At 72.3% G+C, this 56,959-nt stretch carries 48 protein-coding genes and 1 tRNA gene (1 of these 49 only partly in view); 29 read left to right on the top strand and 20 right to left on the bottom strand.

Annotated features, from left to right (window positions below; genetic code table 11):
* Window positions 1-161: 161 nt before the first annotated feature.
* The gene (locus OOZ19_RS14205) at window positions 162-983 is read right to left on the bottom strand and encodes a class I SAM-dependent methyltransferase (RefSeq protein ID WP_266090572.1); all 822 of its coding nucleotides are present in this window, start codon (window positions 981-983) and stop codon (window positions 162-164) included.
* Between the two features lie 105 nt (window positions 984-1,088).
* On the opposite strand from OOZ19_RS14205, the gene OOZ19_RS14210 reads away from it, so the two are divergent.
* Window positions 1,089-1,580 (top strand): GbsR/MarR family transcriptional regulator, encoded by a 492-nt coding sequence (locus tag OOZ19_RS14210; RefSeq protein WP_266090693.1) that lies wholly within the window; start codon window positions 1,089-1,091, stop codon window positions 1,578-1,580.
* An 86-nt stretch (window positions 1,581-1,666) separates the two neighbouring features.
* On the opposite strand, the gene OOZ19_RS14215 is transcribed toward OOZ19_RS14210, so the two are convergent.
* On the bottom strand, window positions 1,667-2,371 hold the full coding sequence (locus OOZ19_RS14215) for a M23 family metallopeptidase (RefSeq protein WP_266090694.1): 705 nt from the start codon (window positions 2,369-2,371) through the stop codon (window positions 1,667-1,669).
* 676 nt (window positions 2,372-3,047) lie between these two features.
* Between OOZ19_RS14215 and OOZ19_RS14220 the strand changes: the two genes are divergently transcribed.
* The 10 genes from OOZ19_RS14220 (at window position 3,048) to OOZ19_RS14265 (ending at window position 19,785) form a co-directional block, all read left to right on the top strand.
* Window positions 3,048-4,856 (top strand): hypothetical protein, encoded by a 1,809-nt coding sequence (locus OOZ19_RS14220; RefSeq protein WP_266090573.1) that lies wholly within the window; start codon window positions 3,048-3,050, stop codon window positions 4,854-4,856.
* Window positions 4,857-5,216: 360 nt separating this feature from the next.
* Window positions 5,217-6,386: an ADP-forming succinate--CoA ligase subunit beta gene (gene sucC / locus OOZ19_RS14225; protein WP_266090574.1), complete on the top strand. Its 1,170-nt coding sequence runs from the start codon at window positions 5,217-5,219 to the stop codon at window positions 6,384-6,386.
* Between the two features lie 3 nt (window positions 6,387-6,389).
* Complete coding sequence (gene sucD, locus OOZ19_RS14230; RefSeq protein WP_266090575.1) at window positions 6,390-7,274, top strand: succinate--CoA ligase subunit alpha; 885 nt, start codon at window positions 6,390-6,392, stop codon at window positions 7,272-7,274.
* 375 nt (window positions 7,275-7,649) lie between these two features.
* The gene (locus tag OOZ19_RS14235; RefSeq protein WP_266090576.1) at window positions 7,650-8,612 is read left to right on the top strand and encodes a DUF5336 domain-containing protein; all 963 of its coding nucleotides are present in this window, start codon (window positions 7,650-7,652) and stop codon (window positions 8,610-8,612) included.
* A gap of 173 nt (window positions 8,613-8,785) precedes the next feature.
* Window positions 8,786-10,348 (top strand): cell division protein PerM, encoded by a 1,563-nt coding sequence (locus OOZ19_RS14240; RefSeq protein ID WP_266090577.1) that lies wholly within the window; start codon window positions 8,786-8,788, stop codon window positions 10,346-10,348.
* Between the two features lie 217 nt (window positions 10,349-10,565).
* Window positions 10,566-11,159 (top strand): phosphoribosylglycinamide formyltransferase, encoded by a 594-nt coding sequence (gene purN / locus OOZ19_RS14245; RefSeq protein ID WP_266090695.1) that lies wholly within the window; start codon window positions 10,566-10,568, stop codon window positions 11,157-11,159.
* On the top strand, window positions 11,156-12,721 hold the full coding sequence (gene purH, locus OOZ19_RS14250) for a bifunctional phosphoribosylaminoimidazolecarboxamide formyltransferase/IMP cyclohydrolase (RefSeq protein WP_266090578.1): 1,566 nt from the start codon (window positions 11,156-11,158) through the stop codon (window positions 12,719-12,721). Before purN ends, purH begins: the two co-directional genes overlap by 4 nt.
* An 884-nt stretch (window positions 12,722-13,605) precedes the next feature.
* Window positions 13,606-14,475 carry a DnaE2-dependent mutagenesis accessory factor ImuA' gene (gene imuA', locus OOZ19_RS14255; protein ID WP_266090579.1) on the top strand — a complete coding sequence of 290 codons (870 nt, stop codon included), beginning with the start codon at window positions 13,606-13,608 and terminating at the stop codon, window positions 14,473-14,475.
* A complete protein-coding gene (locus OOZ19_RS14260; protein ID WP_416309434.1) occupies window positions 14,465-16,486 on the top strand; it encodes a Y-family DNA polymerase in 2,022 nt (673 codons plus the stop codon). The genes imuA' and OOZ19_RS14260 overlap by 11 nt, the downstream gene beginning before the upstream one ends.
* A complete protein-coding gene (locus tag OOZ19_RS14265) occupies window positions 16,483-19,785 on the top strand; it encodes an error-prone DNA polymerase (RefSeq protein ID WP_266090580.1) in 3,303 nt (1,100 codons plus the stop codon). The genes OOZ19_RS14260 and OOZ19_RS14265 overlap by 4 nt, the downstream gene beginning before the upstream one ends.
* A 274-nt stretch (window positions 19,786-20,059) precedes the next feature.
* On the opposite strand, the gene OOZ19_RS14270 is transcribed toward OOZ19_RS14265, so the two are convergent.
* Window positions 20,060-21,358: an ArgE/DapE family deacylase gene (locus OOZ19_RS14270; protein ID WP_266090581.1), complete on the bottom strand. Its 1,299-nt coding sequence runs from the start codon at window positions 21,356-21,358 to the stop codon at window positions 20,060-20,062.
* A 58-nt stretch (window positions 21,359-21,416) separates the two neighbouring features.
* Here OOZ19_RS14270 and OOZ19_RS14275 point away from each other — a divergent pair, with 58 nt between their 5' ends.
* Together OOZ19_RS14275 and OOZ19_RS14280 are read left to right on the top strand one after the other, a co-directional pair.
* Complete coding sequence (locus tag OOZ19_RS14275; RefSeq protein WP_243791745.1) at window positions 21,417-21,878, top strand: universal stress protein; 462 nt, start codon at window positions 21,417-21,419, stop codon at window positions 21,876-21,878.
* Between the two features lie 447 nt (window positions 21,879-22,325).
* On the top strand, window positions 22,326-22,925 hold the full coding sequence (locus tag OOZ19_RS14280; RefSeq protein WP_266090582.1) for a pentapeptide repeat-containing protein: 600 nt from the start codon (window positions 22,326-22,328) through the stop codon (window positions 22,923-22,925).
* 411 nt (window positions 22,926-23,336) lie between these two features.
* Here the strand turns inward: OOZ19_RS14280 and OOZ19_RS14285 are convergent, their stop codons facing one another.
* Complete coding sequence (locus OOZ19_RS14285; RefSeq protein ID WP_266090583.1) at window positions 23,337-26,525, bottom strand: glycohydrolase toxin TNT-related protein; 3,189 nt, start codon at window positions 26,523-26,525, stop codon at window positions 23,337-23,339.
* Window positions 26,526-26,788: 263 nt separating this feature from the next.
* Here OOZ19_RS14285 and OOZ19_RS14290 point away from each other — a divergent pair, with 263 nt between their 5' ends.
* The 4 genes from OOZ19_RS14290 to OOZ19_RS14305 all read left to right on the top strand — a co-directional run bounded on the left by OOZ19_RS14290 (window position 26,789) and on the right by OOZ19_RS14305 (window position 30,301).
* On the top strand, window positions 26,789-28,030 hold the full coding sequence (locus OOZ19_RS14290; protein ID WP_266090584.1) for an MFS transporter: 1,242 nt from the start codon (window positions 26,789-26,791) through the stop codon (window positions 28,028-28,030).
* Window positions 28,027-28,995, top strand: coding sequence for a DMT family transporter (locus OOZ19_RS14295; RefSeq protein WP_266090585.1), 969 nt, complete (start codon window positions 28,027-28,029; stop codon window positions 28,993-28,995). Before OOZ19_RS14290 ends, OOZ19_RS14295 begins: the two co-directional genes overlap by 4 nt.
* A gap of 87 nt (window positions 28,996-29,082) precedes the next feature.
* A complete protein-coding gene (locus OOZ19_RS14300; protein WP_266090586.1) occupies window positions 29,083-29,934 on the top strand; it encodes a bifunctional methylenetetrahydrofolate dehydrogenase/methenyltetrahydrofolate cyclohydrolase in 852 nt (283 codons plus the stop codon).
* 70 nt (window positions 29,935-30,004) lie between these two features.
* Window positions 30,005-30,301: a DUF3017 domain-containing protein gene (locus OOZ19_RS14305; RefSeq protein ID WP_184482941.1), complete on the top strand. Its 297-nt coding sequence runs from the start codon at window positions 30,005-30,007 to the stop codon at window positions 30,299-30,301.
* 233 nt (window positions 30,302-30,534) lie between these two features.
* On the opposite strand, the gene OOZ19_RS14310 is transcribed toward OOZ19_RS14305, so the two are convergent.
* Entirely contained in the window at window positions 30,535-31,377 is an 843-nt protein-coding gene (locus OOZ19_RS14310) for a DUF4253 domain-containing protein (protein WP_266090587.1), read from the bottom strand.
* Between the two features lie 199 nt (window positions 31,378-31,576).
* Window positions 31,577-32,614 (bottom strand): medium chain dehydrogenase/reductase family protein, encoded by a 1,038-nt coding sequence (locus OOZ19_RS14315; protein WP_266090588.1) that lies wholly within the window; start codon window positions 32,612-32,614, stop codon window positions 31,577-31,579.
* 93 nt (window positions 32,615-32,707) lie between these two features.
* On the opposite strand from OOZ19_RS14315, the gene OOZ19_RS14320 reads away from it, so the two are divergent.
* Window positions 32,708-33,385, top strand: coding sequence for a TetR/AcrR family transcriptional regulator (locus tag OOZ19_RS14320; RefSeq protein ID WP_266090589.1), 678 nt, complete (start codon window positions 32,708-32,710; stop codon window positions 33,383-33,385).
* A gap of 48 nt (window positions 33,386-33,433) precedes the next feature.
* Here OOZ19_RS14320 and OOZ19_RS14325 read toward each other — a convergent pair whose 3' ends face one another.
* The 3 genes from OOZ19_RS14325 to OOZ19_RS14335 form a co-directional block, all read right to left on the bottom strand.
* On the bottom strand, window positions 33,434-33,631 hold the full coding sequence (locus OOZ19_RS14325; protein WP_184482931.1) for a DUF1918 domain-containing protein: 198 nt from the start codon (window positions 33,629-33,631) through the stop codon (window positions 33,434-33,436).
* A 92-nt stretch (window positions 33,632-33,723) separates the two neighbouring features.
* A complete protein-coding gene (locus OOZ19_RS14330) occupies window positions 33,724-34,128 on the bottom strand; it encodes a DUF8711 family protein (RefSeq protein WP_266090590.1) in 405 nt (134 codons plus the stop codon).
* A gap of 90 nt (window positions 34,129-34,218) precedes the next feature.
* The gene (locus OOZ19_RS14335) at window positions 34,219-35,052 is read right to left on the bottom strand and encodes a metal-dependent hydrolase (protein ID WP_266090591.1); all 834 of its coding nucleotides are present in this window, start codon (window positions 35,050-35,052) and stop codon (window positions 34,219-34,221) included.
* A gap of 176 nt (window positions 35,053-35,228) precedes the next feature.
* Here OOZ19_RS14335 and OOZ19_RS14340 point away from each other — a divergent pair, with 176 nt between their 5' ends.
* The 3 genes from OOZ19_RS14340 (at window position 35,229) to OOZ19_RS14350 (ending at window position 36,963) form a co-directional block, all read left to right on the top strand.
* A complete protein-coding gene (locus OOZ19_RS14340; RefSeq protein WP_266090592.1) occupies window positions 35,229-36,449 on the top strand; it encodes an NADP-dependent isocitrate dehydrogenase in 1,221 nt (406 codons plus the stop codon).
* Between the two features lie 135 nt (window positions 36,450-36,584).
* Entirely contained in the window at window positions 36,585-36,785 is a 201-nt protein-coding gene (locus OOZ19_RS14345) for a DUF4177 domain-containing protein (protein ID WP_266090593.1), read from the top strand.
* 106 nt (window positions 36,786-36,891) lie between these two features.
* Window positions 36,892-36,963, top strand: a tRNA-Val gene (locus OOZ19_RS14350).
* Window positions 36,964-37,108: 145 nt separating this feature from the next.
* On the opposite strand, the gene OOZ19_RS14355 is transcribed toward OOZ19_RS14350, so the two are convergent.
* The gene (locus tag OOZ19_RS14355) at window positions 37,109-37,684 is read right to left on the bottom strand and encodes a TetR/AcrR family transcriptional regulator (RefSeq protein ID WP_266090594.1); all 576 of its coding nucleotides are present in this window, start codon (window positions 37,682-37,684) and stop codon (window positions 37,109-37,111) included.
* Window positions 37,685-37,753: 69 nt separating this feature from the next.
* On the opposite strand from OOZ19_RS14355, the gene OOZ19_RS14360 reads away from it, so the two are divergent.
* Window positions 37,754-38,722 carry an alpha/beta hydrolase gene (locus OOZ19_RS14360; RefSeq protein WP_266090595.1) on the top strand — a complete coding sequence of 323 codons (969 nt, stop codon included), beginning with the start codon at window positions 37,754-37,756 and terminating at the stop codon, window positions 38,720-38,722.
* A 112-nt stretch (window positions 38,723-38,834) separates the two neighbouring features.
* Here OOZ19_RS14360 and OOZ19_RS14365 read toward each other — a convergent pair whose 3' ends face one another.
* Window positions 38,835-39,764: an alpha/beta fold hydrolase gene (locus tag OOZ19_RS14365; protein WP_266090596.1), complete on the bottom strand. Its 930-nt coding sequence runs from the start codon at window positions 39,762-39,764 to the stop codon at window positions 38,835-38,837.
* Between the two features lie 56 nt (window positions 39,765-39,820).
* The gene (locus tag OOZ19_RS14370) at window positions 39,821-40,963 is read right to left on the bottom strand and encodes an MFS transporter (RefSeq protein ID WP_266090597.1); all 1,143 of its coding nucleotides are present in this window, start codon (window positions 40,961-40,963) and stop codon (window positions 39,821-39,823) included.
* A gap of 187 nt (window positions 40,964-41,150) precedes the next feature.
* Here OOZ19_RS14370 and OOZ19_RS14375 point away from each other — a divergent pair, with 187 nt between their 5' ends.
* The 6 genes from OOZ19_RS14375 (at window position 41,151) to OOZ19_RS14400 (ending at window position 45,972) form a co-directional block, all read left to right on the top strand.
* Window positions 41,151-41,798 carry a TetR/AcrR family transcriptional regulator gene (locus OOZ19_RS14375; protein WP_266090598.1) on the top strand — a complete coding sequence of 216 codons (648 nt, stop codon included), beginning with the start codon at window positions 41,151-41,153 and terminating at the stop codon, window positions 41,796-41,798.
* Window positions 41,799-42,300: 502 nt separating this feature from the next.
* Window positions 42,301-42,747 carry an HIT family protein gene (locus OOZ19_RS14380; RefSeq protein WP_266090599.1) on the top strand — a complete coding sequence of 149 codons (447 nt, stop codon included), beginning with the start codon at window positions 42,301-42,303 and terminating at the stop codon, window positions 42,745-42,747.
* 95 nt (window positions 42,748-42,842) lie between these two features.
* Window positions 42,843-43,247: a DoxX family protein gene (locus tag OOZ19_RS14385; protein WP_266090600.1), complete on the top strand. Its 405-nt coding sequence runs from the start codon at window positions 42,843-42,845 to the stop codon at window positions 43,245-43,247.
* 362 nt (window positions 43,248-43,609) lie between these two features.
* Window positions 43,610-44,047 (top strand): hypothetical protein, encoded by a 438-nt coding sequence (locus tag OOZ19_RS14390; protein ID WP_266090601.1) that lies wholly within the window; start codon window positions 43,610-43,612, stop codon window positions 44,045-44,047.
* A 114-nt stretch (window positions 44,048-44,161) separates the two neighbouring features.
* Window positions 44,162-45,316, top strand: a complete 1,155-nt coding sequence (locus tag OOZ19_RS14395) for a sensor histidine kinase (protein ID WP_266090602.1) — start codon at window positions 44,162-44,164, stop codon at window positions 45,314-45,316.
* Window positions 45,313-45,972 carry a response regulator gene (locus tag OOZ19_RS14400; RefSeq protein WP_266090603.1) on the top strand — a complete coding sequence of 220 codons (660 nt, stop codon included), beginning with the start codon at window positions 45,313-45,315 and terminating at the stop codon, window positions 45,970-45,972. The genes OOZ19_RS14395 and OOZ19_RS14400 overlap by 4 nt, the downstream gene beginning before the upstream one ends.
* A 13-nt stretch (window positions 45,973-45,985) precedes the next feature.
* Here the strand turns inward: OOZ19_RS14400 and OOZ19_RS14405 are convergent, their stop codons facing one another.
* The gene (locus OOZ19_RS14405; RefSeq protein ID WP_266090604.1) at window positions 45,986-46,900 is read right to left on the bottom strand and encodes an alpha/beta fold hydrolase; all 915 of its coding nucleotides are present in this window, start codon (window positions 46,898-46,900) and stop codon (window positions 45,986-45,988) included.
* Between the two features lie 584 nt (window positions 46,901-47,484).
* On the bottom strand, window positions 47,485-48,348 hold the full coding sequence (locus OOZ19_RS14410) for a CPBP family intramembrane glutamic endopeptidase (protein WP_266090605.1): 864 nt from the start codon (window positions 48,346-48,348) through the stop codon (window positions 47,485-47,487).
* 62 nt (window positions 48,349-48,410) lie between these two features.
* Between OOZ19_RS14410 and OOZ19_RS14415 the strand changes: the two genes are divergently transcribed.
* On the top strand, window positions 48,411-49,085 hold the full coding sequence (locus OOZ19_RS14415; protein WP_266090606.1) for a TetR/AcrR family transcriptional regulator: 675 nt from the start codon (window positions 48,411-48,413) through the stop codon (window positions 49,083-49,085).
* 18 nt (window positions 49,086-49,103) lie between these two features.
* On the opposite strand, the gene OOZ19_RS14420 is transcribed toward OOZ19_RS14415, so the two are convergent.
* The 6 genes from OOZ19_RS14420 to OOZ19_RS14445 all read right to left on the bottom strand — a co-directional run.
* A complete protein-coding gene (locus OOZ19_RS14420; protein WP_266090607.1) occupies window positions 49,104-50,156 on the bottom strand; it encodes a DUF418 domain-containing protein in 1,053 nt (350 codons plus the stop codon).
* A 474-nt stretch (window positions 50,157-50,630) separates the two neighbouring features.
* Window positions 50,631-52,619 carry a GNAT family N-acetyltransferase gene (locus tag OOZ19_RS14425; RefSeq protein WP_266090608.1) on the bottom strand — a complete coding sequence of 663 codons (1,989 nt, stop codon included), beginning with the start codon at window positions 52,617-52,619 and terminating at the stop codon, window positions 50,631-50,633.
* On the bottom strand, window positions 52,609-53,160 hold the full coding sequence (locus tag OOZ19_RS14430) for a P-loop NTPase family protein (protein ID WP_266090609.1): 552 nt from the start codon (window positions 53,158-53,160) through the stop codon (window positions 52,609-52,611). The genes OOZ19_RS14425 and OOZ19_RS14430 overlap by 11 nt, the downstream gene beginning before the upstream one ends.
* Window positions 53,157-53,849 (bottom strand): class I SAM-dependent methyltransferase, encoded by a 693-nt coding sequence (locus OOZ19_RS14435; RefSeq protein ID WP_266090610.1) that lies wholly within the window; start codon window positions 53,847-53,849, stop codon window positions 53,157-53,159. The genes OOZ19_RS14430 and OOZ19_RS14435 overlap by 4 nt, the downstream gene beginning before the upstream one ends.
* A gap of 243 nt (window positions 53,850-54,092) precedes the next feature.
* Window positions 54,093-55,940 carry a B12-binding domain-containing radical SAM protein gene (locus OOZ19_RS14440; RefSeq protein WP_266090611.1) on the bottom strand — a complete coding sequence of 616 codons (1,848 nt, stop codon included), beginning with the start codon at window positions 55,938-55,940 and terminating at the stop codon, window positions 54,093-54,095.
* A gap of 34 nt (window positions 55,941-55,974) precedes the next feature.
* Window positions 55,975-56,959, bottom strand: partial view of a thymidylate synthase gene (locus OOZ19_RS14445; protein WP_266090612.1) — the 3' portion only. Its footprint extends 8 nt past the window's final position; only the last 985 of its 993 coding nucleotides appear in the window; its start codon lies beyond the right edge, outside the window; the stop codon is at window positions 55,975-55,977.

Here is a 56,959-nt window from a genome sequence, read left to right on the forward strand (position 1 = left end):
CGAGGCAGGCGGGCTTCGCCGCCCACTGCACGGCCTTCGGCCGCGAGGCAGGCGGGCTTCGCCGCCCACTGCACGGCCTTCGGCCGCGAGGCAGGCGGGCTTCGCCGCCCACTGCACGGCTTCGCCGCTAGGCACGGCTTCGCCGCAGGCACGGCGGTGCGCTAGTCGAAGTGCATGGTGAGGATCAGGGCTAGCTTTCGGAAGGCCGGGATCGTGCCGAGGGCGCGGACGAGGGCCCGGTAGGCGGGGTTGAGGCGTTCCAAGCCGGGGATGTCGAAGAAGGTCGTTTCCTCGTCCAGGACCAGGCCGGGTACTTCTCGTTCCAGTTCGGTGCCGCTGCGGATTCCCCACTTCAGGCGGGCGTCGGCCGCTCGGACGGCTCCGTTGAGCCGGTGCGCCCAGCGCACCGCCAGCGGGCTCTGGACGTCGCAGATGAGGTGGCCGCCGGGGAAGTGCTCGGTGATCCGCCGCAGCAGCGCGACGCCCTCCGCCTCCTCCAAGTACATGGTGAGGCCTTCGGCGACGACCAGGGCCGGCTTGTCGTTCGGGATGCCGTGGAGCAGGTCCGGGGCGGTGACCGAGGAACCGATGGTGTGGTGGTGCTCCCGAGCCGGGTAGATCCGGTCGCGCAGCTCGATGACCTCGGGGAAGTCGACGTCGTACCACTCGACGCTCGGCGGCGGCGCGAGGCGCTGCCCGCGGCTGTCGAGCCCGCAGCCCAGGTGCAGCACGGTGACCTCCGGGTCGGCGGCGAGCCGGTCCGCGGTCAGGTCGTCGAACGTGCGACCGCGCAGCGCGATCGACAGCGCGTCGCCACCGCGCAACCCGGTGGTGGAGAAGTCGTGGTCGATGCGTGCGACCGCCTCCTCCGCGTACGGGTCGTGCAGCACCGGGTTCTCGGTGCGGCTGTGCAGCGCCCGGCCGTAGAGGGTGGCGAGCATGGTGGCTTGGGGGCCGGTGAAGTCGGCCTTCTCGCGGGTCATGGCGGTTCTCCCCAGGAGGTGTGCCCTTGGTGCGGACCCGACGCTACGCTCGATTCACAAAATCATGAAATAAAGAAACCGTATAAAATCCGAGGCGTGGTGGACGTGGAACGGGACGAGGCGGAGCGCGGCGACGGAGCAGGTGCGGCGGTGGGCCGGTTCGTCGAACGCTTCGCGCTCGACCTGGTGGCGGCCGGAGTGCCGCGCATGGCCGCCCGCGCGTTCGCCGGGCTGCTCGTCGCGCCCGGCGCGCGCCGCACGGCCGCCGAGATCGCGGCACTGCTGCGGGTCAGCCCGGCCGCGGTGTCCGGCGCGGTCCGCTACCTGGTGCAGGTCGGACTCGTCGTGCGGGAGCGGGATCCGGGCGAGCGGCGTGATCACTACCGGGTCCGCGACGACCTCTGGTACGAGACGATCATGCAGCGGGATCACATGCTGAGCGGCTGGGAGCGGACCCTGGAAGCCGGGGTGGACGCGGTCGGCGCCGGCACCGAAGCCGGCAGGCGGCTGGACGAGACGCGCCGCTTCTTCGAATTCCTCCGCGAGGAGATGCCCGCCCTGATGGACAAGTGGCGGGCCCGTCGAGCGGAGGACTGAGCCGAGGGCTCAGCGCTGCCGCGTCGAGCGGATGGCGCATCGGACCGGGTGCGGTCGGACGGGCCATCCGCTCGGACGGCGGTAGATCAGCTGACGTCGACGCCGCGAGCGCTCAGCCAGGGCATCGGGTTGATCTTCTTGCCGCTGGCGTTCCACACCTCGAAGTGCAGGTGGGTGCCGGTGGAGAAGCCGCGGTTGCCCATGGTGGCGATCTGGTCGCCCGCCTTGACCTTCTCACCCTCGCTGGCGGTGATGGTGTTGACGTGGCCGTAGACGGTGATCGTGCCGTCGTCGTGCTGCACGCGCACCCACAGGCCGAAGCCGCTGGCCGGGCCCGCCTCGATGACCACGCCGTCCTGCGCGGAGACGATCGGAGTGCCCTTGCTGTTGGCGATGTCGATGCCGTAGTGCGTGGTGCCCCAGCGGCCACCGAAACCGGAGGTGAAGGAGCCTTCGGCGGGGGCGACGACCTTCGGTCGCTTCGCCTCCTCTTCGGCGGCGATCCGCTCGGCTTCTTCTTCGGCGCGCTGCTCGGAGATGCGCTCGCTCTTGGCCAGCTTCTCGACTTCGGAGCCGGCGCTGCTGGCCCTGGGGACCGGGAGCATCTCAGGCGCCGGGGCGGAGCCGCCCATGCCGCCGCCGGAGTCACCGACGACGGAGCCGAACGAGGCGGCGGCGTCCTGGCCGGAAGCCAGCGGGCTGACGCCGTCCTGGTCCGGAGCGGGCTCGCCGCTGGCCATCGACTGACCGGCGGCGGCGAAGGCGCCTGCCGCGACGGCCGCGACGACCAGGCGTCCGCGAATGACCGAAGGTGGGGTGGAGAACCGCCGCTGACGCTGATGCGGGGGATCGTGCGGGGACGACTCCTCGGCGATCGGGGCGCCGCCGGGGGAGCGGTGTCGAGACAAGGCCTGCCCTTCCGTCTCGGGGAGTCCGTAACACGCTCCCGGACGGGGTTCCGGGGCGCCGGTCGGGGTAACCGGCAGTCGTGATCGGACCGTGACAACGGACCGGGGGACAGTAACCAGGCTGATCCCCTAGGGGCAAATCCCGATCAGTGGTCGTTCGCTCACGCACAGTGGCGGCGTGGAGGTCGGAGCGGGTGGTTGCGCACGGTGAAACGACGATCCGGCTGGGGTTACCGAGTGGCACTGCCTGCCGGTTCGTGATCGAGGAAGTCGCTCCCATTTGGACTATGGAGACGGGGCGGTTTCGCTTCGCCCGGTAATGGAGCCCGCCTGAATGTGGCGCAAGTCACATAAAAAACAGCGCAACGCACTCAACCTCAGTGACCCTTCCGGGGCCTCAAGTTGTACGAGCGCGCGATGAATCCCGGTTATTCCCGGCGCCATCGAGTTCGCCGCGGCGCGGCGCAACCGCCGCCCGTGGCCGACCCGCCGCGACCGTCCGTAGCGGTCCGCTGATCCCCAGGGGGCACCCGGTAGATCGGTTGCTAGCGTCGGCGCGGTGAGCGCACGGCCCGATCTCCCGTTCGAAACCTCGGAGGCGCAGATGAGCCGTCCGGCGGCGCCCGAACCCGTCGGCCCCCCGGCCGGTCTCACCGCGGCGATCGCGCTGTCCGCACTCGGTGCACTGCTCACCGGGCTCGCCCCGCTGCTGGGCCTGGTCACGCCGGACATGCCGGCGGCGTTCCCGGCCTGGCCGGTGCTGCTGCTCCTGGCGCTGATCCCCGCCGTGCTCGCCGGGCTGTCCTGGCGCGCTCGCCCCGCCTTGGCCGCCGCCGTGCTGCTCGGGCCCGCGGTGCTCGCGCCCGGTCGGCTGGCGCACGACGCGCAGCTCGTCGTCGACGCGGGCCTCGCCGCCCGCCCGGAACTGCTGCTGCCCGACACGCTCGACCCGCTCGCCCCGGCCTTCGGCACCTGGGTGCTGCTCGCCGGGCACGTGCTCACCCTCGTCGCAGGGGGCCTCGCGCTGATCGCGGGCCGCGGCCTGTTCGAGCACGCGGCCGGCACCTCGTTCGGCGGGGACCCCTTCAGCGGGCTTTCCGTCAGTGACGGCTCGCCGCACGGCTCACCCGGCGCGGACGTGGCCGGGACCGCCTCCGCCGCCGGCGCTCGGCGGCAGGGCCTGCTCGCGCTGGTGCTGTGCGCGACGGCCGTCGCCGCGGTCGGCCTGCTGATGGGGCCGTTCACCTCCGACGACCCGTACCTGCTGGCCAAGTCCGTCGTGGACGCGCCGGTCGCGGTCGCGGTCGGCAGCCTGCTGCTGGCGATCGCGGTGCCCGCCGCCGCCGCGTTCACCGCCGGGTCGACCGATCCGGAGCTGGTGCGCGGCGGACTGCTCGGTCTCGCCGCCGGACTGGCCGCCGCCGTGGTGCCGCCGCTGCTCTCGGTGGCCGTGCTGCCCCGGCTCCAGCTCGGCTGGGGTCCCGTGCTCGGGTTGGCCGCGGCGCTCGCGCTGGTGGCGCTCGCCGTGGCGGGCGGGCGCAACCCGGACCGCGACCGCGGCGACGTGGCGCTGCCCGCGCTGACGAAGCTGCTGCGGACCTCGGGCGTGCTGGCGCTGGCCGCCGGTGCGCTCGCGATCGCCTCCGCGCTCCTGCCGCACCTGGAGATGCCCAGCTGGGTCGACGACCCCTCGCTGTATCCGGCGCGGCTGCTGTGGCCCGGCGGCCTCGTGCTGGTGCTGCTCGGCGCGGGCCTGCTCGTGCCGCGGATCGCCCCCGCGGTGCGCCCCGCGCTGACCGTGGCCTGGGCGATGCTGCCGCTGGCGGGCGCCGCCGCGCTGGACACCGTGCTCACCTCCACCCAGGTCGCCGGGGCGAACGCGGGGCCGGGCGCCTGGACGTCCGGGGCGGCGATGGCGCTCGCGGCGCTCGCGGCGATCGTGGCCGCGCTCGCGGGCGGGGTCGAACGCGACGACGTGGACCTCACCGAACGGGACTGGCGGCCGGTGGTGGCCGTGCCCGCCGGGATCTCGGCGCTGCTGGGCCTGGCCGCGGTCCTGCTGCCGGTGCTCGCCGCCCCCGACTACACCGCGCCGGGCGTGTTCACCGAGTTCGGCACCACCTCGTGGGGCCTGATCGGGGCGGGCGCGGCGGTGCTGACCGCCGCGGTGCTCGCGGCCCGCAGCCGTCCCGCGCGGGCGGTGGCGCTGCTCGGCGGCGCCGCGCTGGTGATGGCCGCGCGCGCCCTGGAGTTCCCGCTCACCGCCGACCGCACCGAGGGCGGCGTCCCCGCGCTGGGCCTGTGGTTCGCCCTGGCCGCGATCGTCGCGTTGCTGATCACCGCAGCCCTCGCCTCCCGTCGGGACTGAGTCCCCGCGCTCGCGAGGAGGAAGAGCCGGGCCGCCGTTGCGGCGGAGCCGGTTGCGGGCCGCATCGGCCGCGGCGAACCCGAACCGGTCGGTTCGGCGCGCTCCGGCGGAACCTCACCGCTCCGGAAAAACCGGGGAAATTGTGTTCTGAGTCCCCTTGACGGGTCCCGAAGAGGTGTTCCGTTCGTCACTTACGCGGCGCATCCAGCGGTTTCAACTCGGCGAAATAGCCGGTCTGGATGCATTCACCTGCGGCGATCGGGCCAATGAGGTGAGCCAGTTCACCGGGTGCGGCGCACCGGCGGTCCTCGCAGGTCGCTATCGTCGCCGAGTCCGACACCGACGTCGCAGGAGAGTCGAGTGGACCTGTACGAGTACCAGGCGAAGGAACTCTTCGCTTCCCACGGAGTGCCGACGCTGCCCGGTTCCGTGGCCGTAACCCCCGAAGAGGCCAAGGCAGCCGCCGATGAACTCGGCGGGCCCGTGGTGGTCAAGGCCCAGGTGAAAACCGGGGGCCGCGGCAAGGCCGGCGGCGTGAAGCTGGCCGAGACGCCGGACGAGGCCCAGACCAAGGCCGAGGCGATCCTCGGTCTGGACATCAAGGGTCACGTGACGCGTCGTGTGCTGATCACGACCGCCTCCGACATCGCCGACGAGTACTACTTCTCCTTCCTGCTCGACCGCGCCAACAGGAACTTCCTGGCGATGGCCTCGGTCGAGGGTGGGATGGAGATCGAGGAAGTCGCCGCGACCAAGCCCGAGGCTCTGGCGCGCATCGCGATCGACCCGATCGAGGGCGTGGACGCCGCCAAGGCCCGCGAGATCGTCGAAGCCGCGAAGTTCCCGGCCGAGGTCGCCGACCAGGTCGTCGACGTGATCGTCAAGCTGTGGGAGACCTTCGTTTCGGAGGACGCCACGCTCGTCGAGATCAACCCGCTGGTCAAGGACCCGCAGGGCAAGATCATCGCGTTGGACGGCAAGGTCACGCTGGACGAGAACGCTTCGTTCCGGCAGCCGCAGCAGGCCGAGCTGGTCGACGCCGAGGCGGAGGACCCGCTGGAGGCGAAGGCCAAGGCCAAGGACCTCAACTACGTCAAGCTGGACGGCGAGGTCGGCATCATCGGCAACGGTGCCGGTCTGGTCATGTCCACGCTGGACGTCGTGGCCTACGCGGGCGAGGCGCACTCCAACGTCAAGCCGGCGAACTTCCTGGACATCGGCGGCGGCGCGTCCGCCGAGGTCATGGCGGCCGGGCTGGACGTGATCCTGGGCGACAGCGACGTGAAGTCGGTGTTCGTCAACGTCTTCGGCGGGATCACCGCGTGCGACGCCGTCGCCAACGGCATCGTGCAGGCGCTCAAGATCCTGGGCGACGACGCCACGAAGCCGCTGGTCGTCCGCCTCGACGGCAACAACGTCGAGGAAGGCCGGCGCATCCTGGCCGAGGCGAACCACCCGCTGGTCACCTTGGTCGACACGATGGACGGCGCGGCCGACAAGGCCGCCGAACTTGCTGCTGCGGGGGCGTGACCCATGGCCATCTTCCTCAATGACGACAGCAAGGTCATCGTCCAGGGCATCACCGGGTCCGAGGGCACCAAGCACACCGCGCGGATGCTGAAGTCGGGCACGAACATCGTCGGTGGCGTCAACGCCCGCAAGGCCGGGCAGACCGTCGAGATCGAGGGCAAGGAGCTCAAGGTCTTCGCCACCGTCGCCGAGGCGATGAAGGAGACCGGCGCCGACGTGTCGGTGCTGTTCGTGCCGCCGAAGTTCGCCAAGGACGCGGTCGTCGAGGCCATCGACGCCGAGATCCCGCTCGCCGTGGTGATCACCGAGGGCATCCCGGTGCACGACTCGGCGTACTTCTGGGCGCACGCGAACGCCACCGGGAACAAGACCCGCATCGTCGGGCCGAACTGCCCCGGCGTGATCTCGCCCGGCAAGTCCAACGCGGGCATCATCCCGGCGGACATCACCGGCCCCGGCAAGATCGGTCTGGTGTCGAAGTCGGGCACGCTGACGTACCAGATGATGTACGAGCTGCGCGACATCGGTTTCTCCACCGCGGTCGGCATCGGCGGTGACCCGATCATCGGCACCACGCACATCGACGCGCTCCAGGCGTTCCAGGACGACCCGGAGACCGAGGCGATCGTGATGATCGGCGAGATCGGTGGCGACGCCGAGGAGCGGGCCGCGGACTACATCAAGGCCAACATCACCAAGCCGGTGGTGGGCTACGTCGCCGGGTTCACCGCGCCGGAGGGCAAGACGATGGGCCACGCGGGCGCCATCGTGTCCGGTTCGTCGGGTACCGCGGCGGCGAAGAAGGAAGCTCTGGAGGCCGCCGGCGTCAAGGTCGGCAAGACCCCCAGCGAGACCGCGAACCTCATGCGCGAGATCGTCAAGGGCTGACTTTTCGCTTCACGACCGGGGCCGGGCACCTTGTTCAGGTGCCCGGCCCCGGTCGTTTTGCGGTGTCGTCCGAGGTCACGGGGTGCGGAGTGGTCGCGTTCCGGTCCCGTCGCGGTGAACTTCTCCACAGTTGCCAACCAGGAGCGCCCGCCGCCGCGATCCGCTGCGCCCCGGCCGGGCCGGGGCGGACGCCGCGCGGGCGGTGACCGGGGTGAACGCGTCCGGGCGCGGTTCGGCCGGGCGATGCGGGCGGATGACCACGGACCGTCGTACCCGTTCTGCGGCTGAATCACAGTCCGATACCGTTTCAAGTGTCACTCTTCCAAGTGACACTTGCGTTCTCCTGACCCTCGGCGAGGAGGAGTCCTCTCAATCATGTCCACGCCCTACGGTGCGCCCCCGCCCCACCAGCAGGCACCTCCGCACGCAGGGCCTCCTCGTGCGGAGACGCCGCAGCCCGGTGACGCGGGCGGCACCGACATCAAGTCCGTCCTGCCCCTCGTGGCCGCGGGCGCCGGACTCGTCGCGTACGTCCTCGGCTTCTTCGACCCGGCCGCCGCCGGGCTCATCACCGGAACCGCCGGTCTCGCGATCATCGCGACCGCGGTGCTGATGGGGCTGCGGAAGCTGCCGAAGTCCCCGAACACCCTGGTCGCCGCCGCACCGCTCGCGGTCTACGGCGTGCTGGCGCTGCTGCAGGCCGTGGTCGGCGGGATCGCCGGCGCCGTCGTGATCGTGCAGCTGGTCCTCGCCCTGGTTCAGGCCGCCGCCGTCGTCGTGCTCGTGCTGGCCGAGGCCGATGTCATCGCGGTCGGAGGCGGCAAGAAGCCCGAACCGCGTGGAGGCAGGCAAGGCCCGAACACCGGCCCGTTCCCGCCCCTCGGCGGCCCCGGCCAGCCCGGCCAGCCCGGTCAGGGTGGCGCGGGCGGCGCGGGCGGCCAGCCGCCGTTCGGGCAGCAGCCCGGCCAGCCCCAGCAGCCGTGGGGCCCGCCGCCGGGCGGTCAGCCCGGTTACGGCGGCCCGCAGGGCGGGCCCGGCCAGCCGCCTCCCGGCGGGTACCCCGGCGGTCCCGGACCGCAGGGCGGCCCGGGGCACCCCGGACAGGGCGGACCCGGTGGTCCGGGCCCGCAGGGCGGTTACGGCGGCCCGGGCGGCTACGGCGGTCCTGGCGGTCCTGGCGGGCCGGGAGGGCCGGGCGCTCCCGGTCCGCAGGGCCCGGACAGCCCCGCGGGCGGCTCGGCCGCCGGTGATCCCGGCCCGGCCTCCGGCCCGCAGTCGCAGGTCCCCGACGGCCCCGAGGGCACGCGGCAGATGCCGTACCCGGGTTCGTCGCACTAGTTCGACCGAGCGGACCGAGTCCGCGAGCCGAAGGGCGCCGACCGCATCCGCGGCGGCGCCCTTCGCGCGTTCCGGGGCAGGGACGGACGCTGCGTGATCGACGTCGCCCGATGGGCGGACGCTGCGGCGAGTCATGAGGGGTGCGCGCGGAGCCGGGTGCGAGATTCGGCCGCATGCCGCTGATCGAATCGCTGCCCGATCCGGACCTGGTGCCCGAGCCCGACGCGGAGCACCGCGACCGGATCGGGGCGCGGCGTCTCGGCTTGGTCGTGGCCACCACGACCCTGATCGGCTACCTGCTGGCCGCGACGCTGCTCGCCCTCGCCGCCGGCACCGCTCGCGGCGCGGACGTCGCACTGCCGACCTTGCTGGCCGCCGCCGTGCCGGGCTGGCTGGCCGCGCACCAAGTGCCGCTGCTGATCCTCGGCGCGCCGCTGTCGGTGCTGCCGTTCCTGCCGACCGTCGCGCTCGGCCTGCTGATCGCCGCGATCACCGCCGCCTTCCTGCGCCGCTACGAGCTGAGCGGTGCGCGCGACGCGGTCCAGGTGATCGGCGTGGTCGGCTTCGCGCACGCCGTGCTGGGGGCGGTGCTGGCCGCGCTGCTCGGCGGAGTCGTCGACGCCTCGGTGCCAGGGGCGTTCCTGCGCTGCGGGGTGATCGCCGCCGCGGCGTCGGCGGCCGGGGCCTGCCGGTACGGCGAGCTGCTCGCCGCCCTGCGGCGGCTCGCCGGTCCGACGGTCAGCGCAGGGCTCCGCGGCGGCCTGCTGGCCTGGGCGTGCTTGCTCGGCGCCGGCGCGCTGGTGGCGGTGATCGCGCTGTGCCTGTCCGCGCCGCGCGTCGGGGACCTGCTGGGCAGGGCGGACTCGGCGGGGGACGCGTTCGGGATGCTGCTGCTGTCGTTGCTGTACCTGCCCAACGCGATGGTGGCCGGGTGGTCGTTCGCGGCCGGGCCGGGGATCGGCGTCGGCGAGCTGGCCGTGCGCTTCTACGGCACGTCGCCCGGCCCGGTGCCGGAGCTCCCGCTGCTGGTGGCGCTCCCGCCGGGGGACGCGGCGTGGTGGTGGTCCGCGGTCGTGCTGCTGCCGGTCGCCGCGGGCGCGTTCGTGGGCGTGCGCTGCGGACGCGGCCTCGACGGGGCGCACCGGCCGGCGGCGGTCGTGCTCGCGGCGCTGGTCGCGGCGACCGGTGTGCTGGTGGTCGCCGCCGCGACCGGGGGCAGCGCCGGTGGCGGTGGATTCGACCCGATCTCGCTGCATCCGGTGCTCTCGGCGGTGGTCACCTTCGGCTGGGTGCTGGTCCCGGCGCTGCCCGCGGTGTGGTTGTTCCCGGTCGAGCCCGCGGCCCTCGCGGCGGAGCGGGACGAGGAGGTGCCGCCGGAACCGGAGGCGGCGGACGAGATCGCCGACGCGGCGGCGGAGGACTCCGAGGTGGCGGAGGACTCCGACGACGTGGACGCCGTCGAAGGCCCGGACGGCCAGGGAGACCCGGGCGAGCTGGAAGAAGTGGACCTCGAAGCCGACGAGTTCGACGTCGACGAGGCGGAATGGGCCGACCTGGTCCTGCGCGCCCAGCAGGCCGACGCCGCCGAACCGGTGGTGTCCTGGTCCGGGGACCTCTACGCCGACGAGGAACCCCTGCCCGCCCACGAGCAGGACGATCACGAGGCGGAGGAAGAGCCGGGCGCGCCGTCCTCCGACGTCGAGCCGGGCTCCGCGCCTCGGGGCGACGACCGCTGACCCGGTGAGGGCTGGGCCACTCGCGCCGGACCTGGCCGAGTCCGGAACGGGCCCGCCGCCTACGCTGCTCGGTGAGATCGTGACCAGGCACTGTCAGGAGTCAGAGCTGAGCACCCCCGCATCGAACGCGGCCTCCGCAGCACATCCGGACCCTGCCTCCGGGCCGGATCCGGCCGCGCAGGGCCCGACGCGGTTCCGCCCCGCCGAACCGGCCCGCGTGCTCGTGCTGGTCTCCGGTTCCGGAACCCTGCTGCAAGCCGTGCTGGACGCCACCGCGCAAGCCGGGCACCCGGTGCGGATCGTGGCGGTCGGCGCGGACCGGCCCGGCATCGAAGGCCTCGCCCGCGCCGAGCGCGCCGGGATCCCGACGTTCGTGCGCCGCGTCGCCGACCACGCGTCCAGGCAGGACTGGGACGAGGCGCTGACCGAGGCGTGCGCCGCCTACGAACCGGACCTGGTCGTGTCCGCGGGCTTCATGAAGCTCGCCGGTGAGCGCTTCCTGGCCCGCTTCGGCGGTCGCTACCTCAACAGCCACCCGGCGCTGCTGCCCGCGTTCCCCGGCATGCACGGGGTGCGCGACGCACTGGACTACGGAGTGCGCGTCACCGGCTGCACGCTGTTCGTGGTCGACGCGGGCGTGGACACCGGCCCGATCCTGGCGCAGGAAGCCGTGCCGGTACTGCCCGGCGATGACGAGGCGAGCCTGCACGAACGCATCAAGGCGGTCGAGCGGCGGCTGCTGGTCGAGACCCTGGAACAGCTCGCGCGGCACGGCTGGACCGTGCAGGGACGGAAGGTGGAAATCCCGTGACCCAGAACTCGCAGGAACGGCGGCCGGTGCGCCGGGCGTTGATCGGCGTGTCCGACAAGTCCGGTCTGCTGGACCTGGCCACCGGGCTGCACGCGGCCGGTGTGGAGATCGTCTCCACGGGCGGCACCGCGCGGGCCCTCGCCGACGCCGGTGTGCCGGTCACCCCCGTCGAGGAGCTCACCGGGTTCCCGGAGGCGCTGGACGGCCGGGTCAAGACGCTGCACCCGCGGGTGCACGCGGGCCTGCTCGCGGACCTCCGGCGCCCGGAGCACGCCGAGCAGCTGGCGGAGCTGGACATCCCGGCGTTCGACCTGCTCGTGGTGAACCTGTACCCGTTCGTGCAGACCGTCGCCTCCGGTGCGGAACCGGACGAGGTGATCGAGCAGATCGACATCGGTGGCCCCGCGATGGTGCGCGCCTCGGCGAAGAACCACGGCAACGTCGCCGTGGTCGTGGACCCGAGCAAGTACGAGTGGCTGCTGGAGCAGGTGCGCGCGGGCGGTTTCACCCTGCCCGAGCGGGTGGAGCTGGCGGCCGAGGCCTTCCGCCACACGGCGTCCTACGACGTGGCGGTGGCCGGGTGGATGAGCCGGGTGCCGACGGGCGACGACTCGGCGTTCCCCGGCTGGTTGGGCGAGACGTGGCAGCGGCGCTCGGCGCTGCGCTACGGCGAGAACCCGCACCAGGCCGCCGCGCTGTACGTCTCCGGCGGTGAGGCGACGGGCCTGGCCGCGGCGGCTCAGCTGCACGGCAAGGAGATGTCGTACAACAACTACGTGGACGCGGACGCCGCGTGGCGTTCCGCGCACGACCACGCGCAGCCCTGCGTGGCGATCATCAAGCACGCGAACCCGTGCGGCATCGCCGTCGCCGACGACATCGCCGACGCGCACCGCAAGGCGCACGAGTGCGACCCGGTGAGCGCGTTCGGCGGCGTGATCGCGGCGAACCGCGAGGTGACGGTGCCGATGGCGGAGCAGATCGCGGAGGTGTTCACCGAGGTCGTCGTCGCTCCCGGTTACGCCGACGGCGCCGTTGACGTGCTGACGCGGAAGAAGAACGTGCGCGTGCTGACCGCGCAGCCGCCGCGGTCGGGCCGGATCGAGATGCGGGCGATCTCCGGCGGGGTGCTGGCGCAGCAGTCCGACGCGATCGACGCCGAGGGCGACGACCCGGCGAACTGGACGCTGGCGGCGGGGGCCGCGGCGGACGAGGCGACGCTGGCCGACCTGCGCTTCGCCTGGCGCGCGTGCCGCGCGGTGAAGTCGAACGCGATCCTGCTGGCCGATGACGGCGCCACGGTGGGCGTCGGCATGGGCCAGGTCAACCGGGTCGATTCGGCGCGGCTGGCGGTGGCTCGGGCCGGGGAACGGGCCAGCGGTTCGGTGGTCGCCTCCGACGCGTTCTTCCCGTTCGGCGACGGGCCGCAGGCGCTGATCGAGGCGGGTGTGCGGGCCATCGTGCAGCCGGGCGGATCGGTGCGGGACAACGAGACGATCGAGGCGTGCGAGGCGGCGGGCGTGCCGTTGTACCTGACCGGCACCAGGCACTTCGCGCACTGATCTGGCTCTTTGCGGCTCGTGTTGCTTTGGTGGTCGTTTGGCGGAACCTCAGCTGTCTTCTCGCTGCGGGATCTTTTTCCCGAGTGGCTCCGCCACGAGGGAAAAAGCTGTCCTCGCGAGGAAGCCGCTGAGAACCCGCGGGTGGTCGGTTTTTCGACGTGGGCTATGCGCTGGCGCGCATACAGGCACGGCCTTCGGCCGCAAGGCAGGCGGGCTTCGCCGCCTACTGCACGGCTTCGCCGCTGAGTGCACGGCTTTGTCGGTGCCGAGACGGCTGAAAGATCATTGGTAGGGCTCCGCGGAGGGGCGGCACGGGGTTCCCGTGCCGCCCCTTTCGTGCGTTTCGGGGCGGGGCTGCGGGTGGGCGGGATTGTCGGTGGCCCGGTGCAGGATGGGGTCGTTCGGTCCGGTGGGCGGGGGCCTGGCAGGCCGTGTCGGTGCCGACCTGCGGTTATCGAACTTGTGTTCGCTCTTTGGTGTGAACGCCTTGACGGCGATGCCGTGGCCAGGGTTTACTTGGATCAGTCGAACGCAAGTTCGATCTCTGGAAAGGCCGGGAACGGCCTGGGCGGTCCGGGACGCGGGGTTCTCGGTCTGCCGGAATCCGGAGGTTCCAACGTCGCGGGGACGTGCGGAACGACGACGGGTGATCGCCAACGGGTGATGTCGAGGAAGGGGCGCAACGGCAACAGCGGTGGTCCACGAGCGGGGGCCACTGGAAGGACTGGAAGAACGCTGGAGCGATCGCCGTCGGGGGGCGGTTGTTCCACGGGGTGGTGTCGTTCGGGTGCAGACGGCACGACCTCTCCGCTGTCTCCCCACAGCGGACGTGGATGCCCGAGAAGGGGTCGGGCATCCCTGCGAACGAGGTGGGGAGACAGCGGATGTCCGCGAGTACGCCCTTGGTGGCGTTGGACGGGGTGGCCACGGCTCACGGGGTGTCCGTGGCTTCCTCGGCCGCCGAGGTGGGTGGCGATCCCGTTGCGGGACGGGTGCTGCCCACGCGGGCGGAATTCGCCGCCGTGCTGCCATGGCCAGGCCTGCGCCGTGGCAGCACGGTGGTGGTGCACGAATCGACTTCGCTGCTGTTCGCCTTGTTGTCCGAGGCGACGGCGGCGGGATCCTGGGCTGCCGTGGTCGGGCTGCCCGGTCTCGGACTGGCAGCGGCGGCCGAGGCCGGGGTGGAGCTGTCCAGGCTGGCCTTGGTGCCGCAGCCGGGCAGCGACCCGGTCGCGGTGATCTCCGCTTTGCTCGACGGGGTGGACCTGGTGGTGGTCGGTCGACCGGGGCTGGTGACCGAGGCCGACGCCCGCCGGTTGTCCACGCGGGCTCGGCACCGTGGCGCGGTGCTGCTGCCGTTCGGTTCCTGGCCTGGGGCCGAAGTGCGGCTGCGCTGCACGCAGGCGCGCTGGCACGGCCTCGGGCAAGGCCATGGTCACCTGCGGGAGCGGGAGATCACGGTGGGTGCGAGCGGCCGAGGCGCGGCTTCCCGGCCGCGTTCGTGCCGGTTGCTCTTGCCGGGCCGTGGCGGTCCGGTGGCGTCGCCGGTGCCTGCGGCGGAGATCGACGAGCCGTCGGTCCGGGATCGCGGTGCTGACGGACAGGGCGGTCTGGTCGATCGAGGTTCGGACGGCGGAAGCGGCCCGGACGCTTCGGACGGCTGGGTGATTCCGGGAGTGCCGGGGAACTCCGCGCGGACCGATCGGGGACGCAGCGCGCTGCGTTCGGTGGCGGGTGGCGACCGTGCCGGATGACGTCGCTGGCCGCTCCTCTCCCGGCCGGGCCGCGGAGGGCTTCGACGCTCCGGGCGCGGTGGAGCCGGAAGCGCGGCACGGGCGCGCGGTGCGGCGATTCCTCGTGTGGTGCCCGGATTGGCCAGTGGTCGCCGCGGCGCTCGCCGACGGGCTCGGGCCGCTGGCACCGGCCGCGGTGTTCAGCGCGAATCGGGTGCTGGCCTGTTCGGCGACGGCTCGGGACGCGGGAGTGCGGCGCGGGATGCGCCGCAGGGAAGCGCAGGGCCGATGCCCGGAGCTCGCGGTGTCCGAGCACGACCCGGCGCGGGACGCGCGGCTGTTCGAACCGGTCGTGACGGCGGTGGAGCAGCTCACGCCCGGCGTGGAGATCGTGCGGCCGGGACTGGTGGCGGTTCCGGCGCGCGGGCCGGCGCGGTACTTCGGGTCGGAGGACGCCGCCGCGGAGCAGCTGGTCGACCAGGTCGCCGTGCGGACCGGGGTGGAATGCCAGGTGGGTGCGGCCGACGGGCTGTTCGCCGGAGTGCTCGCGGCCCGGCGCGGGGTGCTGGTGGCTCCGGGCGGGAGCCGGGAGTTCCTCGCCCCGCTCGGCATCGCCGAGATCGACCAGCCCGCGCAGCGGCTCACGACGGACCGGGCGGAACTGGTGGATCTGCTGCGCCGCTTGGGCATCCGCACGCTCGGCGAGTTCGCCGCGCTGGTGCCCGGTGACGTCGCGACGCGCTTCGGCGCCGACGCGCTGCTGGCTCAGCGCGCCGCGCGCGGCGAGGAGGAACGTCCGCCGGATCGGCGGCGCCCACCGCCGGAGCTGGCGGTCGCCGAGCGGCTGGATCCACCGGTGGACCGGGTGGACGCCGCCGCGTTCGCCGCGAAGGCGCTGGCGGAACGGCTGCACCTGCTGCTGGGCGAGCGCGGCCTCGCCTGCACGCGGCTGGGCATCTCGGCCCGGACCGAGAACGGCGAACAGTTGCACCGGGTGTGGCGGTGCGCGGAACCGCTGACCCCGGCCGACACCGTGGACCGGGTGCGCTGGCAGCTCGACGGCTGGCTCAGCGCCCGCTCGCGGGAACCCCGCCCCACCTCGGGCGTGGCGGCGCTGGAGTTGTGCCCGGAGGAGGTCGTGGGCGCGGGCGGGCTCCAACTGGACCTGATGCGCTCGGCCACCGGCGCGGCCGATGCCCGCGCGGGCAGGGCGTTCGTGCGCGTGCAAGGCCTGCTCGGCCCGGACCAGGTGCTGGTGGGGATCCCTTCCGGCGGCCGGGACGCGCGGGACCGGGTGACGCTGGTGCCGTGGGGCGCGGAGCGCCGTCCGCAGCGGGAACCGGATCGGCCGTGGCCGGGGCGGATTCCGGCGCCGTCGCCGTCGGTGCTGCCCGAATCGCCGTGGCCCGCGACTGTCCTGGACGCCGCGGGAGAGCCGGTGCGGATCACCCCCCGGCTGGAGCTGACCGCACCCCCGCACCAGGTGCTGGTGCGGGGGCGTGCGCGGACGGTGGTCGGCTGGGCCGGGCCGTGGCCGTTGCGGGAGCGCTGGTGGGATCCGCCTCGCGGCGCCGCGGACGCGGTGGGTTCGGCCGCGCCCGCCTCGGGTGCCGGAACGGATGTGGCGGGGGCCGGTGTTCCGCCGGGAACGGTGGCGCGGATGCAGGTCGTGCTGGCCCCGGACGGGGAGACCGGCCGCGCGGAGCCGAGCACCGTCGCGCCGGTCCGGAACCTGCCGGGCGGTCGGCCACCGCAGCCGCCGCTCGGACGCGCGCACCGGAATGCGGAACCGAACGGCCCGGCCGAACGTGGCGCCCGGACTCCGGGTGATCGCTGCTCACACCGCCCGGACGGCGGCGAGTCCGGATCTCGCGCCGGTGCGGACTTCGGTTCGAACTCGCCCGACTCCGCGGCGACCGCCTCCGGTGGGCCGACGAACGCGTCGGGCGGGGATCCCGACGAGCAGGGCGAGGTCGCGCTGCTGCTGGTGCACGAGAACGACGAGTGGTGGGTGCAAGGGGTGTACAGGTGAGCTGGTTCAATCCACCGCAGTCCTGGTCGGAACTGGAAAAGGCGCTGTCCGGCAAGGGAACCCTGCCGCGCGACGAATCCTTCCCCGGCGATGGCGGGGACAGTCCGGCCTGGACCCGGTCCCGCGCGCCCTACGCGGGCGGCGGCGAACCCGCCCCCGCGGTGGTGCCGTACGCCGAGCTGCACGCGCACTCGCACTTCAGCTTCCTCGACGGCGCGAGCTACCCGGAGGAACTGGTCGCCGAGGCCGCCCGGCTCGGGCTGGAATCGGTGGCGCTGACCGACCACGACGGCATGTACGGGGTGGTGCGCTTCGCCGAGGCCGCCGCCGAACACGGCATGCGCACCCTGTTCGGCTCCGAGCTGAGCCTCGGTACGGCGGGCGCGCGGGCGAGCGCGCGCACCGGGGAACCGGACCCGCCGGACCGGCACCTGCTGGTGCTGGCCCGCGACCCGGCGGGCTACGGCCGGTTGTGCCGGGCGATCAGCACCGCGCAGCTGCGCGGGGAGGAGAAGGGCCGCCCGCGGTACGACTTGGCGGAACTCGCGGCGGAGGCCGCGGGCCACTGGCTGGTGCTGACCGGCTGCCGCAAGGGCGCGGTGCGCTCGGCGTGGGAGTCGGGCGGGATGTCGGCCGCCTCGGCGGAACTGGACCGGTTGGTGGCGTTGTTCGGCGCGGACAACGTGGCGGTGGAGCTGACCGATCACGGAGCTCCGGAGGACTCGGTGCGCAACGACGCGCTGTTCGAGCTGGCGCGGTGGCACGGCCTGCGGGCGGTGGCGTCCACGGCGGCGCACCTGGCCAACCCCAGCCGGGAGCGGATCGCGTCGGTGCTGGCGGCGATCCGCGCGCGCAGCAGCCTGGACGCGATGGACGGCTGGCTGCCTCCGTCGGCGGGGGCGCACCTGCGGTCCGGGGAGGAGATGGCGCGCCGGTTCGCCCGCTACCCGGGCGTGGTGGCCGCCGCCGCGGAACTGGGCCGGGAGTGCGCGTTCGACCTGCGCCTGGTGGCGCCGCGGCTGCCGCCGTTCGACGTGCCATCGGGCCGCACCGAGGCGGAGCACCTGCGGGAGCTGACGATGCGGGGCGCGCTGGACCGCTACGGCCCGCCGCAGCGGAGCCCGGCCGCGTACCGGCAGCTGGAGCACGAGCTGGCGGTGATCGAACAGCTGGACTTCCCCGGTTATTTCCTGGTGGTGCAGGACATCGTGCGGTTCTGCCAGGAGCAGGACATCTTGTGCCAGGGCCGGGGTTCGGCGGCGAACTCGGCGGTGTGCTTCGCACTGCGGATCACCAACGCGGACCCGGTGCGCTACGAGCTGCTGTTCGAGCGGTTCCTGGCGCCGGAGCGGGACGGTCCGCCGGACATCGACCTGGACATCGAGTCGGACCGGCGCGAAGAGGTGATCCAGTACGTGTACCGCAAGCACGGCCGCACGCACGCCGCGCAGGTGGCGAACGTGATCTCCTACCGGCCGAAGTCCGCGGTGCGCGACGTGGCGCGGGCGCTGGGGCATTCGCCGGGGCAGCAGGACGCGTGGAGCAAGCAGGTGGAGAGCCGGCACGAGCTGTCCCCGGACGACGAGATTCCGGGCCAGGTGGCGGAGTTGGCGAACGAGCTCATCGGGTTTCCCCGGCACCTGGGCATCCATTCCGGCGGCATGGTGCTCTGCCACCAGCCGGTGAGCGAGGTGTGCCCGGTGGAGTGGGCGCGGATGCCGGGCCGCACGGTGCTGCAGTGGGACAAGGACGATTGCGCCTCGGCGGGCTTGGTGAAGTTCGACCTGCTCGGCCTGGGCATGCTCTCGGCGCTGCACTACGCGATCGACCTGGTCGCCGAGCACCACGGCCGCCGCGTCGACCTGGGTGAGCTGGACCTGGCCGACGACGCCGTGTACGAGATGTTGCGCCGCGCCGACGCGATCGGCGTGTTCCAGGTGGAGAGCCGGGCCCAGCTGGCGACGTTGCCGAGGTTGAAGCCGCGGGAGTTCTACGACCTGGTGGTGGAGGTGGCGCTGATCCGACCGGGCCCGATCCAGGGCGGTTCGGTGCACCCCTACATCCGCCGCCGCAACGGCCTGGAGGAGTGGGAGTACGAGCACCCGCTGATGGAGGGCGCGCTGGCGAAGACCTTGGGCGTGCCGCTGTTCCAGGAGCAGCTGATGCAGCTGGCCGTGGACGTCGCGGGCTTCTCCGCGGCGGAGGCCGACGAGCTGCGCCGGGCGATGGGCGCGAAGCGCTCCGGGGAGCGGATGCGGCGGCTGCGGGACCGGTTGTTCGCGGGGATGGCGGCCCACGGCATCGACGAGGAGCTGGGGGAGCGGGTGTACGCGCGGCTGCTGGCGTTCGCCAACTACGGCTTCCCGGAGAGCCACGCGTTGAGCTTCGCGCTGCTCGTGTTCGCCAGCGCCTGGTTCAAGCGCTACTACCCGGCGGCCTTCTGCGCGGCGTTGCTCAAGGCGCAGCCGATGGGGTTCTACTCGCCGCAGTCGTTGGCCGCGGACGCGCGCAGGCACGGTGTCCGGGTGTTCGGGCCGGACGTGAACGCGAGCCGGGTGCGGGCCGACCTGGAAGCGGACGCGGAGTCGGACGGCGGGAAGGCGGTGCGGCTGGGGCTGGCGTCGGTGCGCACCGTCGGCGAGGGCGTCGCGGAGCGGCTGGTGGCCGAGCGCGCCGAGCACGGCCCGTTCGCGGATCTGGTGGACGTGGCGCGGCGGGTGTCGTTGACGGCGCCGCAGATGGAGGCGCTGGCCACGGCGGGCGCGTTCGGCTGCTTCGGCTTGTCCCGCCGGGAGGCGTTGTGGAACGCGGCGGCTGCCGCCGGGGATCGTCCGGACCGGTTGCCGGGCACGACGGTGACGGCGGCGGCTCCGGTGCTGCCCGGCATGGACGGGGTGGAGCTGGCGGCTGCGGACGTGTGGGCGACGGGGGTGTCACCGGACAGCTTCCCGGTGCAGTTCCTGCGTTCCCGGCTGGACGAGCTGGGGGCGGTCCCGGCCTCCGGCCTGTCCGATGTGGAGCACGGGAGCCGAGTGCTGGTCGGGGGTGCGGTGACGCACCGGCAGCGCCCGGCCACGGCTGGCGGCATCACCTTCCTGAACATGGAGGACGAGACCGGGATGATCAACGTGGTGTGCTCGCCGGGGCTGTGGGCGCGCTACCGCTCGGTGGCGCGCAGCAGTGCCGCGCTGCTGGTCCGCGGCACGGTGGAACGCACCGAGGGAGTCGTGAACCTCCGAGCCGACCGCCTCCAACGCCTCGACATGCGCGTCCCCTCCACTTCCCGCGACTTCTGCTGAACCCCGGCGCCACTCGCGCCCCGACCCCACGTCCTGTGGACACCTCACGCCCTTGTGGACAACTCCCGACTTCGCGAGGAATCGAACCCCACCTCCGCGTCGGAGATCACCGAAGGGCCTTGATGACCTGCCCTTTCACGGCAAGTTCGCAGTTCTTCCGTGGGGGCTCGTCTTGCGATTTCTCGCGAAGTTGCTCAGGGATGAGCAAAGTGTGGCCGGGTTTTTCGGGAGGTTTCGCGGGGTGGAGCCCGGGGTTGTGCACAGGGGTGGGGGGTCAGGCCGTGCCGCAGTGGCGGAGGGCGAGGAGGACGTAGGTGCGGGCCGCGTGTTCCAGTTCGGCCACGGAGACCTGTTCGTCGTGGGCGTGGGCGTAGCGGATGTCGCCGGGGCCGAACTGCAGCGTCGGGACGCCGGCCGCGGCGTACTGCCGGAGGTCGGTGCCGTACGGAGCTCCCAGCACCGCCGGCTCGGCACCGCCGGCGTCGAGCACCGCGCCGCGAGTCTCCTCCAGCAGCGGATGCCCCTTCGGCAGCCGCCCGCTGGCGAACACGCCACCGGGCCAGCTCACCCGCACCGGGTGCTCCGCGAACCACGGGTCGTCGGCGCAGGCCCGCGCGATGGCGGCGGAGAACTCCTCCTTCGCCTGCGAGAGGTCCTCGTCCAGCCGCACCCCGTACCGGCCTTCGGCGACGGCGAGGTCGGGCACCGTGCTGGCCCAGTCCCCGGCCCGGACCACGCCCACCGACAACGGGTACGGCAGTTCCAGGTGCGCGACGAGCGGATCCGGGTCGGCGTTGCGCCGCGCCTCCAGCTCCCGCAGCGCGGGCAGCAGCCCGGCCAGCCCGTCGACGGCGTTCACCCCGCGCAGCCGGGTGGAGCCGTGCGTGCTCTGGCCGCTGACCTCCAGCCGGAACGTGAGCGACCCGCCGTTGGCGGCGACGACGGTGCCCGCGCTGGGTTCGGCGAGCACGCACGCCTCGGCCCGATGCCCGCGCCGCAAGGTGGCGAACGCGCCGAGCCCGCCGTCCTCCTCGCCGACCACCGCGTGCACCCCGACGGGCCGCCGCAGCGAGATCCCCGCCGTGCGCAGCGCTTGCAGCGCGCCGAGGAACGCCGCGATGCCGCCCTTCATGTCGCAGGTGCCGCGCCCGGCGGCGATGCCGTCGCGCACGCGCAGCGCGTACGGGTCGCGATCGGGCCAGCGGTCCAGGTCGCCGGGCGGCACGACGTCGGTGTGCCCGCAGAACACCAGCGCCGGATCACCGTCGCCCGCGACGCCGACGCACCCGTGGGCCACGTCCCGCTGCGCTTCCTGGCCGGGGAAGCCGGGCGCAGCGGTGAGCTCGTCGAGATCGATCCGCCAGTGGTCCACCCGGTGCCCGAGGCCGCGGAGCCGGTCGGCGCACCACTGCTGCGCGTCCTGCTCGCCGGTGGTGCCGCCGACGCTGGGGATGGCGACGAGTTCCCGCAGGTCTCGCAGGATTCCGTCGAGGTCGACCGCGTCCAGCGCCCGGCGCTCGACCTCGGTGCGCGCGGGTTCGCCGTGCTCAAAGCTGCTGCGATAGGTCGTCACGCCCCGAGTGTGGCGCATGGTCGTCGGGGCGTGGCGGGCCTGCTACTACCATTCCGGCGTGGCCGAAGGCGACAAGACCGAGCGTGAGTTCGAAATCGGGAAAGACGGGCTGGGCGGCATCGTCGTCGGAATGGACGGCAGCCCCGCGAGCTTCCACGCCGCCGCTTGGGCGGCCGGGCTGGCCCGTCGCGAACGCGCGCGCCTGGTCCTGGTGTACGTCGAGGCGGTGGGCGGGGTGGCCTACTGGTCCCCGATGGGGGTCGCGGTGGCCAGCGAAGCCGCCGAGAGCCTCGTCGAGGAGTTGAAGAAGGAGGTCGTGGCGCACCTGCGCTACATCGACATCGACTGGGACTTCGTGCACCACCGCGGTGATCCGGCGGTGGGCCTGGAACAGGTCGCCGAGCAGTACCGGGCCGACCTGATCGTCGTGGGCCGGTCCCGGCGGCGCGGCGGGCTCCTCGGCACGGTGCCCGCGACGCTCGTCGTGGAAGCGGTGCGGCCCGTGGTCGTCGTTCCGTAGTCGCCACTCATTCTCGGTCGGATTGATCTTTCTCCCACTCCGCCGAATGGCGGATGCGAATGTGAGCGATCTTGATCCGGTCTCACGGATCGGCCGTCCGTGTGAAGATGTCGGGCATGAGCGAGGACGGGCCTGGATTCGAGCAAGGGCCGAACACCGTGTGCTTTAGCTGCGCGGGGTTCCGCAAAGTGAGTGAACCGCGCCTGTACGTCATCCAGGCCACTCGGGAGACCGAGACGGGCATGTCGATGGGCGAGTGGCGCAGCTGTGCCCATTGCGGCGGAGCGGGTCGGCTGCCGGGATTGCAGCCACCGATCTGATCAATTCTTTCCGGGCGGACCCCGTGTCGCGAACGGCGGTGCTGCTCACGTCGGAGCACACCCGGCGCAACGCGGCGCACCACGGGTGACCGGTCGGGTTCCGGGCGTGCTCTGCGAAGCTGGGCGCATGGCAGAGGCGCAGCGCACCATCGGCGAAGATTTCACCGACGCGGTGCTGACCGGCGAGGAATGGGACGGCCAGGAATTCGAGCGGTGCGATTTCACCGACGCCGAACTCGGAGCGTTGCGCACGCGCAACTGCGTGTTCACCGAATGCACCTTCACCCGCACCGATTTGGCCGAGTCGCGGCATCGGGCGACCGCGTTCCGATCCTGCCGGTTCAACCGCGCGGTGTTGCGCGATTCCAGCTTCGACGGGTGCAGCCTGCTCGGCTCGTCGTTCGTGGACTGCAGATTGAGGCAGTGGGTGCTGCGCGAGACGGACCTGACGCTGGCCGGGATGGGCCGCGCCGACCTGCGCAAGGTCGATCTGCGCGGCATCCGGTTCCGGGAAGCCAACCTCAGCGACGCCGATCTGCGCCGCTGCGACCTCCGGGAAGCGGACCTGGTCGGCGCGCGGCTGCTCGGCACCAGGCTCGACGACGCCGACCTGCGCGGGGCGCGCATCGACGCGGACGGACTCGCGCAGAGCACCCTCACCGGCGCACGAGTCGACATGGAGACAGCACTCGCCTTCGCCGCGGCACAGGGGCTTCGTTTGGACTGACTCTGCCTGGGCTCGTTCTGCTTTCGTGTCCGGGTGGCGGAACCTCAGCGGCTTCCTCGCTGCGGGATCTTTTTCCCTAGTGGCTCCGCCACGAGGGAAAAAGCTGTCCTCGCGAGGAAGCCGCTGAGAACCCGCGGGTGACCAGGTTTTCGACGTGGGCTATGCGCTTCGCGCATCCAGGCACGGCCTTCGGCCGCAAGGCAAGCGGGCTTCGCCGCCCAAGGCACGGCTTCGCCGTGAGGCACGGCCTTCGGCCGCAAGGCAAGCATCGCTTCGCTCGCCCACTGCACGGCTTTGCCGCGAGGCGGGCTGCGCTTCGCTCGTCCCTTCGTGGGCTGCGCCGCTGGGCTCTGCGGGCAGAAAGAACCGGCACCGCCCTCGGGGCGATGCCGGTTCTCGGTGCGTCGCGAGTTACTCGTTCGGCGGGCGCTGGGCGTCGTTGATCTCCTGCAGGGTGCCGTCGGCGAGGAGGTCGTTCACCGAACCGGGCAGCACGTAGGCCGTGCCACCGCCGGGCTGCTCGAACCACGGGACCGCCGTGCCGCGCAGCGCCTGGATCGGCCGCTGCACGCGGAACGCCGCGTACTGGCGGGTCGACCACTGCGGCGGCAGCGAACGCTGGCTGTACGGCGTGTGCGCGGCGTAGGTGACGTTGCCCGCCGGGTCGCCGAAGCGGTCCAGCTCGGTGCCGGGCTGGAGCACGAGGGTCCGCCGGTCCCGGTACAGCGTCAACGGCGGTTCGCCGCGCAGCGGCTGGATGTTCCCGGCCGGCTGCTGCTGTTGCTGGGGGTGCGGCGGCTGCTGCTGCTCACCCGGACCGTTCTGCGGCGGGCGCTTGATCGGCCCGCCGGGGCGGCCCTGCGGCTCGCCCTGCGGTCCTTGCGGGCCCGGTCCCTGCCGCGGCGGACCGGCCATGCCGGAACCGGGCGGGCCGGGGCGGCGCTCGGCGCCCCCGGTCGGGGCGGCACCCGGGCCGCCGTGCGGTCCCTGCGGTCCGGGCCCGCCCGCGGGCGGCCGACCGGCCGGGTCCTGCTCGGGGCGCGGTCCGCCGCGCTGCGGCAGCGGCTGGTTCGCCGGTGCCTGCTGACCGCCGGGACCCTGCTGTGGGCCGGGGCCTTGCGGTCCGCCCGGTCCCTGCGGCGCCTGGCCTTGGCCGGGGCCCTGCGGGGTCGGAGCGAAGCCGTTCGGTGCCGCGCCGTTGGAGGCCGCGCCGTTGGGGGCGGCGCCGTTGACGTTCGAGCCGGGCTGCGCCGGGGTCGGCAGCGGCTGGAACCGGGTCGCCTCCGCGTCGGGAGCGGCCGTCGGGAGGTCGCCGCCGTCGGCGGATTCCGGCTCGGCCGGTGCCTGGTTCGCGGTGAACAGGAAGTGCCCGCCGGTGCCCGCCTCGGGCTGGCGCTGCGCCGGCTCGGGCGGGGTGCTGCCGCGACGAGGCAGGTCTCCGATCGGGGCGCGCTGGGCCTCGGCCCCCGCGTCCGGTTCGGCGTTCGCCGCCTCGCGCTGCGCGCCTGCCGAGCGGTCCTCCGCCGGGCCGGATCCGGCACCCGCGGTCTCGAACTCGGCGGCCCCCGAGGGAGCGTCGCCGTCCGGTTCGTCCCGGTGGTCCTTGAACAGCCCATCGGCCGGGGACTCGGGCGTGCTGCCGAACGCGGCGAAGGGGCTGGATTCGGCGCGCTCGTCGGACGAGGCGGCGAACCCGGCGGCGGCACCGGCGGCGCCTGCTCCCATCGCGGCACCGCTCGCGGCCCCGGTGGGAACCTCAGCTTCCGGCTCCGCGGCGCGGGCCACGTCGGGCTCGGGCGCGGACGGTTCCGCAACCTCCGGCGCGTCCACCGCGGGCTCCGGCAGCGAACGCCGTCGCTGGTCCTCGGCGGCGGGCAGCGGCGCGGTGCTGGACAGCAGCAGGCTGCCGAGCAGGAACGCCGCCGCCTGATCGGCGTGCTCGAAGTGCAGGTCGCCGTGCAGGTCGTCCTCGCCCGCGGTGACGACCCAGCCGGGCTCGTCGCGCAGCAGGCAGCGCGCGTCGGCGGAGTGGCTGCCGATGCGGTACTCGTGGCCGTCGACGCCCAGCTCGGTGAGCCGGTCGTGCAGCCGCGCCAGGATCGCCTGCGTCTCGTCGAGGTCCTCGTCCGCGTCGACGCCGTGGCGCGATCCGAGTTCCTCGTCGGCGTCGCCCAGGTCCAGTCCGGCCGGAGCCTGCTCGACGCGTTCCGCGTCGTGGTCGATCAGCGGCTCCGAATCGTGGGTGAGCAGCGGCAGATCCGCCTCGGCCGGGGCCTGCTCGGAGAGCTCCTCGCGGTGGGGCAGCAGCGGAGTGCTCGCCGCGAACCCGGTGTCCGGGCCGGGGGCCGCGAACGCGTTGGCGTCGTCCGCGGAGTCCCGCCACGCCTCGGCCGGGGAGTCCTCGCGCGCTTGCGCGGGCGCGGGCAGCCGCACCGCGAAGTCGTCTTCCACGCGCGGCGTCTCGCCGGTGGCCTGGTCGTCGTAGCCCGCTTGGCCGGCCGCGTCGGCCTGGTCGAAGTCCGGCTGGTCGAACAGCTCGCGCACGGCGGCGTCCCGAGTGCGGTCGTCGACCTCGGTGAGGGCGAACCGGCGGGAGCGGACGTGCTCGACGAGCTCCGACTGCGGCGGCACGCCGTACTGCACCAGGTAGTACGGGACCGCGCCCGGCCACACCCACACGCCGTCGGTGTGCCAGGTGGAGGGCACCGACGCCGGGGCGTTCGGATCGAGCAGGTCGTCGTCGTTGTCGCGCGAGGCGAGCACGATCGGCGCGTTCTCCAGGTAGTGGCGCAGCGCGCCGACCTCGTCCTGGTGCACCGGCGCGCGGGTCGCCACCAGCGGGCGCCCCTGCTCGTCGAAGTCGTCGAACACCAGCGCAGTGCGGAACCCGGCGCCCGAATCGTCCGAAGTGGGCGGTCCGGTCGTCTCGGGGCGGGCCTGCTCGGCGGCGCCGAACGCGGGAGCCTGCTCCGGGGCCTGCTGTTCAGGACGGGAGGGTTCCCGCACCGGCAGCTCCGGTCCGGCCGGTTCCTGGCCCGCCCGGTCCTGGGCGGCGGGTACCTGTCCCGCGGGCTGCGGCGCGGCGGGCGCCTGCCCGGCGGGTGCCTGGGGAGCGGGCGCCTGCGGCTGTGCCGGTCCGGGACCGGCCGACTCCGCCGGGGCGGTCGCGGCGTCCAGCTTCCCCCGCATCCAGTCCGGCACGTTGTCGTCGGTGCGCGGGTAGCGGCGCAGCTCGTCGACGTACGCGGCGCGCGGCAGCGGGCGCTGCCACTGCGGCTCGGCGTCGAAGTTGATGTCGATGCGGTAGCTCGACGGCCGCTCCACCACGTAGAGCGCGCTGAGCCAGGTGCCCACATCGGGCCGGTACATGCCCTCGCGGAGGTGCTCGAAGATCGCCCATAGCTCTTCGGGCGGCTCCCACGGTTCGGTGCCACCGTCCTGGGCGGCGACCTCCCCGAGCAGATCCGAGTACTCGCCCGTGGCGCGGTACTCGACCGTGATCTGCTGCCAGTCCTCAGGTGCGGCCTGCAACAGCAGGACGCCGATCCTGCGGGCTATCTGTTCCTGCTCTTCCGGACTGATCGCTGTCGGACGCGACATGGGTGACATCCTCCCCCTCTCATCCAGGCACACCGACCCCACCCCGCGAAAACGCTACTCGAAGGGTCGATCGTGGTGTGTCTTCCCGGGTGAGTTCGGTGCAGTGGTTCGGCGCCGTGAGCTCGGCGGTGATCGTCGGGTGGGCTGTTCCGAGCTCCAAAGCCTGCCTTGTGGATGCTCCGAGCGACATCACACCACCAGGTGTGATCCGCCGAACGATAATTCGGTGGTCGTCACAGGTGTGCCCCGGCACAGTGATCCGAGTGCTGCGCCCCTACCTGCTGCTCGCCCAGGTCCCGCACGCCTTCGCGCTGCTCGGAGCGTGTTTGCTGGCGCGGCTGCACCAACCGGCGATCAACCTGGTGCTCACGTTCCTGATCGCGGACTGGACCGGCTCGTACGCGGCGGGTGGCGTCGTCGGCGGCGCGATCACCGTGGGGCAGGCCGTCGCCGGGCCGTTCCGGGGTCGCGCGGCGGACCGGTCCGGGCCGTCGAGGGTGCTGCTGATCACGGGCTGCGGTTACGGGCTCGGGCTGGGGCTGATCGCGTTCCTCGCCCGGCCGGGCGGCTGGTTGCCCGCGTCGTGGTGGTGGCTGCTGCTGCCCTTGGCGTTCGCCACGGGGTTGTCCTTCCCGCCTTCCGGGCAGGTCGGGCGGGCCATGTGGGTGCGGATCGCCGACGGCCCCGCCCGGCAGGCGGCGTTCGCGGTCGAGGCGACCGCGCAGGAGCTGCTGTTCGTGATCTCGCCGATCCTCGCCGCGTTCGCCGTGGCCGCGCAGGGCGCGTTCGTGGCGACCCTGTGGTGCGGCGCGTTCGGCGCGCTCGGTGCCGCCGTGTTCGCCGCGACGCTGTGGCGGGCCGGGCTGCGGGCGGTGCCGTCCGAGGTCGAGGACCGGGGCGGGACGTCGTTGCTCGCGACGCCGGGTTTCGGGCTCCTGCTCGGTTTCGGCTGCCTGATGATCGGCGGGGTGATCACCGTGGACCTGCTGATCGTCGGCTGGGCGCGGGAGCGCGGCACCCCGGAGCTGGCGGGCTACCTGGCGGCGGCGTGGGCGATCGGGTCGCTGGTCGGCGGGCTGCTGCTGGGCGCGGCGGCCGGTCGGCCGCGGGTGTGGCTGCGCGGCGCGCTGGCCGTCGCGGGCATCGTCGCGCTCGTCCCGGTGCTGCCACCGGTGGCCGTTCCCGGGTCTCCGTGGCTGGTGGCGGCGGTCCTCCTGGTGGGCGGGCTGGCGATCGCGCCGATGTTCGCGGCGACCAACGCGCGGCTCGGCGAGCTCGCGCCGGAAGGGCGGCGGGCGGAGGCGTTCGGCTGGCTGGCCAGCGCGGGCATGGTCGGCGCGGCGATCGCGGCGCCCGCGACGGGCGCGCTGCTGGACGTGTCCGGCCCGGCCGCCGCCGCCGCGACGGGGGCCGCGCTGGCGGCGGTGGCGGTGTGCCTCGTGGCACACCCCAGCGTCCGGAACTCGCGTCCGGCGCGGTGCGCGGAGGAGACTGCCGCCACGTGAGCGCTCAACCCGATCCCGGTTCCCGTTCCGCCGCGCGCAGCCGACGCCTCGGCATGCTCGGTGCCGTCGTCGTCGGCGTCGTGCTGGCGGTGCAGTCGCGGCTCAACGGCGCGCTCGGCGCGGAGCTGCACGACGGGCTCGCGGCGGCGCTGATCTCGTTCGGTTCCGGGCTGGTCGTGCTGCTGATCGCCACCGCGTTCATGCGGGTGTCGCGGGCGGGCCTGCGCGCGGTGCTCGACGCGCTGCGCGGCGGAGGGTTGCGCTGGTGGCAGTGCCTCGGCGGTGTCGCGGGCGGGTTCCTCGTGTTCGGCCAGGGCTTGTCGGCGGCGGCGCTGGGCGTCGCGCTGTTCACGGTGGCCGTGGTGGCCGGGCAGGTCGGCAGCGGTCTGCTCGTCGACCGGATCGGGCTCGGCCCGGCCGGGCCGCAGCGGGTGACCTCGCCGCGCGTGGTGGGTGCGGTGCTGGCGGTGATCGCCGTGCTCGTCGCCGTGTGGGACGAGCTGACCGGGTCGGGTACGAGTTGGCTGATCCTGGTTCCCGCGCTGGCCGGCATCGGCGTGGCCTGGCAGCAGGCGGTGAACGGGCGGGTGAAGCAGACCGCGGGATCTCCGGCCTCCGCCGCGGTGATCAACTTCGGGGTGGGGGCGGTGGCGCTGCTGCTGGCCTGGCTGGTGGAGGTCGCGGCGCGCGGCCTGCCGTCCGCGCTGCCCGCGCAGCCGTGGCTCTACGTCGGCGGGGTGCTGGGCATCTTCGTGATCGGTGGTGCGGCGGCGCTGGTGCACCACACGGGGGTGCTGGTGCTGAGCATGGGCATGGTGGCCGGGCAGCTGCTCGGGGCGCTGCTGCTCGACCTGCTGGCGCCCACGCCCGGCACCGCGGTCCCGGTGAGCACGGTGATCGGCGTCGGGCTCACCTTCGTCGCGGTCGCCGTCGCCTCGCTGCCGGATCGCGCCGCCCGCGCTTGAGCACGGCCGCCCCGCTCCCGGAAACGCGGTCGGGCGGCCGTTGATCCGGGCGGACCGGCCGGTGCGACGTCTGCCACGATTGGCACCGTGAGCGCCACGATCCTGGACGGCAAAGCCACCAAGAACGCGATCTACGACGAGCTGCGGACGCGGGTCGCCCGGCTCGCCGAGCGCGGCGTCACCCCCGGGCTGGGGACCGTGCTGGTCGGCGACGACCCCGGCTCGCAGTCGTACGTGCGCGGCAAGCACAACGACTGCGCGAAGCTCGGCATCGCCTCGCTGCGCCGCGACCTCCCTGCCGAGAGCACCCAGGGCGAGCTGGAGGCGGTGCTCGACGACCTCAACGCCGACCCCGCCTGCACCGGCTACATCGTGCAGCTGCCGCTGCCCGCGCACCTCGACGCCGGTCCGCTGCTGGAACGGGTCGCGCCGGACAAGGACGCCGACGGCCTGCACCCGATCAGCCTGGGCCGCCTGGTCCTCGGCGAACCGGCCGCGCTGCCGTGCACGCCGCGCGGCATCGTGGAACTGCTGCGGCGCCACGAGGTCCCGCTGGACGGCGCGCACGTCGCCGTCGTCGGCCGCGGCATCACCGTGGGGCGCCCGCTGGGACTGCTGCTGACCCGGCGCAGCGAGAACGCCACGGTGACCTTGTGCCACACCGGCACTCGGGACCTGGCCGCCGAGGTGCGCCGCGCGGACGTCGTGGTGGCCGCCGCCGGACGGCCGCACCTGATCACCCCGGACATGGTCAAGCCGGGAGCCGCGGTGCTCGACGTCGGCGTCACCCGCACCGACGAGGGCATCGCCGGGGACGTGCACCCCGAGGTCGCCGAGATCGCCGGGCACCTGTCGCCGAACCCGGGCGGGGTGGGGCCGATGACGCGGGCCATGCTGCTCACCAACGTCGTGGAGGCCGCGGAGCGCCATGTCGGCTGAAGGTTCGGACGGTCATCGCGGGCTGGGCTCTACGATTACCCGGCACTTCGGGCAAGCGTGGGAGGCCGGCATGAACGAACGCTTCGGCGACCGATCGAAGTGGGCGGTGCACGTGCCGTTCGCGCTGGTCCTGCTGGTCGCGGCGATCGGTTTCCTGCGGGTGGCGATGCACGCCTGGCGCGAGGGTTCGATGCTGCTGAGCCTGGCGCTGCTGCTCGCGGCGGCGGCGCGGGCGTTCCTGACGCGGGACCAGGTGGGCCTGCTCGCGGTGCGCTCCCGCACCGTGGACCTGATCCTCTACGGCGGCTTCGGCCTCGTCCTGATGGCGGTGGCCGTCACCATCGTCGGTGGCCCCCTCGCCTTCTGACCCGAAGCTCGGGGTCGTTCTGCGTTGGTGGTCCGGTGGCGGAACCTCAGCGTTCTTCTCGCTGCGGGATCTTTTTCCCAAGTGGCTCCGCCACGAGGGAAACAGCTGTCCTCGCGAGAAGAACGCTGAGAACCCGCCGGTGAGCGGCTTTTCAACGTGGGCTATGCGCTTCGCGCATCCAGGCACGGCCTACGGCCGCAAGGCAGGGGTCGTTTCGCTTGCCCTTCGAGGACTCATTCCCACCAAAAAGACCAAGTTCGGCGGCCTCGGATCTCGCGGGCGTAGGAGGCGATGCTGCCGGAGTCCTGGAGGACGCGGTCGGGGCAGAACGCCCAGTGCTCGGCGGCGACCGAGGTGGCGTGCGCCGGGTCCTGCGGGGGAGCGGCGACGCTCACGTCCAACCGGTCCGGTCCGAGCCGCAGCAGCCGCGCCCCGAAGCGGTCCTCCCAGCTGCGCAGCAGCGCGGAGAGCCCGGCGGTGCGGGACACGTGGTTCGCCGCGCCGGACCAGCCGAGCACGGTGAGCACGTCCGAGCCGCGCCGCACCGGCACCAGCCCGAGCCGCGTCTCGTCGTCGACGAACCGGGCGGCCTGCTGGTTGGCGAGGATGTCCGGGTCCGCCAGCAGGTTCCCGGCGGGGGCGAGCTCGGGGCAGTTCGCGTCGAACGGCGCCAGCGAGTCCATGTCGTAGGCGGGTCCCAGGTCGTCGTCGGCGCGGCACAGCCCGTCCCAGATCCGCAGCATGACGTCCTCGGCCCGCCACAGGTCGATGTGCTCCAGCGGTTCCGGCGGCACGACGCCGACGGTGCACCGGCTGCCGTAGGTCTCGTTGTCGTCGCACAGCAGCAGCGGCCACAGCCCGGTGCGCCGGTGATCCCCGCGCAACGCGCCGAGCAGCCGGGGCGCGGGCCGGTCCAGGCTGATCCAGCACAGCGGGGGCTCGTCGCCGGTGGCGCGGGTGGACTGCTCGGCGAGCAGTTCGCCGTCGGGCAGCGGCACCGACGGTGCGACGCCGGCGGCTCTCGCCAGCAGCTCCGAGAGGTCGGCAGGGGTCTCGGTGGCCTGGTCGTCGTGCAACTCGTCACCGCCTCTTCGCCTGACGTCACGCCGCGCCCACCCTAATCAGGCGTGCGGTGCGCCCGGTGAACCTGCCGCCTTTTCGTGATCCAGATCGGTCCGCGGGCGGAACCTCGAGGCCTCCTCGCCGCGGGATCGCCGTCCTCGCGAGAAGGCCGCTGCGGTGTCGACGGGCGGATTTCGGTGCACCGGGGCGATTTCAGCTTTGCTGCGGCAGTAGCACGATCTTGCCGGTGGCCGCGCCGGACCGGTGCAGCGAGAGCGCGTGCGCCGCGTCCGCCAGCGGGATCCGGTGCGAGATCAGCGGACGCAGCTCACCGCGGGCGAGCAGCGCCAGCAGCTCGCGGAGGTCGTCGCGGTAGCGGCGGTCGGTCCGCACGTAGTACATCCGGGCGCGCCGCCCGCCGGTGCGGCCGAGCAGCCGCAGCGCTTCCCAGCGGGCGATGAGCCGGAGGACGTCGACGTGCGGCTTCCACCGCGAGGTGTCGTCGTCGAGGGTGCTCGCGCTGCCGAAGTTGATGAGCCGTCCGCCGGGCGCGAGCAGCTCCCAGGAGCGGGTGAGGCTGCCCGGCCCGAGCGGGTCGAACACGGCGTCCACCCCGGCGGGCGCGAGCTCCCGGACCCGTCGGCCGACGTCCTCGGTGCGGTGGTCGACGAGGTCGGCGCCGAGCTCGCGCAGCGCCTCGTGCCGGTGCCCGGAGGCGGTGCCGATGGCGCGCACGCCGGCGAGGCGGCACAGCTGGAGCAGGGTGCTGCCGACGCCGCCGCCCGCGCCGTGCACCAGCACGGTTCCGCCGCGCGGCACGCGGGCGCTGCGGTGCAGCAGCTGCCAGGCGGTGACGCCGTTGGTGACCAGCGCGACCGCTTCGTCGGCGGGCACCTCGCCGGGCACGACGACCGCGGTGTCCGCGGCGATCTCGACGTGGTCGGCCCAGGCGCCGGTGCGGGTCAGCGCGGCGACGCGCTGCCCCGGGCGGCAGGTGGTGACGCCGGAGCCGGTGGCTACGACCTCGCCGACGAGGTCGTAGCCGGGGACGAACGGGAAGGCGGGCTGCATCGGGTAGCGCCCGCTGAGCATCTGCACTTCGGCGAACGACAGCCCGGTCGCTTCGACGCGGACCAGCACGCGTCCGGCTCCGGGCGCCGAGTGCGCGGTCTCCCTGCTGGTGAGCACGTCCTGCGGGTCGCCGAGCCCGGTGAGCACGAGTTCGCGGCCGGTGATCGTGGCGGTGTCCATGGGTCATCTCCGTGATAGCAAGTAGCGAAAGTTAGAACCTCTAACGCAAGAATGCACCTGTTATCATCACGGCGTCAACGGGGAGGTCGACGAATGCCCGCACCGCAGCGCAGCCCACGCGAGCGCTACCGGGACCAGACCCGCGCCGAGGCCAAGCAGGTGGCGCTGGACCAGCTCGCCGAATCCGGTCCCGCGGGCATCTCGCTGAACGCCATCGCCAAGCGCATGGGCATCACCGGCCCGGCCCTGTACCGCTACTTCGAGAACCGGGACGCCCTGCTCAGCGCCCTGATCGTCGACGCCTACCGGGACATGGCCGAAGCGGTGGAGGCAGCCGCCGAGCAGCACCGCAAGAAGGCGCCCGCCGGGCGGCTGCGGGAGGTCGCGCTCGAATGGCGCCGGTGGGCGCTGGCGCAGCCGCACCGCTACCTGCTGCTCTACGGCACGCCGGTGCCGGGTTACGCCGCGCCGGAGGAGACCTACGAACTCGCCGACCGGGCACTGCGCACGCTCCAAGCGCTGTTCGCGGAGCTGGTGCCAGCCGACCTGCCGCCGGGGCGCACCGCGCTGGACCGGCAGCTGGCGGCGTTGCGGGCGAAGCGGTCGGGGCAGGAGCTTCCCCCCGCCGCGCTGCGGCGCGGGGTGCTGGCCTGGACCCGGCTGTACGGCGTGCTGGGCCTGGAGGTGCAGGGCCAGTTCGCCGGGACCGGGGTGGATCCGGAACTGCTGTTCCGGGCGGAGATCGACGCGTTGCTCGCCGAGCCCTGGTAGCGCGCCCGGCGGTGCCGTCCGCGTCGAACGGCACCTTCGCCGGGCGGGTCAGGCCTCTTGCGCGCGCCGTGGCTCGACGATGCAGTCCGGTCCCGGGTACACGAGTCGTTCGTGCCCGTCGTCGAAGCGGACCAGGTACGGCGGTGCGCCGGCCGTGCCGCGCACCTCCAGGATCAGCCCGGTGCGGTCGGTCTCCTCGACCGTCCGGCTGTGCACGTGCAGTTGATCGCCGATCGCTGCTCTCATCACCTTCACCTCCGCGTCCAGGCTAGGTGACCGGCGGCCCGCGCCGCAGTGCTCGCGGGCTGCTGACCAGCGGCGATCTTCGCGCGGGGGTGTCAGCCGCCGGTGACGTCGGAGCAGGTGGAGGCGATGGCGGTGGTCTTCTCCAGGTGCTGCTGAGACCAGTTCAGGCCGTTCTGCAGGTTGACCTGGCCGGTGGCGACCTGCTCCAGCGAGGCCTGCACGTCGAGCAGGTTGTCCTGCAGCGTCTTGTCGCCGACCCGCTGCGCGAGGGCGCCGATCTCATCGGCCTTGGCGCGCGCGTCGTCCTGCGCCCGGTCGAGGTCCGCGAGGTTCGGGGTGTAGCCGGCGACGTTGACCGCGTCGAGGCAGGCGGAGGCCTTGTCCAGGCCTTGCTGGGCCTGGTCGAGCTGCTCCTGGGTCTCCTGGAGCTGGCCGCACCCGGCGAGCACCGGTAGTGCCAGCGCTGCCGCGACGATGAGCTGCTTACCGGCTCGCATCGATTCCTCCGGTGTTCCGTCGGCGCCCGCGCGCCGCCCATCCGTCACCCTATCGAGCGACTCGTGCCGGAGTGGGCGTTTTGCGTCACTTCACGGGCGCGGTGGCAGCCAGTCCATGACCTCTGGCGGCAGGTTCAGCGACGCGACCCACGGGGCCGCCCCGACCCGGTAGAGCACCACCGAGCCCAGCACCACCGCGATGATCGTCATCGCCGGTCCGACCAGCACCATCTCGACCTTGCCGCCGGTGCGCATCCGCATCGCCTTCGGCGGCGCCACCGGGAACCACGTCTTGCCGTCCAGCGGCACCGGCCACAGCATCGGGCAGCCCTGCTCGGTGATGGCGTCGCCGATGAAGTGCGCGACGCAGCCGAGCATCACCGCCACGCCGAACGCCGCCGCCTCGGTCGGCTGGTCCCCGGCCCAGGCCCAGCAGGCCAGCGTGAGCACCAGCGAGGCCACGGCGATGAGCAGCGCGTCCTTCTGCGAGCTCCAGGTGTGCATGATGCCGCGCACGGCGAGCCCGGCGAACGCGAACATGAGCACGCCGAGCGCGGTGCCGTTGCTGCTCTGCACGATGGCGGTGGTGACGAGCCCGGCGAGGATCGCGAAGACCACGGTGTGGGTGAACCCGCGGTGGGTGCCCTCCCGGTCGCTGTCCCGCTTGGTGCGGGTGAGCCGGTACATGAAGCCGCTGATCCCGCTGAACAACGAGGACACCCCGCGCGAGACGGCGCCGAAGGTGCTGGCCACGGTCGACTTGGGGTGGTCGATGTCCGGCAGCAGCGCGGCGCCGGAGGCGAGCGTGGCGCCGACGACCCACGTCTTCGGGGACAGCTGCCCGATGAGGTGCGTGTCGGCGAGCGCGGTCACCGCCGACCAGGCCGCCAGCCCGCTCATGGCGTGTGTGGGTCCCGTCGCCAATGCAGCCTCCCCCGTGATCGTTGCCTCCGAAAGACTAGAAGGTGATCTCGTCATCGATGGCCGGGTGGGCGTTTTCGTCTCATGCCGCTGTCGCCGGAGGCGGGGGCGGGGCACAATCGATACCGATAGCAGTACGCTTGTACCGCTTGCATCTCGCGAGAGGAGCACCCCGCCACATGAGCAAGATCAAGGTCCAGGGAACCGTCGCCGAGCTCGACGGCGACGAGATGACCCGGATCATCTGGTCCTTCATCAAGGACAAGCTGATCCACCCGTATCTGGACATCAACCTCGATTACTACGACCTGGGCATCGAGCACCGGGACGCCACCGACGACCAGGTGACGGTGGACGCCGCGAAGGCCATCGCGCAGCACGGCGTCGGCGTCAAGTGCGCCACGATCACCCCCGATGAGGCCCGAGTAGAAGAGTTCGGCCTGAAGAAGATGTGGCGGAGCCCGAACGGGACCATCCGCAACATCCTCGGTGGCGTCATCTTCCGCGAGCCCATCGTGATCTCGAACATCCCGCGGTACGTGCCCACGTGGACCAAGCCGATCATCATCGGCCGCCACGCGCACGGCGACCAGTACAAGGCCACGGACTTCAAGGTCCCCGGTCCTGGCACGGTCACCATCACCTACACGCCGGCGGACGGCTCCGAGCCGATCCAGCAGGAGGTCGCGCAGTTCCCGACCGACGGCGGCGTGGCGATGGCCATGTACAACTACAAGCGCTCCATCGAGGAGTTCGCCCGCGCGTCGTTCCGATACGGGCTGGAGCGAGAGTACCCGGTGTACATGTCCACCAAGAACACGATCCTCAAGGCCTACGACGGCGTCTTCAAGGACGTCTTCGAAGAGGTCTTCGAGAACGAGTTCAAGGCCGACTACGACGCCAAGGGCCTGACCTACGAGCACCGCCTCATCGACGACATGGTCGCCACGGCCATGAAGTGGGAGGGCGGCTACGTCTGGGCGTGCAAGAACTACGACGGCGACGTGCAGTCCGACACCGTCGCGCAGGGCTTCGGTTCGCTGGGCCTGATGACCTCGGTCCTGATGACCGAGGACGGCAAGGTCGAGGCGGAGGCCGCGCACGGCACTGTCACCCGCCACTACCGCCAGCACCAGCAGGGCAAGCCGACGTCGACGAACCCGATCGCGTCGATCTTCGCCTGGACCCGCGGCCTGGAGCAGCGCGGCCGGCTGGACTCCACTCCGGAGGTCACCGGTTTCGCCCAGGCCCTGGAGAAGGTCGTCATCGAGACCGTCGAGAGCGGCAAGATGACCAAGGACCTCGCGCTGCTCGTCGGCGGCGACCAGGGTTACCAGACCACCGAGGAGTTCCTGGCCTCGCTGGACGAGAACCTGCAGAAGAAGATGGCCGACCGCTGATCTTCCGCTGCCGGTAACCGGACGCCACTTTCGCCCCGAACCGGGGTGGGAGTGGCGTTTTCGCGTTTGGAACCTCCGAGCGTCCCGCGCGTCCACCGAGGGGATCTGCGCGGGACCGAAGCCGAGGAGGAACGCATGCCGTACCAGTACAAGGTCGTGGAGCTCCGGGAGAAGTGGCTCGGCGGCAAGATGTCCGGTGACAAGCTCGAAAGCATCCTCAACGAGCACGCCGCCGAGGGCTGGCGGCTCAAGGAGCTCACCGGCGCCGACGTCAAGGGCCGTTTCGGCCCCGACGGCGTCGAAGGCCTGCTGATCACCTTCGAGCGCGAGGTCTGAACCGGCTTCGCCAGCGGCGGGCCCCGGTTCGGCCGGGGCCCGCGCGGCTGTTGATCTCGCCTCCGCTATGCTGTCCCCGCACGCCACGGCGAGCACAACTCAACAAGCGCGTTTAGCTCAGCGGGAGAGCGCTACCTTGACACGGTAGAGGTCACTGGTTCGATCCCAGTATCGCGCACACAGGTCAGAACCCCTGTCGGTGATCTTCACCGGCGGGGGTTTTCTGTGTTCGGGAGGCGATGGGGAGCCGTTGATCTCGGTTCGCTTCCGTCGGTGCTCGTGCTCGAACCTGCGACGCGCGTCGACTGGGAGCGGTAGGTCGTTCACGGGTTCGTGCTCGTCCCGGGGTTGAGCGCGGCGGCGTGGTGGAGGCGGTCGGCGGTGATTTCGCAAAGCCGGCGGGTCGTCGTGTCGTCGAGGTCGTGGGTGATCGCGCCCTCGAGCGCGAAGGTCGCTGCCGCGACTTCGCCGGCGCGGTGCTCGGCGGCGAACGGGCTCGTGAGCCGGCGTTCGAAGAGGTCCTCGAAGGTGCGGTGGAAGCTGTCGTGCCAGGAGCGGACCGCATCCGAGACGGCAACGCGGCTGTGCACCGTGGCGACCAGGTGGCGGACGGGGCGCAGGCGCTCGACGAGCCACAGGAACTGCTCGGCGAGCGGTCGGTCGGCCAGCGGCGCGTGCTCGTGGAGCAAGGCGCGGAGGTAGCGCTCGGCGACGGCCACCAGGAGTTCGTCCTTGTCCCGGAAATACCAGTAGAGCGTGTTCGGGGTGACCTCGGCCTGCTTGGCGAGGCGACTCATCGACGTGGCCTCGTAGCCGTCGAGGACGAAGAGCTCCGCCGCGGCGGCCACCAGCTCGTCGCGTCTCTGCTCCTTGGGCACTGGGCGGCGGTTGCGGGGCACGACTCCATCTTGACAGACGGTCAAGAACACGTCACCTTTCTTGAATACCAATCAAGAAAGGTTCGCGCGATGACTGACACCGCTCCGCCCGCACGCCGTGAGCTGCGTTTTCCGTCCCGTACCGGTACGTGCCACGCATGGCTCTACCTGCCGGACGCCGACGCGCACGCCGACCCGCCGCCGGTGCTGGTCATGGCACATGGCCTCGGCGCGGTGAAGACGCTGCGACTCGCGGCGTTCGCGGAGTGCTTCCAGGCCGCGGGCTACGCTTGCCTGGTCTTCGACTACCGCCACTTCGGCGACAGCGACGGGCAGCCACGAGAACTGCTCAGCGTTCGCCGGCAGCGCGAGGACTGGCTCGCCGCGGTCGCATGCGCCCGCGCGCTCCCCGAGGTCAACGGCGACCGCGTCGTGCTGTGGGGCACCTCGTTCGGCGGCGGGCATGCCATCACCACCGCTGCCGCCGATCCGGGCGTGGTCGCCGCGATCGCGCAGTGCCCCTTCACCGACGGTCTGGTCTCCGCTCGGCAGATCTCGCCGCGAGCACTCGCACGACTGGTCGCAGCCGCGGCCAAGGATCAGCTCGGGCGGCTCTTCGGCGGAGCGCCGACGCGCGTCAAGGTCGCCGCCCGCACCGGTCAGGTCGGGCTGATGGACGCTGCGGATGTCGTTGATGGCGTGACAGGCCTGCTCGAGGCGTCAGGCCTGACCGAGGCGGAGTACCGCAACGACGTGCCGGCACGGGTGGCGATGGAAATCCCGTTCTACGCCCCGGGCCGACGAATCCCCGAGGTTCGCTGCCCGATCCTCTTCTGCGTCTGCGACGACGACACCGTCGCCCCGGCCGCGGCGACCCTGCGCCACGCCGCCAGGGCACGCCGTGGCCAGGTCGTCCGCTATCCCGCGGGGCACTTCGACATCTACGCCGGCCCGCACTTCGAGAAGGTCATCGCCGACCAGCTCGCCTTCCTGCGCGCCCACGTCCCGGCCACGCCGCCCGAACCTCGGAACCCAGGACCGGTGGCTCTCGATCGCTGAGCTGCCGGTGCCTTGATCATCGTGACCGCGCCGCTCCGGCGGCGGGCTGCGATTCGTGGCTCCGCCCGGCGTGCCAGGACCACCCCGCGACGGCCTGCGGGCAGAGGCGCTCCTACCGCCGGAGGAAGGCCTCCACGGCCGCGAGGAAGGCTTCAGGTGCTTCCTCGGCGATGTAGTGGCCGCCGTCGAGGACCACGCCGGTGACGTCGGTGGCGCCGACCCGCATCTCGGCAGCGACGTCCAGGCCTCCCGCGCTGCCGGAGATCGCGAGGACGGGGATCTCGACCGGTGCCTTCTTGCGACTTGCGCTTTGTCCGATGATCTCGTCGATGGCCCGGTAGAACTCGAAGCTGGCGCGCAGCGCGCCGGGGATCCTCAGCGCGCGGACGTAGACGTCGACGACCGCGGCGGGGACGGCGGTGGGTGTGGCTGCTTTGGTGGCGAACTGGTGGCCGAAGTAGAGGTGTTCGCGGCCTTCGACCAGTCGCTCGTTGATGTCCGTGGTGCGGTTGAAGTTGTAGTGCCACGCGAAGTCGCTGGACCAACGGTCTTCGGGGATCAGCGGTGGGGAGGGGGAGATGCCGGGGATGAGCATCTCGGCGATCGCCAGCCGAGTGACCGGGCCGGGGTTGTCGGCGACCATGGCGTACGCCGTCCACCCGCCGACGTCGTGGGCGATCATGGCGAACCGGTCGTAGCCCAGTACCTGCATGAGCCGGTGGGTCTCGCGGGCGAGAGTGCCCGAGTCGTAGCCCTCGGCGGGCTTGTCCGACAGCCCGGCACCGCGTGGGTCCACGGCGATGACGGTGTGATGCTCCGCCAGCGCGGGCATGATCAGCCGCCACTGGTACCAGAACTGCGGCCAGCCTCCGAGCAGCAGCACCGGCGGCCCGTCCCCGCCTGTGACGACGTGCAGGTGCACGCCGTCGACGTCGACCAGCCGGCTGGCGAACACCTCCTCGAAGCCATCGGGCAAGCCAGGAGTTCCGGACACCGAGCCGAATCCCCCGACGGGCTGGCCTGTCTGCAGAGCGGTTGACATGTTCTCTCCTTGCGCTTTCTGCTGTTTCTTCCGGTAGGTGGTTCGGTGCGGCCGGATCAGGTGGCCGAGTCGCCGGAGCGCGGCCCGGGTGCGAAGGCGTGCCGCCGGGCGAGGATCGCGACCAGGAGGCTCGCCGTGATCAGCACGAGCAGCGCCCACGGGAACGATCCGGGGTCGTCCGCTTCCAGCAGGACCGCGCCGAGGGCGCTTCCGCCGAAGATCGCCAGGTTCCAGGCGGTGGTGACCATTGCGGCGGCGATGTCGGTCTCGTCGCCCGCCGCGTCAGCCACGGCGGTGTTGAGCTGGGTCGAAGCGCCGCCGAAGGTCAGGCCCCACACGAGGACGGCGAGGTAGAACACGACGGGCGCGCCGCCCGCGACGCCGAGGCCGAGCGCGACCAGGCCGAACCCGGTCAGTGAGACGAGCACGAGCCGGCGCAACGCTCGATCGACGAGCGTTCCGGTGAACCAGATCCCGGCCAGTGCGCAGAGGCCGAAGAGCAGCAGCACGACGTCGACCCGCCCGCTGACACCGGTGAAGGTCAGGAACGGGGCGATGTAGGTGTAGAGGATGTTGTGCGCCAGCATCCACCCGAGCACCACGGCGAGGACCGGTGCGACGCCGGGGATGAGCAGCACTCGCAGCAGTGATGTGCGATTTCCGGACGGCTGCCCAGGCGCGTTCGGCACACCGATCAGCACCCAGACCACGAGCGCGACCGCGAGCACCGACATCGCGGCGAACGTCCACCGCCAGCCGATCAGCGCACCGGCGAAGGTCCCCAGTGGCGTGCCGATCGACAGGGCCACCGGCGTGCCGGCCATCGCCACCGCGAGGCCGGTCCCGGCTCGCTCCGCCGCGACGATGCGGCGGGTGTATCCGGGGATCATTCCCCACAGCAGTCCGGAGAACGCGCCGGCGACGAACCGTGCGACGAGCGTCAGCGAGTACACGCCGGAGAGCGCGGTGACCGCGTTCGCGACGACGAACCCGGCGATGCCCAGCACCAGGAGGGGCTTGCGGCTCGAGCTCCGCGTCGCCGCTATCGCCGGGATCGCGGCGAGGACCGTGCCCAGCGCGTACGCGCTGACCAACTGACCGGCCGCCCCCTCGCTCACCGCCAGTCCCGAGGAGACCTCGGGGAGCAAACCCGCGGGCAGCGTCTCGGTCATGATGATGACGAATCCAGTCAGGGCCATGGCCAGAAGAGCCGACCACGGCAACTGATCCCTGTCCTCGCGCCTCGGGTGGTTCGGCTCCCGGTTCGCCTTGCCGGCTGCCGGACCTATTTTTGGATCAATCACTCCACAAGTAGAGTCGAGCCGCGAACGGCTGTCAAGCTTCTTGTGGATCGTCTAATCTGGAAGTGGTGAGAGGAGAGGTCTGATGGCGCGTACGGGACGGCCGCGGGAGTTCGACCTCGACAGCGCCCTGGACGGGGCGCTGTTGCTGTTCTGGGAGCACGGCTACGAAGCGACGTCGCTGGCCCAGCTGCGCGCGGCGATGGGCATCTCCTCGGCGAGCTTCTACGCGGCTTTCTCCTCCAAGCAGGGGCTGTTCGACGCCGTCGTGCGGCGCTACAACAGTTCCTTCGGCCAGGTCACCGACGATGTCGCGGACGAGGAACTTCCGCCTAGGACGGCGGTTGAGCGCACCCTGCGCCAGTCCGTTGCCATGCAGACCGATCCGAGCCACCCCAGCGGGTGCCTGGTGGTGCTGTCCGCCACGACGGGGGCGGCGGATCACGACCAGGCCCGCGCGCTACTGGCCGACCGCAGAGCATTGGTCCGCCGCGACCTCACCGCGTGCATCCGACGAGCCGTCGCCGCCGGAGACCTTCCCGCCCAGTGCGACCCTTCCGAGCTGGCCTCGGCTTTCGCCGGCTTCATGTGGGGCATCTCCACCGAAGCCCGCGACGGCGTTCCTCGGCGCACCATCGACGCGGCGGTGGGCCACGTCATGCGGGTGTGGGACAGCCTGAGCACTTCAGGCTCGACCGCTGCGCTCGACGCGCCGGATGACGGCGACCAGTAGCACCGCGATCGTCGAGTCCGTCCGCACGTCGCCCACGCCGTCCGCCCCGGCGCCGCCGCCCGCAACGGCACCTCCTCGTCGGGGAAGTGCTGGTACAGCGTGCCGATCGACAGGACCGTCCGTTCGGTGATCCGGTTCGATGATCGCGGCGAGGCCCTCGTGGGAGAACATCTGCGCGGTGGCTTCACCCGCACCTCGACCGTTTCGCGCGACCGCGCCTGCCGCGGTTCCTCCCTGATCCGTCGATCCCCGAGGGCGTCGGCCGTGGTGCGACCGCGGTGCGACGGTGCGCCACCCGCCCGCCGTTCTCTAACGCGCCACCGACGAGTCCGAGCGCCGCTCCGGGACTGTCGCGCCGCGGCGCGAGTGATGCCCGTCACGCACGGGCCGTTCCGAGTTGAGCGTGCCGCGACGGCACGGCCTCTAATCGCGGCGACGAGCAGTGGAGGGAGGCGGGATGCCGCTCCCGCCCGCACCCCGCCATGAGAAGGCCGTGCCGCCAATGACCGAGAACTACGACCCCGAGAACCCCTTCGCGAAGATCATCCGCGGTGCGGAGCCCGCGCACGTCGTCCACGAAGACGAGGAGGTCCTCGCCTTCCTCGACGTCTTCCCCCAGTCGCCGGGGCATGTGCTGGTCATCCCGAAGAGCGGTCGGCCGAGGACCCTGCTGGACGCGACCCCCGGGCAACTCGCCGCGGTCGTGCACGTGGTGCAGCGCCTCGCTCGTGCCCTCGCCGACGAGCTCCGCCCCGCGGGCGTGCAGGTCGTCCAGTTCAACGAGGCGGCTGCGGGGCAGACCGTCTTCCACCTGCACTTCCACGTGATCCCCCGGTACGGCGCCGATGAGCTCCTCCCGCACGCCGGCGTCCGCGCGGACGCCGAGCAGCTCGGGGTGCTCCAGCAGCGGATCCGCAGCCGCCTGGCGGAGCAGCGCCCTCCCGCCTGATGTCCACCTGTCCCACGAGCTCGGCACGCCGAGCCACTCGCACCCATCGAGCACGGCGACCGGTTCGCGGTCGCCACGGAATGAACGGAACCGCCATGACCACGACATCGCCCGCCCCCCGGAGTCGCCCGGCCGCCGCCACCGCCGCCCTGTGGGTGCTGCAAGTGCTGCTGGCCATCGTGTTCGCGCTGATCGCGCTGCCGAAGATGCTGGGAAATCCGATCGCCGTCGATCCGTTCGACCTGATCGGACTCGGCATCCCGGGCATGGTGGTCGTCGGCTGGCTCGAGTTCGCCGGGGCGATCGCGCTGCTCGTGCCGCGCCTGTGCGGGCTCGCCTCGGCATGCCAGGTCCCCCTCATGATCGGTGCGACGGTCCTGACCGCCGTCCAGGACCCGGAGCTGGTCGCCATCCCGGCGATCACGCTCGTCGTGGTGTGCGTCGTCGCCTGGCTCCGCAGGCACGACACCGCCGCGCTGGTCGGGCTGCTGCGCCGCTGACGGGGCATCGCCTCGGAGGAGGGCCGCGAGCGCGATGTCGTCGGGTCGGCCGAGCCGGTCAGGTCGGGAGCGGTGAGCCCGGCCGAGTCGCTGCAGGTGGCGGTCGCCCGGGGGCGAAGGCCGGGCGGTCGGCGGCTCCGCTGACGAGAACGGTCGCAAGGCGCAGTCCGAGGTCGGCGGCAGTCAGTGCTCTCTCGCCGTGACCTGCTGAAGTCGTGTCTATGCAGGTCATGGCGCCGTCGACGATCAAGAAAGCACTTGCTAAATGGAAAGTTAGCGGGTAGTTTTCCCACGGGCGGTACAAGAGCCCGTGGCGGGCACCGAGCTCGCCGCCGAGATGACGATCACGCGGGAGTTTCGAGATGCGGACGCAGTCGGTGCACGACGAGATCGCTGAACGCCGCCCACCGGCGTCGAGCGGGGATGCGAAACCGAACTGGTTGCTGCGGGTGTTCGGGGCAGTCGTCCTGGGGGTCGGTGCCGGTACGGATCTCCGCCCGGATCTGAGCACGCAGCTGACCTACGTCCTGGTCGCGAGCGTGGTGATCCTCGTAGTGCTGCCGCGCTGGAAGGGCTTCGCCGCCGCGCGGGGAGGCGGGCGCTCGATCACCACGCGGTCGGTCGGGGTGGGAATGCTCAACTTGGTGCTGGGGCGGCTCGTGACGTTCGGCTTGCTGATCGGATACGTGGTGGCGAGGGTGCTGCTGGGCGCCTGGGAAGTACCGATGCCAGCGACCATCGCGAGCGCGTTGATCGTCGTGACGATGCCGCTCTGGCGCCGGGTCGCGATTCGTGGCTGAGGGCCGCGAACCGGATCAGGCGCGGTGAAGGGCGGATCCGGTCCGGCGGCGTGGCGGCTCGGCCCAGCGCCGCGGACGTGCCGGGGCCACCGCCGCTACCGCTAATCTTTCGCCATGATCAAGGTGCGGCGCGTCCGGGCGTGGTGGCTCCGGCGGCCCGTGGTGGCCCGGGACTTCCCGCTCGCGCTGCTGCTGATCGTCGCGTCGTTCCTGCCGGTGTTCCGCGGGCAGGAGACGCAGGTCGGGGATCTGCCGGGGCGGCCGTTCGACGCGTTCGCCGCGGTGGCGCTCGCCCTCGAATGCTTCCCGCTGGCCTGGCGCAGGCGGTGGCCGGGTGCGTCGCTCGCCCTGGTGGTGCTCGGTTTCCTCCTCGCCGAAGTGGGCAGCTACCACATGGTCGCGGGTACCGCGCTGACGTTCGTGCTGATCAGCGCGGGCACCCACTTGGAACACCACCGGCGCACCGCATGCGTCGTGCTGTCCGCGACGTACGTGGCGCTGGTGGTCGTGCTCGTCCAGCTCGGGGCGCCGGAGCCGTTCGGCGGGTACGTGCTGTTCTACGTGCTGGCGGCCATCGCGTGGGGCATCGGGGCGTGGCTGCGCTCCACTCGCGCGCTGGAGGCCGAACGCCGCCGCCGCGTGGCCGCGGAGACCCGCACCTCCGAACGCGCCCGCATCGCCCGCGAACTGCACGACGTCGTGACCCACCACGTGACGGCGATGGTCGTGCAGGCCGAGGCGGCCCGGTACCTGACGGCCGAGCCGGAGCGCCTCGACCAGACCCTCACCACCGTCACCGATACCGGCAGGAGCGCCATCACCGATCTGCGGCACCTGCTCGAAGTGCTCAACCCCGATCACGACGCCGAGACCAGGGCACCGCACGTCGGCAGGCTCCAGTCGCTGGTGGAGCAGACCCGCCGGGTCGGGCAGCCGGTCGAGTTCACCGAACAGGGCGAGCCTGCGGAGTCGACCGGCAGCGCGGACCTCGTGGCCTACCGGGTCGTGCAGGAATCGCTGACGAACGCCCTCAAGCACGCCCGCGGCAGCCGCACCTCGGTCCAGGTGCGCCACGGCGCTGGGGAGATCGCGGTGCAGGTCAGCACCGACGGTTCCGGGTCTCGGACGGAGCACCCCGGCGGGAGCGGGCGGGGTCTGGCCGGTCTCCGCGAACGCGTCGACGTCCTCGGCGGCGACTTCAGCGCGGGTGCGGGCGCGGGCGGCGACTTCGTCGTGCGGGCCCGCATACCCGAGGGGACCCCGTCGTGAGCGCGCCGATCCGCGTCTTGGTCTGCGACGACCAGGTGCTGGTCCGCACCGGCCTGGTGACGATCATGGACGCGCAGCCCGACATCGAAGTGGCGGGCGAATGCGGGGACGGGAAGTCCGCGGTCGAGCTCGCCGGGCGGCTGCGGCCGGACGTCGTGGTGATGGACGTGCGGATGCCGGTGCTCGACGGCATCGAGGCCACCCGCCTGCTGGCCGGTGCCGGGATCGCGCAGCCGGTCAAGGTGCTCGTGGTGACCACGTTCAACCTGGACGAATACGTCTACGAGGCGCTGCGCGCGGGAGCCAGCGGATTCCTGCTCAAGGACGCGCCGGTGGACCAGCTGCTGAACGGGATCCGGACCGTGTCCACCGGCGCGGCGCTGCTGGCTCCCGAGGTGACGCGCCGGCTCGTGGGCAAGTACGCGGCCCGGATCCGGCCGGTCGACAGCGACCCGCAGGACCTCCCGCTCACCCCACGAGAGCTGGAGGTCCTGCGCCTGGTCGCGGACGGGCTGTCCAACAGCGAGATCGCCGGACGGCTCGTGATCAGCCAGGAGACCGTCAAGACCTTCGTCTCGCGGATCCTCACCAAGCTCGACCTCCGAGACCGGGTCCAAGCGGTCGTCTACGCCTACCGGCACGGCTTGGCGACCTGATCTCGCGGCGTCGTCAGCCGAACAGCTCGTCGTCGGCCGCCCGCGCGACGACGCGGTCGATCGCTCGGACCACGACGCCGGGCTCGTCGAGGTAGATGTAGTGCTCGCTGTTCACGGCGGTGCTCGCCTCGCTGCGGGTGGAGAGCGCGCGCCACTTCTGCTGACCTTCGGCCCAGGCGCGTTCCAGTCCCGGCCCGTACTCGGGGACGGCCGCGAGGTACTGCTTGCCGTGCTGGATCACCTCGACCGGGATGTTCCCGGCGGAGGCCACGTCCCCGTCGGGCATCACGAGCCGCTCCGGGTTCTCCCCGCGGAAGATCGCCAGGCTCTGCTCGCGCAGCTCCGCCGCCGGGCCGGTGGCGCTCGCGGGGATCTCCCGCTCCAGGTCGGCGGACTGCGTCGGGGAAGTGGCGTCCAGCAGGACCAGACCCGCGACCTCGTCCTGGTGTTCGGGGGCGTACCGGGCCGAGATCAGCCCGCCCAGCGAATGCCCGGCCAGCACCACCGGTTCGCCCACGCCGACGCGGTCGATCACGCCGGTCAGCACCTTCCCGCTGTCCTCGAAGGTCTGCGGCCCGTCGGGCCGGTCGCTGGCGCCCGCGCCGAGCCGGTCGTAGGAGCAGGCCCGGCCGTTCTCGCCCAAGGTCCGCTGGAGATCGGCCATCTCGTCCAGCCCGTCACCACCGCCGTGCAGGAGGACGACGACCGGCCTGCCCGGCACCGCGACACCGGAGCAGGACACGTGCACCGACCGGCCGTCCACGTCGAACTCCTTCGTCCCGGTGAACAAGTCGTCGTCGTCGAGCAACGCCGCGGCGCCGGGGACGTTCGACCCCGCTCGCGCGCCGTCGTCGCATCCGGCGAGTCCGGCACCGGCCACGGCGCAGCACAGTGCGATCAAAGCGGACGCCTTGCCAGTGCGGATCATGCTGTCCTCCATGAGAGAAACGCGGGAAAAGCTGAATCACCGGACAGCGCGGCGAAATTCAGCACCACGTTCCTTCGCGAATCCGCGACCTGCGCTGCGGCTGCGCTGAACGCTATGCGCGCAGGCGCCCGAGATCGTCACCGTGCGGTGGACACCTGCGCGTAGCTCGCACGGGGGACGACCCCGGCCGATCGGCCAGGGGCTCGATCAAGCGGTTCCGCTGAGCGCTCTGGAAGGCGGGCGAACTCGGAGTTGCCATCCAGTGCACGAGGTGTGGCCGGGATTTTGTGGTGTGAGGGCTTGTGGTCGTGCACAGGGGTGGGGTGCTGGGTGTGTGCGGCTTCGTTGGGTGCGGGCGCGGTCGGGGCGGCGTGATCTCCGGGGGTGGGAGTGGCGCTGCTTTCGGGTGCCGCCGCGGCCGGGGGTGTGTTTTCCGGTGGTGGCTCAACGAGATCCGACCTTGCCGCACTTCGGGTGGTGCGGCGAATTCCCTGCGATCTCCCGGAACGGGCTGGGATGAGGACCGCTGAACGCGGCACCGGCCCACCAAGCGCTTCCGCCGGGTGGGCCTGAGCGCGGTTCGGTCAGGACTCGGGCTGCTCGGGGGTCTTGCGGCGGGGCAGGCCCAGGCGTCCCTTGGTGAACGCCAGCATGAGGAGGCAGAGCACGGTCATCGCGATCACCGAGTCGACTTCGCCCGTCGAGCCGAGTGCGGCGGCCTTGAGTCCGGTGGCGGTGTTGACGGCGGCGTGGGCGATCACCACAGCGAGCAGGCCTCCCCGCGAGATGTTCCAGACGGCGCCGAAGGAGACGCAGAAGGTGACCACGAGGATCACGTAGATGGGGACCGACATGCCCGCCTGCGAGGTGCCCTGGATGTCCCATAGCGGGGCGTGCCACACGGCCCAGATGATCCCGAGCGCCACGTTCGAGGCGAACGGCGGGAGCGCGGACTGCAGCCGCGGGAGGGCGAAGCCGCGCCAGCCGAGTTCCTCGTTGCCGCCACCGACCAGTGCGATGAACAGGAAGGTCGCGGGCAGGCTCGCCAGCGCGGGTGCCAGCGCTGCCTCGTCGATCCGGGCTCCGTGGAGCAGCACCGGGATCAGCCCGGAGGCGAGGATGAAGGCGCCGGGCAGCAGCGCGACCAGGTAGGGCAGGAACCAGCCCCGCCGGCGTGGGGAGTACCGCCGGAACAATGCGCCGACCCCGGCCTTGCCTTGCGTCGCGGCGGTGACGACCACCGACGCGATCGCCGGGCCGAAGCTGCCGGCGATGACGAACGCCATCGGGTCCACGTCGCGTACCACGGCGCTCATCGCCCAGAGGATCCAGGAGAAGCCGAACGCGATCAGGAAGTACGCGGCGAGGCCGCGGGCCGGGAGGGCCGTTGTGCGGGCCAGGTCGACGGTGTCGGCGGGGCGCTGTTGCGCGTGCTCATCGGTGATCATGACGAGCAACCTACACTGTAGGAGAAAAATCCAACAGTGTAGGTCTCGATTATGCTCGACCCATGTCCGAATCACCGTCCGAGCAGCAGCCGGACAGCGTCTTCTACCGCCCGCAACGCCCGCGCCGCTCGGAGTCATCGCTGAGCCGGGATCGAATCGTCGTCGCGAGCGTCGCGCTGCTCGACCGCGACGGGGCGAGCGCGTTGACCATGCGCAAGGTCGCGGCAGAACTGGGCGTGCACGCGACGAGCCTGTACTGGTACGTGCAACGCCGGGAAGATCTCATCGACCTGGCGGTCGACCACGTGCTGGCCGAGGCGGCGAGCGCGTTGCCCGGGGACGACGTGCCGTGGGACGACGTCGTCTTCCGCGTCGCGAAGCAGTACTACGACTCGTTCGTCGGCCACCCCTGGGCCGCCGGGTTCGCGGGAGCGCGACCGTTGATCGGGCCGAACGCGCTGGCGCTGGCGCAGCGGATCATCACCGCGCTGCGCGAGGCCGGTGGCACCGAGGAGGACCGGGCGATCGCCGCGAGCGCGATTTCCCAGCAGGTCCTCGGGGCGGCCACGACCGCCGCCGTCGTCGGTGGGTTGTCGAACGCGCCCGCCGACGAGCTCTCCGCCGCGGTGGGCGCGCCGGAGACGCTCGGCATCTGGATTCCGCCCTTCGACGACGTGCTGCGACTGCTGGTCGACGCCATCCGGGTCAGGCTCGCCGCGGCGAACCCCCAACGGTGAACAGGGGCGGGTGCGTCGTCAGCTCGCGGGCGCCTGCGCGCGGATCGGCTGCCGGTCCCACCAGGTGATGCAGCGCCACGCCCATTCCAGCGGGCCGTAGCGGAAGCGGGCGAGCCAGAGCCTGCTCCACACCACCTGGACGGCGATGATCCCGACGGCGAACACGAGCATCGTCGCCCAGTCGTCGGATCCCTCCAGGCCGATGAGCCGTCCGACGCTCACCATCAGCAGCGTCGCGGTGACGTAGTTGGTCAGCGCCATCCGGCCCAGCGGTTCCAGGGCGGCCGAGATCGGCTTCCCGGCCCGCGTTCGGACGAGCAGGGCCAATCCGCTGCTGTACGCGGTGGCCATGCACAGCCCGGCGACCACGGTGGTCAGCGCGAAACCGAGGTCCCGCGGGCCGTGGAGCTGGGTCAGCAGCGCGGGGACGGACAGCGCGGCGGACACCGCGAACACGACCACCAGCTGTTTGCGGCGCGCGTGCAGGGTCTGCGGGATCTCGTAGCGGGCGAGGGCGTAGCCGAGCACCAGCGCGCCGGGCACCGGGCTGACCGGGATCAGCAGCGCCACCACCAGGCTCACCCAGCGCGGCGCCCAGCTCAGCGGGAGCAGCAGCACGACACCGAGCACGCCGTAGAACAACAGGTATTCGCCGGGGTGCAGCAACTGGTGCAGGGCGCCGAGCGGAAGCAGGACGGCCAGCCTGCGCGCCAGCAGCAACCGCGGGTGGGGGTGCTTGCGGGCCGCGCGCCGCATGAAGATGCCGAAGCCGATCCCGAACAGCAAGGCGAAGATGACGTTGAAGCGGAACTGGACGAACAAGTCCAGCGCGCGTCGCACCGGCGACTCGACGCCGTCGACCTCGCTCGGCATCTCCAGCACGTGCGGGATGTTGACCAGTAGGATCCCGAACAGCGCGAAGCCGCGCAGCGCGTCCAGCGTCGTGACCCGCTGCCCGGAGGAGCTCCGTCCCGGGACGGCGATGGGCATCGTTTCCTGCGCGTCCGGCCGGGGAATCCGCCGGGTGGCGGCTCGCGGGTCGGCGCCGGCGTGGTGCTGGCTGCCTCGCATCGGATCACTTCTTCGCTGCTCGTGCTCTGGGACGAGGCGCCGCTCGTCCGTCCGGTCACGAGCCAAGTTAGAGATCCGCGGCGGCGGCGTGATCGGCTTCGCGGCCACCCCGCACTACGACTTTCAGGTAGTGCGGTCCGCGCCGTGGCCGGGTGGTCGTGACCTCCCGGTGGCGGCCGGAACGATCAGACCTGTGCGCCGGGTTGCGCTGGGGCTTGGTCGAGAAGTGGCCGCCCGCCGTCGTGGCGGGCGATCGGCGACGACGGTGGCCGGATCACCGTCGGCGCCCGCTTTGGTGCACCAGCGGGACCGCGGCGGCACGTCGGCCCCGAACAGCCCCTCGCACGCTCGATGGAGGCGCAGCCGAACGTCGAGCCGGGAACGTCCTGGAATCCCGCGACCGCTCGGCGAGCGGCGCCGGATAGTCCTCAGTGGACGATCCGGCACCGGGAGGGGAACGGGCCGTTGGCCGTGTCAGGCAGGGTGGTTCTCCGGGAGCCACGCCTCGAAGTCCGCGCCGCCCACGACGAACCGCCCGAACTGCTCGGCGAACTCGTCGACCTTGCGCCGGTTGTGCGCGGCCACCACGTCGGCAGCAGCGGGCAGTGGTTCGCGGACGCCGGCGAACACGCTGTAGAGCGGCACCGGCTGCGCGCCCCGGCCGAGCTTGGCCTCGTAGGTGCCGAGACCCAGGCCGATCTCCGAGATGCCGCGCTCGGCCCCGGTGCGGACCGCCTCGTACATCAGGACCTTGAAGTAGTCCGCCCGGTTCGGCAGGTCGTAGTCGAAGCCCACCACCCGCGAGTAGATCCCGGCGTCGCGGCGGTAGCGCAGGGCGAACGCGGCGGGCCTGCCCTCGTCCTCGACCAGCAGCACCGAGCTGTCGGCCGAGAGGTGCCTGGCCTGCCGGTGGTAGACGTCCAGCGCGCGCTCCAGGCTGTACCAGGTGTGGCCGTACTTCTGCATGAGCGCGTTGTTCAGCGGGGCGATCACGTCGACGACCTCGGCCAGCTCCACCTCGCGGATGGTGCGCCCGCTCTCGGCGAACTCGCGCAGCTCGCGCCGCACCCGGGTGCGGCGGTTGCGCGGGAGGTAGGCCAGGTAGTCGTCGAAGGACCAGTCGGTGCGCAGCACGTTCTCCACGTCCTGCAGCACCACGACCGGCTCGGCGTCGGCGTGCGCGCGGGCCACCTCCAGCGCCTGGTCCAGCGGCAGGAACAGGTAGCTCAGCAGGTCGGCGTCCTGGTCGACGGCCCACGTGAGGGTGTCGGCGGTGAGGGCGTCCACGGCGGCGGCGCGGTCGGCGGCCGGGAGCCCCGGGCGCACGGGCAGCTGGCCGCGGAACTCCGACCAGCCCGCGCCGATCACGTACGGCCGCCGCTCGCAGGCCTGCGCCCGCTCGTCGTCGACGATGCCGTCGAGCAGGAAGGTCGGGGCGTAGAGGCGGTGCGGGGGCTCGGTGAAGGCGTACGTCTCCAGCCCGGCCACCGCGCCCTCCTCATCGGTGGCGATCAGGTGGCGGGCCGTTCCGGTCTCCGGCAGCTCCTCCTCGCGCACTCCCAGCCAACCCGACGCCGAATAGGTGGTGCCCCGCTCGCGGAGGGAATCCCACACCTGCCCCGGAACTTCGGCGGCGCGGTCGTAGGCGGTCAGCTTCATCGGTCGTCCTTCTGGGGTGCGGCGGTGTGTGATCATCAACTCTTCCAGATGGGCCGCGACGCCGTCCTCGTCGTTGCCCCCGATCACCGCGTCGGCGCGGCGCCGCACTTCGGGTGCGGCCCCGGCGACGGCGACGGCGGTGCCCGCCACCTCGAACATGCCCAGGTCGTTGGGGGCGTCGCCGAAGCAGACGGCGCCGCTCGGTGCCGTCCCGCGCCGGGCCAGCACCCACCGCAGCGCGGTCCGCTTGTCCGCGCCGGACGCGGAGAACTCCAGCAGTCCCGTGGTCGAGGAGGTGCAGCCGAGACCGAGTTCGGCGGCCACCTCGCGGCCGATCTCGGGCGGGCAGCCGACGACCATCAGGCACAGCACGCCGAGTCCTGCGGGCACGGCCTCCGCCCGGTGCACCCGGGCCGTCGCGCTGGCCAGGACGTCCGGCCAGCCGGGGGAGAGCACCCGGTCCTCGACCCGGTCCAGCGCCCACACCGCCTCGGGGCACCGGCGGGTCAGCTCGGCGACCGCGGCGGCGGTGAGCTCGGCGGGCATCGCGACGGTGCGCACGATCCGCCCGGATCCGGCGTCGGCGACCACGGCGCCGTTGGAGCAGATCAGGTCGCCCGGTGCCGCGTCCCGGAGCACTTCCCGCGCGCTCCACAGCGGACGGGCGGTGGCGTACACCAGGTGCAGCCGCGCCGCGGCGGCGCGCAGGGCGCGCGCGGAACGCTCGGACAAGGTGCCGTCCGAGCGCAGCAAGGTGCCGTCGAGGTCGGTGGCGACCGCCTCGACGACCGGATCAGCCGACATCGCCGCGGCCGATCCGCCTGGCCAGCTCGGCGGGATCGGTGGTGCGGCTGCGCACCAGCACCGGGCCGGTGCCGTCGAGCTCGTCGAACAGCCGCTGGTTCGTCTCCTCGATGCGCTGCCGCAGCCGCAGCGCGAACCACAGGATCGAGCGCGGGCCGACGACGCTCATGAACGTCTCCCGGTTGCCCGACGCCCACAGCTCCTCCCGGCGCACGTACCTGCCGATCGTGCGGCGCAGCAGCCGCGGCCAGGACACCCGCATCGGCGGGTCGAGCCACACCACGCAGTCCGCCGTGGCGGCGAAGTCGTCCACCGCCACGGCGTACTGCCCGTCCACCACCCAGGTCGGTTCGCGCAGCACTTCGCCGAGTTCCGCGCGCAATTCCGCCGCAGGGCGCGGCGTCCAGTCCCGCTGCCAGTGCAGCCGGTCCAGCTCCACGTGCCGGGCGCCGGCGACGGCCGCGAACTCGGTGGCGAACGTCGTCTTGCCGCTGGCCGAACCGCCGAGCACCCACACCCGGCGCGGTGGTGCCGGTGTCATCCGGCCGCCGCGTGGAAGCGGTGCGCGACGATCGCGGCGTAGCGGTGGTAGTGCCACTGCTCGAACCCGACGTGGCTCTCGCCGTAGATGCCGAGATCCGCGTTCTCGAAGACCTCCCAGCCGTCGCGCGCGACGATGCGCTCCATCTCGTCCAAGCCGGGGTAGTAGCCGCAGGCCCGCTCCTCCGGGTTGAGCCCGATCAGCCAGTCCGCGAAGAAGATCCCGCCCGGCGCGACCATGCCCATGGCGTGGTCGAACAGCGCCTGCAAGGTGTGGTGGCGGTTCGACGGCATCGACCACAGCCCGCTGCCCATGACGAACTGGAAACCGCCGTCGGCGGGCAGCGTCATGTAGTCCTGCTCGACGATGGTGCAGCGGTCCTCCAATCCTTCGTCGGCGAGCCGCTTGCGCAGGCCCACCACCTCGTGGCGACCGTCGACCAGGTGGAGCTCGCCGCCGTCGAGGAACAGCTCGTCGGTCTCCACCCCGACGACCTCCCAGCCCGCGCGCAGCAGCGGCAGCGCGAACTTGCCGTCCGAGGCGCCGAGCACGCACGCCCGCGGGCGCACCTGCTGGGCGTACGCGCCGGTGGGCAGGTAGCGGGACATGGCGGGGAAGTAGGTGAAGTACGGCGCCCAGTAGCTGCCGCGGTCCACTTCCAGCGGCGGGTTCAGGGTTTGTTCCAGCATCGTGGTTCCTCTCGATCTCGGATGACCTGCGTAGCGGGTCGCTCAGCGGAACCTCAGCGGCTTCCTCGCCGCGGGATCGATTTCTGATGCATGTCCGATGCACGGCGAAATCGCTGTCCTCGCGAGGAAGCCGCTGAGAACCCGCCGGTGGTCCTTGTGCTCGAGCTGGTCACTGCTCAGCGGCTCCGCCGCTGACAAGACACTGATCAAGGCCATCGCTCACGGCAAGCGCCACCCCCGCCCTCACGCGGCACCGCTCTCGTCGATGGCGCTGTTGCGCACGTTGCCCCAGCGCCGCTCGGCGGCCTCGTGGATGTACCAGATGTCGTCCTCGGTGAGCAGCTTCGACACCACCTCCGGGTAGGCCTCCTCGAAGAAGGTGTACGGCGGGGTGTTCTCCCGGCGGGAGTGGTAGTCGAGCTTGTCCTGCCCGTGCTCCTGGGCCACGCCGGTGCCCGGGTGGTAGGTGAGGATGTTGGGACTGGCCATGATCAGCAGGTCGTCGTCGATGAGCAGGCCGATCTGCTCGATCGTCTCGGCGATGGTGTCCCGGTCCTCCCCGTCGAGGCCGAACAGCACCGAGCTGCCGACGCGGATGCCGTGGTCGCGGATCGTCTCCAGCGCCGCGCGGACCTTGCCCACCCACGGTTCGGGGTTGCGGCGCAGCAGGTTCTTCTTTACGTGCCGCATGACCTGCTCGGACATCGACTCGATGCCGATGTAGATGTAGGTGCACCCGGCTTCGCGCATCAGGTCCAGCCCGGCGGCCACCTCGTCGCGCTTGGCCTTGTTCAGCACGACGTCCACGGTCAGCTGCGCGCCCCATTCCAGTTCGCGCAGCGGGCGGTGGGATTCCGACAGCGCGAGCAGGTCCCGGCAGAACTCGTTGATCGCCGTCCAGTTGCCGCCCCAGAACACGGGGTCGTCGAAGAACAACGCCTCCGCGCCCCAGTCGGCGAGCGTGCGCACCCGGCGGGCGACCTCCTGCGATTCGGTGATCGCGAACCGGGTGGGCAGCCGCTTCATCGCGCTGCTCTCCGAGCAGAAGGTGCACTTGAACGGGCAGGCGTCCAAGGTCATCATGTGCGCGGTCCGGCTGCCGTGCGGGGACGAACCGGCCTGCTCGAAGACCCCGAACCGGGCGCGGATGGAGAACGCCTCGTACGGCGAGGGCAGCTCCGACCGGCTCAGCGCCCGGCCGCGCACCGGCTGCACCAGCACGTCGCGGGCGCCGAAGCCGACGATGCTGCCGACCCCGGCCAGGTCCGCGCGGGTGGCGGCCAGCGGCGCCAGCGCGTCCATCACCGCGTCGACGCCGGTCCCGGCGAAACCCGGCTCCGCCACCAGCCCGATCGCCTGCAGCAGCAGGTCGAGCAGCGGAGCTCCGTCGCCGGCGACGACGAAGTCCACCACCCGGTCGCTGCGCCCGTCGCGCTGCACCTCCACGGTGCTGCTCCAGGACAGCTGCATGAGGCCGGAGCCGCGTTCCTCCCGGATGGTCTCGTCGGCGTGCCTGCCGCCGAGCACCACCAAGCACTTGGGGACTTCCCGCTTGGCGTCCGCGGCCATCTCCAGCGCGTACCGGTGCGCCGCGGACACGGCGCTGAGCAGCAGCACCTTCGGCCGCAGCGCGCGCAGCTGGGCGAGGAACGCGCCGCGGGCGCTCGCGTCCCAGATGCGCGGGTCGAACACCTTGCCGTCGGTGGTCGGGTTCTCGGCCGCCAGCCCGGTGCGCGGCCCGGACTGGCTGCGCCGGTAGTGCACGTCCGGGTAGTGGCCCCAGTCCGGGTAGACGTCGTCGACGTCCGGCAGCGCGGGCAACCCCGTCGCGCACCGGTGCGCGGACCGTTCGACGGTGCTGATCAGGGCCGAGTACAGGCACATCGGGTCGCCGGGGTAGGCGACCTCGCCGCCCCGGTTGGTGGCTACCGGGACCAGTGCGGCCAGCACCGGGAAGCGCAGCGCCGCCTCCTGGTCGCCGCCCGCGGCGGTGAACTCGTTGCGGCGCAGCCGAAGCCGGTCGGCGAGCCGGTCGTCCGGCTCGGCCGCGACCGGCTCGGGCAGCAGCGGATCGCGCACGACTACGTCCACTTCGGACTCCCCTCGGTGCTTCGGACCGGGGCGGTCACAGCGCGGTGATCAGGTCGCGCACCTCGGCCGCCGCGGCCGGGGAATCCACGGTCGTGGCGGAGTCACCGAGCTTGCGGTAGGCGAAGGTGGTCAGGCACGCGCGGGCCACGTCGGCGAAGTCGGATTCGGCCTTGGTGGCGGCGAACCGGTCCAGCGCCGCGGTGTCGCCCGCCGACGCGGCCTCGCGGACGCCCCGCTCGGTGTCGATCAGCTCGCGGACCGCGGCCTGCGCCTCCTTCGGGGTGTCGGGCAGCGCGGGCAGCGACCCCGAGGTGACCGGGCCGTCGACGACGGAGCGGGCCAGCTCGATCTCGTTGTCGTAGAAGTGGAAAGTGCCGGACTGGTGGATGTAGGGGCCGGGTTCCGCGCCGAGCAGCGCCGCCGCCCACTGGTGCATCAGCATGAACAGGAAGCCGTCGTAGGGCAGCACGGTGAGGGCCTGCTGCGCGCGCATCACGGTGATCCAGCTCAGCCGGTCGTCGCGCAGGAACATCTGCACGCCCACCGCGCACGGGTATTCGCGGGACTGGCGGAAGTTGTCCTCGGGTTCGAGCACCAGGGCGAACGTGCGCCGGTGCGCGGGGTCCTGCCGGATGCGCTCGACGACGGCTCCGACCTGGTTGCCCGCGGACGTGATCAGGCGGTGGCCGAAGGCGCCGCTGAGGGTGTGCTGGTCGTCGGAGTACTCGTGCGCGCCCCGCCGGTAGTGCGCGGGGGTGTCGACGTCGTTGCGCCCGTCCAGCGACCAGGCCAGCAGGCCGAAGCAGTAGGGCAGGTTCACCGGCAGCGCCGGGCTGATCGCGAGCGAGCTGCGGGGGTCGCGCACGCGGAAGGAGTGGGCGATCAGTTCCTGGTAGGGGCGGTCCTTCTGGCCGAAGTCCGACGCCTTGGAGTGCGGGTCGCGCACCGAGGGGACGGCGGAACCGCTGTCGAGGATCTCGCGAAGTCCGGTGGTGTAGGCGTCGGCGAAGGAATCGAAT

Origin of the sequence: Saccharopolyspora sp. NFXS83 (assembly GCF_026241095.1) — a bacterium.
In the GTDB taxonomy this organism is placed as follows: Bacteria; Actinomycetota; Actinomycetes; order Mycobacteriales; family Pseudonocardiaceae; genus Saccharopolyspora_C.

Bases quoted from the DNA above. Each gene is read 5' to 3' on its own strand.
- OOZ19_RS14205 (WP_266090572.1), bottom strand. From the start codon at position 983: ATGACCCGCGAGAAGGCCGACTTCACCGGCCCCCAAGCCACCATGCTC.
- sucD (WP_266090575.1), top strand. From the start codon at position 6,390: ATGGCCATCTTCCTCAATGACGACAGCAAGGTCATCGTCCAGGGCATC.
- OOZ19_RS14235 (WP_266090576.1), top strand. From the start codon at position 7,650: ATGTCCACGCCCTACGGTGCGCCCCCGCCCCACCAGCAGGCACCTCCG.
- OOZ19_RS14240 (WP_266090577.1), top strand. From the start codon at position 8,786: ATGCCGCTGATCGAATCGCTGCCCGATCCGGACCTGGTGCCCGAGCCC.
- imuA' (WP_266090579.1), top strand. From the start codon at position 13,606: ATGTCCGCGAGTACGCCCTTGGTGGCGTTGGACGGGGTGGCCACGGCT.
- OOZ19_RS14280 (WP_266090582.1), top strand. From the start codon at position 22,326: ATGGCAGAGGCGCAGCGCACCATCGGCGAAGATTTCACCGACGCGGTG.
- OOZ19_RS14285 (WP_266090583.1), bottom strand. From the start codon at position 26,525: ATGTCGCGTCCGACAGCGATCAGTCCGGAAGAGCAGGAACAGATAGCC.
- OOZ19_RS14305 (WP_184482941.1), top strand. From the start codon at position 30,005: ATGAACGAACGCTTCGGCGACCGATCGAAGTGGGCGGTGCACGTGCCG.
- OOZ19_RS14315 (WP_266090588.1), bottom strand. From the start codon at position 32,614: ATGGACACCGCCACGATCACCGGCCGCGAACTCGTGCTCACCGGGCTC.
- OOZ19_RS14320 (WP_266090589.1), top strand. From the start codon at position 32,708: ATGCCCGCACCGCAGCGCAGCCCACGCGAGCGCTACCGGGACCAGACC.
- OOZ19_RS14325 (WP_184482931.1), bottom strand. From the start codon at position 33,631: ATGAGAGCAGCGATCGGCGATCAACTGCACGTGCACAGCCGGACGGTC.
- OOZ19_RS14330 (WP_266090590.1), bottom strand. From the start codon at position 34,128: ATGCGAGCCGGTAAGCAGCTCATCGTCGCGGCAGCGCTGGCACTACCG.
- OOZ19_RS14340 (WP_266090592.1), top strand. From the start codon at position 35,229: ATGAGCAAGATCAAGGTCCAGGGAACCGTCGCCGAGCTCGACGGCGAC.
- OOZ19_RS14345 (WP_266090593.1), top strand. From the start codon at position 36,585: ATGCCGTACCAGTACAAGGTCGTGGAGCTCCGGGAGAAGTGGCTCGGC.
- OOZ19_RS14360 (WP_266090595.1), top strand. From the start codon at position 37,754: ATGACTGACACCGCTCCGCCCGCACGCCGTGAGCTGCGTTTTCCGTCC.
- OOZ19_RS14365 (WP_266090596.1), bottom strand. From the start codon at position 39,764: ATGTCAACCGCTCTGCAGACAGGCCAGCCCGTCGGGGGATTCGGCTCG.
- OOZ19_RS14370 (WP_266090597.1), bottom strand. From the start codon at position 40,963: ATGGCCCTGACTGGATTCGTCATCATCATGACCGAGACGCTGCCCGCG.
- OOZ19_RS14375 (WP_266090598.1), top strand. From the start codon at position 41,151: ATGGCGCGTACGGGACGGCCGCGGGAGTTCGACCTCGACAGCGCCCTG.
- OOZ19_RS14380 (WP_266090599.1), top strand. From the start codon at position 42,301: ATGACCGAGAACTACGACCCCGAGAACCCCTTCGCGAAGATCATCCGC.
- OOZ19_RS14385 (WP_266090600.1), top strand. From the start codon at position 42,843: ATGACCACGACATCGCCCGCCCCCCGGAGTCGCCCGGCCGCCGCCACC.
- OOZ19_RS14390 (WP_266090601.1), top strand. From the start codon at position 43,610: ATGCGGACGCAGTCGGTGCACGACGAGATCGCTGAACGCCGCCCACCG.
- OOZ19_RS14395 (WP_266090602.1), top strand. From the start codon at position 44,162: ATGATCAAGGTGCGGCGCGTCCGGGCGTGGTGGCTCCGGCGGCCCGTG.
- OOZ19_RS14405 (WP_266090604.1), bottom strand. From the start codon at position 46,900: ATGATCCGCACTGGCAAGGCGTCCGCTTTGATCGCACTGTGCTGCGCC.
- OOZ19_RS14410 (WP_266090605.1), bottom strand. From the start codon at position 48,348: ATGATCACCGATGAGCACGCGCAACAGCGCCCCGCCGACACCGTCGAC.
- OOZ19_RS14415 (WP_266090606.1), top strand. From the start codon at position 48,411: ATGTCCGAATCACCGTCCGAGCAGCAGCCGGACAGCGTCTTCTACCGC.
- OOZ19_RS14420 (WP_266090607.1), bottom strand. From the start codon at position 50,156: ATGCGAGGCAGCCAGCACCACGCCGGCGCCGACCCGCGAGCCGCCACC.
- OOZ19_RS14425 (WP_266090608.1), bottom strand. From the start codon at position 52,619: ATGTCGGCTGATCCGGTCGTCGAGGCGGTCGCCACCGACCTCGACGGC.
- OOZ19_RS14430 (WP_266090609.1), bottom strand. From the start codon at position 53,160: ATGACACCGGCACCACCGCGCCGGGTGTGGGTGCTCGGCGGTTCGGCC.
- OOZ19_RS14435 (WP_266090610.1), bottom strand. From the start codon at position 53,849: ATGCTGGAACAAACCCTGAACCCGCCGCTGGAAGTGGACCGCGGCAGC.